The sequence below is a fragment of the Gottfriedia luciferensis genome, assembly GCF_001712755.1.
Lineage (GTDB): Bacteria > Bacillota > Bacilli > Bacillales > Bacillaceae_G > Gottfriedia > Gottfriedia luciferensis_B.
On the sequence record NZ_MDKC01000005.1, the window covers coordinates 1 to 57,671 of the forward strand.

At 32.3% G+C, this 57,671-nt stretch carries 52 protein-coding genes and 1 pseudogene (1 of these 53 running past the window's edge); 33 read left to right on the forward strand and 20 right to left on the reverse strand.

Features of this window, described 5'->3' with window-relative positions; translation table 11 throughout:
- Positions 1–238: 238 nt before the first annotated feature.
- Positions 239–1,438, reverse strand: coding sequence for a M20 family metallopeptidase (locus BED47_RS06320; RefSeq protein ID WP_098948699.1), 1,200 nt, complete (start codon positions 1,436–1,438; stop codon positions 239–241).
- A 197-nt stretch (positions 1,439–1,635) separates the two neighbouring features.
- On the opposite strand from BED47_RS06320, the gene BED47_RS06325 reads away from it, so the two are divergent.
- The 4 genes from BED47_RS06325 (at position 1,636) to hemY (ending at position 7,623) form a co-directional block, all read left to right on the forward strand.
- Complete coding sequence (locus tag BED47_RS06325) at positions 1,636–3,771, forward strand: transglycosylase domain-containing protein (protein WP_069032932.1); 2,136 nt, start codon at positions 1,636–1,638, stop codon at positions 3,769–3,771.
- A gap of 403 nt (positions 3,772–4,174) precedes the next feature.
- Positions 4,175–5,218, forward strand: a complete 1,044-nt coding sequence (gene hemE, locus BED47_RS06330; protein WP_069032933.1) for a uroporphyrinogen decarboxylase — start codon at positions 4,175–4,177, stop codon at positions 5,216–5,218.
- A gap of 23 nt (positions 5,219–5,241) precedes the next feature.
- The gene (gene hemH, locus BED47_RS06335; protein ID WP_069032934.1) at positions 5,242–6,174 is read left to right on the forward strand and encodes a ferrochelatase; all 933 of its coding nucleotides are present in this window, start codon (positions 5,242–5,244) and stop codon (positions 6,172–6,174) included.
- Between the two features lie 27 nt (positions 6,175–6,201).
- A complete protein-coding gene (gene hemY, locus BED47_RS06340) occupies positions 6,202–7,623 on the forward strand; it encodes a protoporphyrinogen oxidase (protein ID WP_069032935.1) in 1,422 nt (473 codons plus the stop codon).
- A 142-nt stretch (positions 7,624–7,765) separates the two neighbouring features.
- On the opposite strand, the gene yhfH is transcribed toward hemY, so the two are convergent.
- Positions 7,766–7,897 (reverse strand): protein YhfH, encoded by a 132-nt coding sequence (yhfH, locus tag BED47_RS23130; protein WP_084006798.1) that lies wholly within the window; start codon positions 7,895–7,897, stop codon positions 7,766–7,768.
- A 180-nt stretch (positions 7,898–8,077) separates the two neighbouring features.
- On the opposite strand from yhfH, the gene BED47_RS06345 reads away from it, so the two are divergent.
- The 8 genes from BED47_RS06345 to BED47_RS06380 all read left to right on the forward strand — a co-directional run bounded on the left by BED47_RS06345 (position 8,078) and on the right by BED47_RS06380 (position 17,968).
- Entirely contained in the window at positions 8,078–8,809 is a 732-nt protein-coding gene (locus BED47_RS06345) for an MBL fold metallo-hydrolase (protein ID WP_069032936.1), read from the forward strand.
- A gap of 13 nt (positions 8,810–8,822) precedes the next feature.
- Positions 8,823–9,812 (forward strand): lipoate--protein ligase, encoded by a 990-nt coding sequence (locus BED47_RS06350; protein ID WP_069032937.1) that lies wholly within the window; start codon positions 8,823–8,825, stop codon positions 9,810–9,812.
- Positions 9,813–9,960: 148 nt separating this feature from the next.
- Positions 9,961–11,493: a fatty acid--CoA ligase family protein gene (locus BED47_RS06355; protein WP_069032938.1), complete on the forward strand. Its 1,533-nt coding sequence runs from the start codon at positions 9,961–9,963 to the stop codon at positions 11,491–11,493.
- 543 nt (positions 11,494–12,036) lie between these two features.
- Complete coding sequence (locus tag BED47_RS06360) at positions 12,037–13,314, forward strand: M48 family metallopeptidase (RefSeq protein WP_069032939.1); 1,278 nt, start codon at positions 12,037–12,039, stop codon at positions 13,312–13,314.
- Positions 13,315–13,728: 414 nt separating this feature from the next.
- On the forward strand, positions 13,729–15,315 hold the full coding sequence (gene aceB / locus BED47_RS06365) for a malate synthase A (protein WP_069032940.1): 1,587 nt from the start codon (positions 13,729–13,731) through the stop codon (positions 15,313–15,315).
- Positions 15,316–15,333: 18 nt separating this feature from the next.
- Positions 15,334–16,623, forward strand: coding sequence for an isocitrate lyase (gene aceA, locus BED47_RS06370; RefSeq protein WP_069032941.1), 1,290 nt, complete (start codon positions 15,334–15,336; stop codon positions 16,621–16,623).
- Positions 16,624–16,915: 292 nt separating this feature from the next.
- Entirely contained in the window at positions 16,916–17,491 is a 576-nt protein-coding gene (locus tag BED47_RS06375) for a competence protein ComK (protein WP_069032942.1), read from the forward strand.
- Positions 17,492–17,731: 240 nt separating this feature from the next.
- Positions 17,732–17,968 carry a hypothetical protein gene (locus tag BED47_RS06380; protein ID WP_069032943.1) on the forward strand — a complete coding sequence of 79 codons (237 nt, stop codon included), beginning with the start codon at positions 17,732–17,734 and terminating at the stop codon, positions 17,966–17,968.
- 167 nt (positions 17,969–18,135) lie between these two features.
- On the opposite strand, the gene BED47_RS06385 is transcribed toward BED47_RS06380, so the two are convergent.
- Positions 18,136–18,633: a DinB family protein gene (locus tag BED47_RS06385; RefSeq protein WP_069032944.1), complete on the reverse strand. Its 498-nt coding sequence runs from the start codon at positions 18,631–18,633 to the stop codon at positions 18,136–18,138.
- A gap of 546 nt (positions 18,634–19,179) precedes the next feature.
- Here BED47_RS06385 and BED47_RS06390 point away from each other — a divergent pair.
- The 9 genes from BED47_RS06390 (at position 19,180) to addA (ending at position 32,836) form a co-directional block, all read left to right on the forward strand.
- Positions 19,180–19,425 carry a (4Fe-4S)-binding protein gene (locus tag BED47_RS06390; protein WP_084006805.1) on the forward strand — a complete coding sequence of 82 codons (246 nt, stop codon included), beginning with the start codon at positions 19,180–19,182 and terminating at the stop codon, positions 19,423–19,425.
- A gap of 1 nt (position 19,426) precedes the next feature.
- Positions 19,427–19,699 carry a GNAT family N-acetyltransferase gene (locus BED47_RS06395; RefSeq protein ID WP_069032946.1) on the forward strand — a complete coding sequence of 91 codons (273 nt, stop codon included), beginning with the start codon at positions 19,427–19,429 and terminating at the stop codon, positions 19,697–19,699.
- Between the two features lie 456 nt (positions 19,700–20,155).
- The gene (locus BED47_RS06400) at positions 20,156–21,619 is read left to right on the forward strand and encodes a flavin monoamine oxidase family protein (protein WP_353615547.1); all 1,464 of its coding nucleotides are present in this window, start codon (positions 20,156–20,158) and stop codon (positions 21,617–21,619) included.
- Between the two features lie 318 nt (positions 21,620–21,937).
- Positions 21,938–22,570 (forward strand): LysE family translocator, encoded by a 633-nt coding sequence (locus BED47_RS06405; RefSeq protein WP_069032947.1) that lies wholly within the window; start codon positions 21,938–21,940, stop codon positions 22,568–22,570.
- Between the two features lie 336 nt (positions 22,571–22,906).
- A complete protein-coding gene (locus BED47_RS06410; RefSeq protein WP_069032948.1) occupies positions 22,907–23,470 on the forward strand; it encodes a GNAT family N-acetyltransferase in 564 nt (187 codons plus the stop codon).
- 810 nt (positions 23,471–24,280) lie between these two features.
- On the forward strand, positions 24,281–24,922 hold the full coding sequence (locus tag BED47_RS06420; protein ID WP_069032950.1) for a TVP38/TMEM64 family protein: 642 nt from the start codon (positions 24,281–24,283) through the stop codon (positions 24,920–24,922).
- A gap of 33 nt (positions 24,923–24,955) precedes the next feature.
- Positions 24,956–25,507 (forward strand): signal peptidase I, encoded by a 552-nt coding sequence (gene lepB / locus BED47_RS06425; RefSeq protein ID WP_069032951.1) that lies wholly within the window; start codon positions 24,956–24,958, stop codon positions 25,505–25,507.
- A 92-nt stretch (positions 25,508–25,599) separates the two neighbouring features.
- Entirely contained in the window at positions 25,600–29,106 is a 3,507-nt protein-coding gene (addB, locus tag BED47_RS06430; RefSeq protein WP_069032952.1) for a helicase-exonuclease AddAB subunit AddB, read from the forward strand.
- A complete protein-coding gene (addA, locus tag BED47_RS06435) occupies positions 29,099–32,836 on the forward strand; it encodes a helicase-exonuclease AddAB subunit AddA (RefSeq protein WP_069032953.1) in 3,738 nt (1,245 codons plus the stop codon). The genes addB and addA overlap by 8 nt, the downstream gene beginning before the upstream one ends.
- A gap of 36 nt (positions 32,837–32,872) precedes the next feature.
- Here addA and BED47_RS06440 read toward each other — a convergent pair whose 3' ends face one another.
- The 7 genes from BED47_RS06440 to BED47_RS23135 form a co-directional block, all read right to left on the reverse strand.
- The gene (locus BED47_RS06440) at positions 32,873–33,088 is read right to left on the reverse strand and encodes a spore germination protein (RefSeq protein WP_069032954.1); all 216 of its coding nucleotides are present in this window, start codon (positions 33,086–33,088) and stop codon (positions 32,873–32,875) included.
- Positions 33,089–33,104: 16 nt separating this feature from the next.
- Positions 33,105–33,746, reverse strand: coding sequence for a spore germination protein GerPE (locus tag BED47_RS06445; protein ID WP_069032955.1), 642 nt, complete (start codon positions 33,744–33,746; stop codon positions 33,105–33,107).
- The gene (locus tag BED47_RS06450) at positions 33,746–33,922 is read right to left on the reverse strand and encodes a spore gernimation protein GerPD (protein WP_069032956.1); all 177 of its coding nucleotides are present in this window, start codon (positions 33,920–33,922) and stop codon (positions 33,746–33,748) included. The genes BED47_RS06445 and BED47_RS06450 overlap by 1 nt, the downstream gene beginning before the upstream one ends.
- The gene (gene gerPC / locus BED47_RS06455) at positions 33,919–34,530 is read right to left on the reverse strand and encodes a spore germination protein GerPC (protein ID WP_069032957.1); all 612 of its coding nucleotides are present in this window, start codon (positions 34,528–34,530) and stop codon (positions 33,919–33,921) included. The genes BED47_RS06450 and gerPC overlap by 4 nt, the downstream gene beginning before the upstream one ends.
- Positions 34,531–34,567: 37 nt before the next feature.
- Positions 34,568–34,765, reverse strand: a complete 198-nt coding sequence (locus BED47_RS06460; RefSeq protein ID WP_069032958.1) for a spore germination protein GerPB — start codon at positions 34,763–34,765, stop codon at positions 34,568–34,570.
- A gap of 13 nt (positions 34,766–34,778) precedes the next feature.
- The gene (locus BED47_RS06465) at positions 34,779–35,000 is read right to left on the reverse strand and encodes a spore germination protein (protein ID WP_069032959.1); all 222 of its coding nucleotides are present in this window, start codon (positions 34,998–35,000) and stop codon (positions 34,779–34,781) included.
- A gap of 208 nt (positions 35,001–35,208) precedes the next feature.
- The gene (locus tag BED47_RS23135; RefSeq protein ID WP_088012099.1) at positions 35,209–35,364 is read right to left on the reverse strand and encodes an aspartyl-phosphate phosphatase Spo0E family protein; all 156 of its coding nucleotides are present in this window, start codon (positions 35,362–35,364) and stop codon (positions 35,209–35,211) included.
- Positions 35,365–35,828: 464 nt separating this feature from the next.
- Here BED47_RS23135 and BED47_RS06470 point away from each other — a divergent pair, with 464 nt between their 5' ends.
- Complete coding sequence (locus tag BED47_RS06470; RefSeq protein WP_069032960.1) at positions 35,829–36,203, forward strand: DUF1516 family protein; 375 nt, start codon at positions 35,829–35,831, stop codon at positions 36,201–36,203.
- A 41-nt stretch (positions 36,204–36,244) separates the two neighbouring features.
- Here the strand turns inward: BED47_RS06470 and BED47_RS06475 are convergent, their stop codons facing one another.
- Positions 36,245–36,808 carry a DUF2777 family protein gene (locus tag BED47_RS06475; RefSeq protein WP_069032961.1) on the reverse strand — a complete coding sequence of 188 codons (564 nt, stop codon included), beginning with the start codon at positions 36,806–36,808 and terminating at the stop codon, positions 36,245–36,247.
- A gap of 436 nt (positions 36,809–37,244) precedes the next feature.
- Between BED47_RS06475 and asnB the strand changes: the two genes are divergently transcribed.
- A complete protein-coding gene (gene asnB, locus BED47_RS06480) occupies positions 37,245–39,092 on the forward strand; it encodes an asparagine synthase (glutamine-hydrolyzing) (RefSeq protein WP_069032962.1) in 1,848 nt (615 codons plus the stop codon).
- A gap of 925 nt (positions 39,093–40,017) precedes the next feature.
- On the opposite strand, the gene BED47_RS06485 is transcribed toward asnB, so the two are convergent.
- From BED47_RS06485 to BED47_RS06495, 3 genes are all read right to left on the reverse strand, one after another.
- The gene (locus BED47_RS06485; RefSeq protein ID WP_069032963.1) at positions 40,018–40,380 is read right to left on the reverse strand and encodes a P-II family nitrogen regulator; all 363 of its coding nucleotides are present in this window, start codon (positions 40,378–40,380) and stop codon (positions 40,018–40,020) included.
- Positions 40,381–40,392: 12 nt separating this feature from the next.
- Positions 40,393–41,619, reverse strand: coding sequence for an ammonium transporter (locus BED47_RS06490; RefSeq protein WP_098948512.1), 1,227 nt, complete (start codon positions 41,617–41,619; stop codon positions 40,393–40,395).
- A gap of 365 nt (positions 41,620–41,984) precedes the next feature.
- Complete coding sequence (locus tag BED47_RS06495) at positions 41,985–43,757, reverse strand: glycoside hydrolase family 13 protein (protein WP_069032965.1); 1,773 nt, start codon at positions 43,755–43,757, stop codon at positions 41,985–41,987.
- Between the two features lie 215 nt (positions 43,758–43,972).
- On the opposite strand from BED47_RS06495, the gene BED47_RS06500 reads away from it, so the two are divergent.
- The gene (locus BED47_RS06500; RefSeq protein ID WP_069032966.1) at positions 43,973–45,475 is read left to right on the forward strand and encodes an alpha-amylase family glycosyl hydrolase; all 1,503 of its coding nucleotides are present in this window, start codon (positions 43,973–43,975) and stop codon (positions 45,473–45,475) included.
- A 227-nt stretch (positions 45,476–45,702) separates the two neighbouring features.
- A complete protein-coding gene (locus BED47_RS06505) occupies positions 45,703–46,746 on the forward strand; it encodes a LacI family DNA-binding transcriptional regulator (RefSeq protein ID WP_069032967.1) in 1,044 nt (347 codons plus the stop codon).
- 62 nt (positions 46,747–46,808) lie between these two features.
- Here BED47_RS06505 and BED47_RS06510 read toward each other — a convergent pair whose 3' ends face one another.
- The gene (locus tag BED47_RS06510; RefSeq protein WP_069032968.1) at positions 46,809–47,300 is read right to left on the reverse strand and encodes a YajQ family cyclic di-GMP-binding protein; all 492 of its coding nucleotides are present in this window, start codon (positions 47,298–47,300) and stop codon (positions 46,809–46,811) included.
- A 123-nt stretch (positions 47,301–47,423) separates the two neighbouring features.
- Between BED47_RS06510 and BED47_RS06515 the strand changes: the two genes are divergently transcribed.
- Positions 47,424–48,299: a CvfB family protein gene (locus BED47_RS06515; RefSeq protein WP_069032969.1), complete on the forward strand. Its 876-nt coding sequence runs from the start codon at positions 47,424–47,426 to the stop codon at positions 48,297–48,299.
- Between the two features lie 722 nt (positions 48,300–49,021).
- On the forward strand, positions 49,022–49,873 hold the full coding sequence (locus BED47_RS06520) for a YitT family protein (RefSeq protein WP_069032970.1): 852 nt from the start codon (positions 49,022–49,024) through the stop codon (positions 49,871–49,873).
- Positions 49,874–50,087: 214 nt separating this feature from the next.
- On the opposite strand, the gene BED47_RS23140 is transcribed toward BED47_RS06520, so the two are convergent.
- A complete protein-coding gene (locus tag BED47_RS23140) occupies positions 50,088–50,216 on the reverse strand; it encodes a DUF3941 domain-containing protein (RefSeq protein WP_084006800.1) in 129 nt (42 codons plus the stop codon).
- 215 nt (positions 50,217–50,431) lie between these two features.
- Between BED47_RS23140 and BED47_RS06525 the strand changes: the two genes are divergently transcribed.
- Positions 50,432–51,241 carry a YitT family protein gene (locus BED47_RS06525; protein WP_069033044.1) on the forward strand — a complete coding sequence of 270 codons (810 nt, stop codon included), beginning with the start codon at positions 50,432–50,434 and terminating at the stop codon, positions 51,239–51,241.
- 49 nt (positions 51,242–51,290) lie between these two features.
- Here the strand turns inward: BED47_RS06525 and BED47_RS06530 are convergent.
- Positions 51,291–51,882: pseudogene (locus BED47_RS06530) on the reverse strand (DUF421 domain-containing protein).
- 574 nt (positions 51,883–52,456) lie between these two features.
- On the opposite strand from BED47_RS06530, the gene BED47_RS06535 reads away from it, so the two are divergent.
- Positions 52,457–52,975, forward strand: coding sequence for a BsuPI-related putative proteinase inhibitor (locus BED47_RS06535; RefSeq protein WP_069032971.1), 519 nt, complete (start codon positions 52,457–52,459; stop codon positions 52,973–52,975).
- 90 nt (positions 52,976–53,065) lie between these two features.
- Here the strand turns inward: BED47_RS06535 and BED47_RS23635 are convergent, their stop codons facing one another.
- A complete protein-coding gene (locus tag BED47_RS23635; RefSeq protein WP_175403460.1) occupies positions 53,066–53,209 on the reverse strand; it encodes a hypothetical protein in 144 nt (47 codons plus the stop codon).
- A gap of 181 nt (positions 53,210–53,390) precedes the next feature.
- Positions 53,391–54,206, reverse strand: a complete 816-nt coding sequence (locus tag BED47_RS06540; protein WP_069032972.1) for a Cof-type HAD-IIB family hydrolase — start codon at positions 54,204–54,206, stop codon at positions 53,391–53,393.
- 152 nt (positions 54,207–54,358) lie between these two features.
- On the opposite strand from BED47_RS06540, the gene BED47_RS06545 reads away from it, so the two are divergent.
- Positions 54,359–54,541: a YjzC family protein gene (locus tag BED47_RS06545; RefSeq protein WP_056473610.1), complete on the forward strand. Its 183-nt coding sequence runs from the start codon at positions 54,359–54,361 to the stop codon at positions 54,539–54,541.
- Between the two features lie 228 nt (positions 54,542–54,769).
- On the opposite strand, the gene BED47_RS06550 is transcribed toward BED47_RS06545, so the two are convergent.
- Positions 54,770–54,958, reverse strand: coding sequence for a YjzD family protein (locus BED47_RS06550; protein ID WP_069032973.1), 189 nt, complete (start codon positions 54,956–54,958; stop codon positions 54,770–54,772).
- Positions 54,959–55,122: 164 nt separating this feature from the next.
- Between BED47_RS06550 and BED47_RS06555 the strand changes: the two genes are divergently transcribed.
- From BED47_RS06555 to BED47_RS06565, 3 genes are all read left to right on the forward strand, one after another.
- The gene (locus BED47_RS06555) at positions 55,123–55,848 is read left to right on the forward strand and encodes a hypothetical protein (RefSeq protein ID WP_069032974.1); all 726 of its coding nucleotides are present in this window, start codon (positions 55,123–55,125) and stop codon (positions 55,846–55,848) included.
- A 47-nt stretch (positions 55,849–55,895) separates the two neighbouring features.
- Entirely contained in the window at positions 55,896–56,702 is an 807-nt protein-coding gene (locus tag BED47_RS06560; RefSeq protein ID WP_069032975.1) for a hypothetical protein, read from the forward strand.
- A gap of 461 nt (positions 56,703–57,163) precedes the next feature.
- On the forward strand, positions 57,164–57,671 hold the 5' portion of the coding sequence (locus BED47_RS06565) for a beta-ketoacyl-ACP synthase III (protein ID WP_069032976.1). It continues 428 nt past the right edge of the window; only the first 508 of its 936 coding nucleotides appear in the window; its start codon is at positions 57,164–57,166; its stop codon lies beyond the right edge, outside the window.

Sequence of the window (57,671 nt, forward strand, 5' to 3'; positions counted from 1 at the left end):
TTTTTTTGATGAAAAAGTTGATTGGAATGGAGGGGTGCTCGACTCCTATGGGATTAGCGGGAAGGCTAAAGACCCCGCAGGCTTGCCGAGGAGGCTAAAGAATCTCGCCCCATGGAAAGCGAGCATCCTGTAATGGAAATCAACATCATTCTACTCCTTTTACGAAAATTTGATAATTTAATTGACAAGGTTGTTTTTCAACAGCGTGAAAAGGAGAACTAAAAAGTTCTCCTTTTTTTTATTTTTGCTCAACTAATTTTTGTGATTGTTTTAATGAAGCTAATGTCACAGACCCTAGTGTTTTTGCTGCAATTAGCATTGCTTTTTCGTCAAAATCAAATTTTGGATGGTGATGAGGGTATGCATCTGTAACATGAGGAGGTTTAGCTCCTGTGAAGAAGAACGTTCCTGGTACTTTTTGTAAGTAGTATGCGAAATCTTCTCCGCCCATTTTAGGGTCCATTTCTTTTAATAGACTAACTTCATCAATTGATTCGGCTACTTTAACTAATAAATCGGTTTCTTTTTCATGATTTACTACTGGCGGATATCCATCATCGTACTTATATTCGTATGTAACATCATTTGCTAGACAAATCCCTTTAATGATTCTAGCTATTTGTTTTTTTACTTTTTCCTGTGTTTCCTTTTTGAACGTACGAACCGTTCCTATTAAAGTTGCTCGATCGGCGATTACATTAAAAGCATTTTTAGCTTCGAAACTTCCAATCGATAACACTACAGTGTCAATTGGATTTGTTTCTCGACTAACTACTTGTTGAAGTGCCATAACAAGTTGACTAGCAATTACAATACTGTCCTTAGTTCGATGGGGTTCTGCACCATGACCGCCTTGACCTTGGATTGTGATTGAAAAGCGATCAGCTGCTGCCATGATTGGTCCTTTACGATAACCAATTGTACCTAATTCTTCAATTGCCCACAAATGGGTTCCATAAACCTCATCAACACCGTCTAAACAGCCATCAGCAATCATAGAAATTGCTCCACCAGGTGCATATTCCTCTGCATGTTGGTGAAGTAACACGACCTTACCGTCCCATGAATCTTTTTGCTCATGAAGTGCCTTTGCTAAATATAAAAGTGTAGAAGTGTGACCATCATGACCACATGCATGCATAACGCCAGGCACTTTTGAGGAATAAGGAACATTTTTCTCATCTTGAATAGGTAGTGCGTCAAAATCAGCTCGAAGTGCGATTGTTTTTCCAGGGTTACGACCATTAATTGTGGCAACAACACCATTTCCACCGACATTTGATTTGAATGGAATATTTAATTGTTGATAAAAGTTTTGAATGAATTTTGCTGTCTCGTATTCTTTAAATGAAAGCTCAGGATTTTCATGTAGGTATCTACGTGTAGATATCATTTCCGGATAATATGAATCTAATAAAGAAAATAAATCTGCCATTATTTCACCCTCCTACTTACTATCTATATAACCTATTCAAGAAATGTAATTGATATCCTTCAAAATTAACTTCAATTAAGAAATGACGAAAAATGTATTTCCAAGGAAATATACATCGAAAAAAAGGAAATAATGACTTATTCATGGGAATAAATGGATATACTATTTGTTATATGGTAAGAGAAATGAAGGTGAAATAATTGAAAAAATGGGGATATTTAGCAATAGGACTGTTAAGTGTCCTGTTAATTAGCTTTGTTGGATTTTTACTAATCGTTTTCTTAGGTAATTATGTGATAGATGAAGATAAGTTAGTCGTCCATTCATCATCGGAAATGGTAGATTTAGAGGGGAATTTTGTATCAAAGCTATATAATGAAAATCATCAAATCGTTTCAATTAATGATATACCTGATTATACTAAACAAGCAGTCGTTTCAATTGAAGATGAACGTTTCTATAAGCACCATGGAATTGATACACAATCGATCTTTCGGGCTATAGTAAATGATATAAAAGCATTTAGTAAAGTACAAGGTGCGAGTACGCTTACTCAACAACTTGCAAAGAATGTTTTTTTGACGAACGACAAAACATTTATGAGAAAAACAAAGGAAGTAATTATAGCAATTAATCTAGAAAGAAAGTATACAAAAGATCAAATACTAGAAATGTATTTAAATCAGGTTTATTTCGGTCACGGGGTATATGGCATAGGCGGAGCGGCAAAATATTATTTCGGGAAAGATGTTAAAAATTTATCTATTGAGGAAAGTGCTTCGTTAGCAGCCTTATTAAAAGCACCATCACATTATGATCCTGTCACACAACCAGTGCGATCCTTAGAGCGTAGGAATCTAGTTCTTTATAAAATGCTAGATACGCATTATATAACTGAATCAGAGTATCAGAAAGCCAAAAGCAAACCAACAGTATTACATATTACAGAACAAAAATTTGAAAACGGATACGCTACATATATTGATATGGTTATAAAAGAAGCAAAAGAGAAATATGGCATATCATATGACCAACTTTTAAATGGTGGATACAAAGTTGTTGTACCAATTCATAAAAAGACACAATTAACCGCCTATAAATATTTTAAAAATGGAAACTATTTTCCGGGAACTGATCAAAATGCTGAAGGAGCATTCGTATTAATAAACTCTGAAACAGGCGGTGTAGAGGCGGCAATTGGAGGCAGAAATTATTATTTTCAAGGTTTAAATCGTATTAACGTGAAAAGACAACCTGGTTCAACAATGAAGCCTTTACTTGTCTATTCGCCAGCGCTTGAAACAGGAAACTACAATCCGTATTCTTTATTACCAAATGAACAGAGTGCGTTAGGAGACTATAAACCGAAAAATTATAATGGCGTTTATACGAAAACGATTTCGATGTTTAATGCATTAATACAGTCAGCAAATGTGCCGGCAGTTTGGTTATTAAATGATATTGGGATTGATAATGCAAAAGAGTATCTAGAAAAAATGGATTTGAATATCCCCGATCAAGGTTTAAGTATGGCGCTAGGAGGACTTAAGATTGGTTTAACACCATTAGAGCTAGTAAAAGCATATAGTGCTTTTGATCATGATGGAGATGCATTAGAACCTTTTGTTATTAATGCAATTTATGATCGGAACAATGAATTAGTTGCCGAAGCGAAAATTAAGGAATATAAAGTGTTTTCATCACAAACCTCTTGGTATATGACAAAAATGCTTAAAGGTGTTGTAAATGAAGGGACTGCTAGTAGAGGAAGTTTTACTGGCGATTTAGCTGGTAAAACAGGATCTACAAATATACCTGGCCAAACAAATGGAAACAAAGATGCATGGTTTGTAGGCTATACACCAGACGTTGTAGGCGCAATTTGGATGGGATATGATAAGACAGATTCAAACCATTTTTTAAGAAATGGTAGTACATATCCAACCATTTTATTTAAAAAGATTTTAAGTGAAGCAGGAAGAGAACCATCTACCAAATTTAAAAAGCCAAAAAATATAGACGATCTAGAATCACCGATAAATTTAGAGCCTATTTCAAATGTTCAATCAAAAGTATCATTTTCTCCATTTGGATTATTCACTGTCGTCATTAATTGGAATGCACCAACTGACCACAGACAACAATATCGAATCTATCGAGTGAAAAATGGCAAAGAGAAATTAATAGATACTGTTACTGGTTTAGATGAGTACAAAGATTCCTTTGTAAATGTATTTAATGTCCCTTCTTATTATGTAGTACCGTACAATCCTCAAACAAAAGAAGAAGGTGATAGGTCTAAACTTGTCAAACCCAACATAAGAAATAAGGAATAGACATTTTAAGGCTCTCCTTCTTATCAAATGATTTGAAGGGGAGTTTTTTATTTCCTATTAAAACTATGAGCGTAAAAACTGTATCTCTTAAAAAAGAATAGTAAAGAGATTAAGAATTTCGAACGATTAGATAACGATTAATCAAACATTAAAAAAAGAATAATAAAACTCCTTTATTTAATAAAAAGTATTAATAAATAAAGATTATTAATTCGATATTTTAGACATATTTTGATATAATTTTTAATGGGAAAAGTCTGGTAGTAAAATAGGCCTATTAATTGAGAAAAATTGTAAAATCAGTGAACATTATGTGTCAAAATTCGAGTTTTCTATACAATTAATGGTTCAATCAGTATATTTAATAGTAGAGTTTGGAAAAGTGAAAGGGAGACTTTGAAGGATGAAAAAAGATTTTAACGATACATTTCTTAAAGCGATTAGAGGAGAAGAAGTAACGCATACACCAGTTTGGTATATGAGACAAGCAGGGCGTTCTCAGCCAGAATACCGAAAAATAAAAGAAAAATATTCTTTATTTGAAATTACTCATCAACCTGAATTATGCGCTTACGTAACAGCGCTTCCAGTAGACCAATATAATGTTGATGCAGCTATTTTATATAAAGATATTATGTCTCCACTTCCTGCAATTGGAGTAGACGTAGAAATTCAATCAGGAGTAGGACCGGTAATAAGCAATCCTATTCGTTCATTAGCAGATGTAAAAAAGTTAACTGATATTCATCCAGAAGAGCAACTTCCATATATCTATGAAACGATTAAATTATTAACAACAGAGGTTCTTTCTGTTCCATTAATTGGATTTGCAGGTGCACCTTTTACAGTTGCTAGTTATATGATCGAAGGTAGACCTTCTAGAAACTATAATAAAACCAAATCATTTATGTACGCAGAGCCAGAAGCATGGTTTGCTTTAATGGATCATTTAGCAGACATGACAATCAAGTACGTAAAAGCACAAGTTAAAGCAGGGGCAAGTGCAATTCAATTATTTGATTCATGGGTTGGTGCTTTGAATGCAAATGATTATCGCATTTATATTAAACCTTGCATGGAAAAGATTTTTGCAGCACTTAAAGCAGACCATATTCCAACAACGATGTTTGGAATTGGAGCAAGCCATTTAATTCATGAATGGAATGAACTTCCTGTAGATGTAATTGGTCTTGATTGGAGAACTTCTATTTCTGAAGCTCGCTCATTAGGGATTACGAAAACACTTCAAGGTAATTTAGATCCTGCATTTTTATTAGCACCATGGGAAGTTATTGAGAAACGTGCGAAAGAAATATTAGATGAGGGTATGGCAAATCCAGGTCATATTTTCAACTTAGGTCATGGGGTATTCCCTGAAGTAAATCCTGATACTCTTAAACGATTAACAAGTTTTGTACATGAGTATTCATCAAGGGTTAAAGCTTAATATAAAAGGACTATGGTGATGACATGAAAGAAAAAATCGGTTTATTAGTTATGGCTTACGGCACGCCATATAAAGAATCAGATATTGAGCGTTATTATACAGATATTCGTAGAGGTAGAAAGCCATCGCAAGAGGCGCTAGAAGAACTGACAGAACGTTATCGTGCAATTGGAGGTATCTCTCCTTTAGCAAAAATAACAATTGAACAAGCAAAAGCATTAGAAGAAGATTTAAATAAGATCCAAGACAAAGTAGAATTCAAAATGTACATTGGATTAAAGCATATTGAACCATTCATTGAAGATGCAGTAGATGAAATGAAAAAAGATGGTATAACAAAAGCGGTTAGTATCGTACTTGCACCACATTATTCTACGTTTAGTGTAAAGTCATATAATGAACGTGCTACAAATCATTCAGAAAAAATTGACGGACCAACAATTATCCATGTAGATGACTGGTATAAAGAAGAACGATTTATTCAATATTGGGTTCGTGAAGTAGAAGCAATTCTTGAACCAATGAATGAAGAGCAACGTGTGAAAACGGCGTTTATTTTTTCAGCGCATAGTTTACCTGAGAAAATTCTTACTTATGGTGATCCATACCCAGAGCAACTTAAGGAAACTGCCGAGTTAGTCGTTCAGCAGTCTGATATTCGTCATTATTTTCTAGGATGGCAAAGTGCTGGTAACACACCAGACCCTTGGCTTGGACCTGATGTACAAGATTTAACACGTGAGTTAGATGAAAATTATGATTTTGAAACTTACGTCTACTTACCATTAGGATTTGTAAGTGAGCATTTAGAAGTACTGTACGATAATGATATAGAATGTAAACAAGTAACGGATGAAATTCAAAAAGCATATGTTCGTCCACCGATGCCTAATACGGACCCATTATTTATTAGTGGACTTAGTACGGTTGTATTAAGAAAATTAAACGAACAATAATATGGTTTTGAAATAGGAGGTAAAGAAGTGAATAAGAAGGTTGTCATTATTGGTGGCGGTATTACTGGATTGACATCTGCCTACTATTTAAAACAAGAAAAATTAAAAAATAATCTTCCAATTGATATTCAATTAATTGAAGGTTCATCAAGGCTTGGAGGAAAAATCCAAACAATTCGAAAAGATGGATTCGTAATAGAACGTGGCCCTGACTCGTTTTTGGCAAGGAAAAAGAGTGCATATCGATTAGCTGAAAACTTAGGTATCCAAGATCAAATCGTTTTTAACTCTGCAGGAAAATCATATGTATTAGCCCATAATAAATTACATGGTATGCCAGAAGGTTCAAACATGGGGATTCCTACACAAATCAAGCCTTTTATTTTTTCAGGTCTATTTTCACCAGCAGGAAAAATCCGTGCAGGTTTAGATTTTGTTTTACCAAAAACGCATGTCCAAGGGGATATGTCACTAGGTAAATTTTTTAGAAGAAGACTAGGTAATGAAGTAGTTGAGAATCTAATTGAGCCCCTTTTATCAGGTATTTATTCAGGCGACATTGACCAAATGAGTTTAATGGCAACGTTCCCTCAATTCTTCCAAATTGAACAAAAACATCAAAGTATTGTTCTTGGTATGAAAAAAGAGATGCCTGTGAAGAAATCAAAAGGTCCGAGAAAAGGAATTTTCCAGACTGTAAGTACAGGTCTTCAAACAATTGTAGAACGAATTGAAGAAGAGTTAGATCAAGAGGAAGTTTTAAAAGGTGTACAAGTAGTTAATATAAATAAAATTGGAAAAAAATATGAGTTACTACTTAGCAATAATGAAAAGATCGAATCAGATTCAATCATCGTTACTGTACCTCATCGTTTCATTCCACAACTATTTAATAATAAACCTGTATTTGAGCCTTTCAAAAAAGTTCCTTCTACATCAGTCGCGAATGTTGCACTTGCATTTCCAGAGCATGCAATTAAGAAGGATATAAATGGTACAGGCTTTGTTGTTTCACGTAATAATGACTATAATATAACAGCATGTACTTGGACACATAAAAAATGGGCACATGCATGTCCAAAAGGTAAAGTTCTATTACGTTGTTACGTTGGACGACCTTACAATAAGGAAATAGTCGATAAGACGGATGAAGAACTTGTTGAAATTGTTTTAGAAGATTTAAGAAAAACGATGGATATCACTGAGAAACCAGAGTTTTATATTGTTTCAAGATGGAAAGATGCTATGCCTCAATATACGATTAATCATAAAGAGCGTACGAAAAATATGGAACAATATTTACAAAAAGAAATGCCTGGTGTATCGGTAATCGGTTGCTCATTTTATGGGTCCGGCTTACCAGACTGTATAGATCAAGGTGAAAAAGCAGTTTCAGATACAATTGAATACTTGTTCTCACATGAAGAACAAGCTGTTCGGAGCTATTAAGGCTTTTAAAACAATTAGTAAAGAATAGAGCAACCAAAAAAGTAGATCGATACTTTTAGGTTGCTCTTTTTATTATGTTTCTGTACTAATACTATGTTTAATAATTTCGTTAAGAAAAATTGCTGATCCTAAAAGACTTCACTTAAAAACTATCTTTTAAGCAATTTGAACAAGTGTTACTATAGCAATCATGTTGTTCTTCAATCGTCGAATTACAGTGTTTACATAATTTCTTTGGTAATAGTTTCAAAAATTCGGACATTTTTACAAGCATGTTACCCTCTCCTTTAGTTAACTTATTAGTATTGTATTACTACAACTTATTTTGTGTCAATCTGTATTAGTACAATTTTTAAAAAATAATCTAAACGCCTATTTTTTTAAAACAGTATGGACAAGCTTATAAATTTAAATTTTCATAGAAATAATAAGTATAAAGGAGTGTGTTTGTTTTATGAAAGTAACCGTTATTGGTTATTGGGGCGGCTATCCAGGTAAAGGTGAAGCAACTTCATGTTATTTATTTAAATCCAAAAATTTTAATCTATTGGTTGATTGTGGTTCAGGAGCATTAGCTACATTACAAAATTTCATAGATCCTAATAGCTTAAATGCTGTAATCCTGTCACATTATCATCATGATCATATTGCAGATATAGGAGTACTACAATACTTCAAACTTGTAAATGCTGGAAAGGATAAGTTTGCTTTACCTATATACGGACATAACTTTGATAATGTAAAATTTAATTCGTTAACATATAAAGAAGCAACAAAAGGATATGAATATCATCCAAATGAAGCTCTCGACCTAGGTCCATTTACGATTCGATTTATTAAGACAGTTCATCCCGTAGATTGTTTTGCCATGCGAATTGAAACAGCAACTCACTCAGTAGTCTATACAGCTGATTCAAGCTTTACAGAAGACTTCATACCGTTTTCTTCCAACGCGGATTTGCTTATAAGTGATTGTAATCTGTTTGAAAATCAAGATGGAGCCAAAGTGGGCCATATGAGTAGCAAAGATGCTGCAACAATTGCAAGTGAGGCGAACGTAAAAGAATTATTATTATCACATCTTCCTCATAGCGGAAATACAAAAGATTTAATAAGTGAGGCCCAAAAGTATTATAATGGACTTGTTCATTTAGCTTATACAGGATTTGAATGGAAATCGAAATGATAGGAGGATACACATGCAATTTTTAGATAATAGGGGAATAACGGATCCAACATTAAATTTAGCGATGGAAGAATATGCACTAAAAAGCCTAGATCCTGAAAATACATACTTTTTATTTTATATTAATGAGCCATCAATCATTATTGGTAAAAATCAAAATACAGCCGAGGAGATTAATGCCTCATATGTAAATGAACATAATATTCATGTAGTACGTAGATTATCTGGTGGTGGAGCGGTATATCATGATTTAGGAAATCTTAACTTTAGTTTTATTACAAAAGATGATGGTGACAGCTTTCATAATTTTAGAAAGTTTACTGAGCCGGTAATCGAGGCATTAAAGGAACTCGGTGTGAATGCTGAACTTAGTGGAAGAAATGATATATTAGCAGAAGGTAGGAAAATCTCAGGTAATGCACAATTTTCTACTAAAGGTAGAATGTTTAGCCACGGTACATTATTGTTTGATAGTGATATAGATGAAGTTGTCAATGCATTAAACGTAAAGCTAGAAAAAATCCAATCTAAAGGAATTAAATCAGTCCGAAGTAGAGTGGCAAACATTAAGGAATTTTTAAAAGACGATTTAACAATCCTAGAATTTAAAGATTTAATTTTGCAATCTATTTTTAAAGAACATGGAAAAATAGAACGATATGAATGGACAGATGAGGATTTAAAAAATATTAAAGAACTTGCTGAAAGTAGATACCGAAATTGGGATTGGAATTTTGGGAAATCTCCTAAATGCAATATTCAACAAAGTAAAAGATTTACAGCTGGTTCAATTGACATTCGTCTAGATGTAAACAAAGGAATCATTGAGAACGTTAAAATTTATGGTGATTTCTTTGGGGTAGGGGATGTGTCTGATATAGAACAGCTTCTGATTGGTAGTAAATTTGATCAACAAGAGATTGAAAATAAACTAAATGAAGTGAATTTTACCCATTACTTTGGTAATGTAACGAAAGAAGAATTTATGAGTTTATTATTTTAAAAAAGGAGTAGGGAACTACTCTTTTTTTGTTTGTTAAAAAATTAGAAGTCTAAAAAGTGCTAGTTTTCTCACTTGTCAGAATTGTATTCTAGCAATATAATATATTTAGAATATTTTAAATTTTTATATTTAAAGGGGGTAGTTTTTATTGAATTTAGTTGAAACACTGTCACAATCAGCTTTAAGGCATCCTGAACATTCTGCTATTATCTTTGAAGGGCAGACATTTTCATACTCAAGACTTGAGACTTATATTACAAAATTTGCGAGTGGCCTCTCAAAATTAGGGATTGAAAAAGGAGATAAAGTAGCTCTAGTTGTTGGTAATTCTCCTCATTTTATTATAGCACTATATGGTGCCCTGAAGGTTGGAGCGGCTGTAATACCGGTCAATCCTCTATATGCACCAGATGAATTAGTATACATATTAACAAACGGCGACGCAAAAGCAGTTATCACCTTAGACTTATTTCTTCCACTAGTAGATAAAGCTTCACCGATTCTTCCTAATATCGATCACTTCATTATTTGTGAAACAAAACAAGAAAATCCTTATGAATTTGAGAACAATAAATTGAAATCGTTTACAAATGTAGTTGGACTTGGAGATATAGACTTCAAAGGACCTGAATTACATGAAGATGATTTAGCAGTCATTTTATATACTTCTGGTACAACAGGAAAACCAAAAGGAGCTATGTTAACGCATAAAAACTTATATTCGAATGCTATGGATGCTGGACACTTCTTAAGTTTTTCAAATACAGAAAAGGTTATTGCAACTTTACCTGCTTTCCATGTATTTTGTTTAACTGTAGCTTTAAACGCGCCTTTAATGTATGGAGCTACTGTTATTTTAGTGCCTAAATTTAGCCCAAAAGAAATATTTGATATTATTCGTACATACAAAGCAACTGTATTTGCAGGTGTGCCGACAATGTATAATTTCTTATATCAATTCCCTGATGGAAAGACAGAAGACTTTGAGTCAATCCGACTATGCGTTTCAGGTGGTTCATCTTTACCGGTTGCATTATTAGAGAATTTTGAGAAGAAATTTAAAGTTATTATTTCTGAAGGTTATGGATTATCAGAAGCCTCACCTGTTACGACGTTTAATCCATTAGACCGTCCTAGAAAAGCAGGATCAATTGGGACAAATATTAGCAATGTAGAAAATAAAGTTGTAAATGCTCTTGGTGAAGAAGTAGCAGTTGGTGAAGTGGGTGAATTAATCGTCCGCGGACCAAATATAATGAAAGGCTATTATAATATGCCAGAAGAAACGGCAATGACCATTCGAGATGGCTGGTTATATACTGGTGACCTAGCAAGAATTGACGAAGATGGTTATTTCTATATCGTCGATCGAAAAAAAGAATTGATTCTTGTTGGTGGCTATAATGTATACCCTCGTGAGGTCGAAGAGGTAATTTACAATCATCCAGATGTTGTTGAATGTGCGGTGATTGGGCTACCAGACGATAATTTTGGAGAAAGTGTAAAAGCCTATGTTGTTTCAAAAAATCCATCATTAAGTGTGGAAACCTTGGCAGAGTACTGCAAGGCGCACTTAGCAAAATATAAAGTACCAAGATCAATAGAGTTCATTCCAGAGCTACCAAAAAATGCAACTGGTAAAATACTTAGAAGAGCATTGAAAGATTCCGTTAGACAATAAATCGTGTTATAGAGGAGAGAGCTCTTTTTGATGCTCTCTCTTTTTGCATTGGAAATTAGTATATAAAATCTAAATTGCAAATAAACAAGTAAATACTGCAAATAAAAGGCAACTGCAAATAAAAATAGGAAATCTGCAAATAAAATTATTAAAACTGCAAATAAAAATAGTAAATCTGCAATAAAAATTGTCAAAACAGCAATTAAAATCAAGAAAACCGCAATTAAGATAAACGATAACCCATACCAGTAAAGCTATTACACATTAAAAATGGGACATAAGTTGATCCTTTCAAATGAAAATCTAGCAAATAGCAATAATTCTTCTAAAATTAAATGAATTGATACAGGACTATTCATCACCTAACTCTGAAAGAATATAACTCAAACTTTCACCCAAGAACTGGACGAATCTTTGTACGTCTGATAAAGGACACATCTTTAATTTAATAGAGCATAAGAGAAAGAAGTATTTAAAAAATATAATAGGTTGAAGTTCTAAAAAATTGGACAAAGTTGATAATATAGAATGGGGGGAGATTTTATGAAAAAAGCAACTAAATCTAAATTAACAAAATTCATCTGTCTAGGTTATCTCATTTATATCATTTTAGTCCTGTTATACTTTTATGTTTTTACGACTTCTGACCTACCTTCAAAATATAAAGGAACATTCGTTGATCCACATACATTCATGAATCATAAGGAAGCTAATTTAAGCTCTAGTTATAGCACTTTAAAAAATGTACTTTACTTTATTAGCTTACCGATTGATTGGATTGTATTATCACTTTTATTATTAAGTGGATCAATTGAAAGATTAGGTGACTCATTATCTAAATTGACTAGATTTAAGTTTATACAAGTTTTTTTATATTTCTTCTTTGTATCGGTCGCTACATATATCGTTTCATTTCCAATTGATTTATATCGTTTTAAATTATCGACGAAATACGGATTATCTGTTCAATCATTTAATGCGTGGATGAAGGATGAAATGATTAGTTTTTGGATAAATTTTGCAATGATGTTTTTTGTAATGTATGTTGTATATTTATTAATCAAAAAACAACCAAAGAAATGGTGGCTAACTGCATGGCTATTAAGTATTCCTTTTACGATTTTCTTAACGTTTATTCAGCCTGTAGTAATTGATCCCTTATATAATGATTTTTATCCACTAAAAGATAAAAATTTAGAAAAGAAAATTATTACCCTTGCTAAAGAAGCAAATATTCCTGCACATCGGGTATATGAAGTAAATATGTCCACTAAGACAACTACATATAATGCATATGTTACTGGTATAGGTAAAAACGCTAGGATTGTATTATGGGATACAACTCTCAAAGGGCTTACTGAAGATGAAATTATGTTCATCATGGCGCATGAAATGTCACATTACGTCCATAAAGACATCTATAAATCAATGTTTGGTATATTAGCAGGTAGTTTAGTCGGTCTATATATCATTCATTTATTGATGAAGTATGTACTATCAAAGAGTAGGAGCAGTCATTCAAACGAAAAAATGGCGGTCATCCTAACCTTATTTTTAATCATTAGTGGAATTGTAAGCTTTATTTCTGATCCGATATCAAATGCATTTTCTAGAAGTGCCGAGAAAAGAGCAGATTTATATGCAGTTAAGCTAACACATGATCCAGAGGCAGGGATTATAGCGTTTCAAAAGTTATCCAAAAACAGTTTGTCTCAAGTAAATCCACCATTTTTAGTGAAATTGTTTAGATATGATCATCCGACAATGTTGGAAAGAATGCAGTATTTAGAAGCTGCTGAAAAAAGAAACAATAATAAATAGATTAAAATTAGCTTGTAGATTGATTGGTATTGTACCAATATCTACAAGCTTTTTTTGTATTATAGAAAAGCCCTTCATTTGTCTTAATTATAAATAGGATCAACTACTATAAATGTGTCATATTCATTTATTATACTTTTACTAAACTTTATTAAAGACAATGGGTGGGACCTCTCGATTTAAATAAAATAATTTGGGTATCAGTGGATTACCGAGATAAGATAGACACTCGTCTAAAAACATCCTTAAGGGGTGTTTTTTTAAATAATTGATATAAACATCCATTATTTAAATAGTTGAGCTGTCGAAAATTCTTTTGGAAATATTTTCAGAATTTAATATCAAATCCGAATATACTGTTATATAATAACATAAGTAAACAATATCTGTTATATAACTGAATGGAGGGATCATATGACAACTGAACTTTCAAAAATCAAAGTTTTAGGTAATCATGTAGAGGGTTCAACTGACATTCTTACGACCGAAGCATTAAGTTTTTTAGAGCAATTACATCTGAAATTTGATCAACGTAGACAACAGCTGTTATTAAACAGAAAAGAAAGAATGAGTTTTTTACAAAATGGGGGTAAGCTCCAATTTTTAAAAGAGACAAAACACATTCGTGAAAGTGAATGGACAATTGCACCTATTCCAACGGATTTACAAGATCGAAGAGTAGAGATAACAGGACCAGTTGATCGAAAAATGATTATTAATGCATTGAATTCTGATGCGTTTGTTTTCATGGCTGATTTTGAAGATGCTACTTCTCCAACTTGGGAAAATATCATTTCAGGTCAGGTTAATTTAAGAGATGCTGTGAACCGAACAATTTCACTTCATTCAAATGGAAAAACATATAAGTTAAAAGAGAAGCCAGCTGTACTATTAGTACGACCAAGAGGCTGGCATTTAGAAGAAAAACATATCACTGTAAATGGTGAAAATATGTCTGGTAGCTTAGTAGATTTTGGACTTTATTTCTTTCATAATGCGAAACAAGCAATAGAAAACGGCTCAGGACCTTATTTTTATTTACCAAAAATGGAAAGTTATTTGGAAGCAAGACTATGGAATGATGTTTTTTTATTTGCTCAAAATGAATTGAATATACCTGTTGGAACGATTAAAGCAACTGTATTAATCGAAACAATTGCTGCTTCATTTGAAATGGATGAAATACTTTATGAATTAAAGGATCATTCAGCAGGATTTAATTGCGGCAGATGGGATTATATTTTTAGCTTTATCAAAATGATGCGATACGACAAATCAATTATTTTACCTGATCGATCTGTTGTGACGATGGAAGTACCTTTTATGCGTTCATATTCTCAAAAAGTTATTCAAACTTGTCATCGTAGAAATGCTCCAGCAATTGGAGGAATGGCAGCTCAAATTCCAATTAAAGATGATAAAGAGCGAAATGATGTTGCGTTTGAGAAGGTAAGAAAAGATAAAGAGCGTGAAGCAAAGGATGGACACGATGGTACTTGGGTAGCTCATCCTGGTTTAGTAGCTGTAGCTCTTGAACAGTTTAATCGATATATGCCTACACCAAACCAGATTCATAGAAAACGTGAGGATGTTAATGTAACGGAGGCCGATCTTTTAGAGATTCCTAGTGGGGTTATTACTGAACAAGGTCTCAGAACAAATATAACAGTTGCGATTCAATATATTGAAGCATGGATAAGTGGTCGAGGTGCGGTGCCGCTATACAATTTAATGGAGGATGCTGCGACTGCTGAAATTTCGCGTGCGCAAATTTGGCAATGGGTGCGTCATGAAAAAGGTGTATTAGAGGATGGTACAAACATTACTTTACAGTTAGTGGATTCATTAAAAAATGAAGAAATGATGAAGCTTCAACTAGAAATTGGGAAAGAACAATTTGAAGCAAAACGATTTAATGAAGCAATTGAATTATTTGATGAGTTAATTAGCAACGATGAATTTGCTGACTTTCTGACTTTAAAAGGATATAACTTTTTATAAAATTAGGAGGAATTGAATATGACGAAAAATCGTGAAAAGCGTATTGCTGAATTACAAGAAAGCTGGGAGCTTGATTCTAGATGGAATGGCATTACAAGAACATACACTGCTGAAGATGTAATTAAATTAAGAGGATCAATCGATATTGAACAAACACTGGCAAAAAAAGGCGCGGAAAAATTATGGAAGCTTTTAAATGAAGAAAGTTATGTTAATGCACTTGGAGCATTAACTGGAAATCAAGCAATCCAACAAGTAAAAGCAGGTTTGAAGGCTATTTATTTAAGTGGTTGGCAAGTAGCTGCTGATGCGAATCTTTCCGGTCAAATGTATCCAGATCAAAGCTTATATCCGGCAAATTCTGTACCAGCAGTTGTAAAACGAATTAATCAGGCTTTCCAACGTGCAGATCAAATTCAATATGTTGAAGGTGGAGAAGAAATCGACTACTTCGCTCCGATTATGGCAGATGCAGAGGCTGGCTTCGGTGGGCAATTAAATGTATTTGAACTAATGAAAAGTATGATCGAAGCGGGAGCGGCAGGTGTACATTTTGAAGATCAATTGTCTTCGGAGAAAAAATGTGGCCATTTAGGTGGGAAAGTATTATTACCAACACAAACGGCGGTTCGTAACTTAATCTCTGCGCGTTTAGCAGCGGATGTAATGGGAGTCCCTACACTTATTGTTGCACGAACTGATGCAGATGCAGCAGATTTAATTACAAGTGATATTGATCCAGTCGACAAACAATTTATTACAGGTGAAAGAACACCTGAAGGTTTTTATCGTACGAAAGCGGGGTTAGATCAAGCAATTGCTCGTGGTCTTGCTTATGCACCGTATGCAGACTTAGTTTGGTGTGAGACGTCAGAGCCAAACCTAGAAGATGCAAAACGTTTTGCAGACGCTATTCATGCTAAATTCCCAGGTAAATTACTAGCTTATAACTGTTCACCTTCATTTAACTGGAAGAAGAAACTAGATGACGAAACAATCGAGACATTCCAACAACAAATTGCAGCAATGGGTTATAAATTCCAATTCGTTACCCTTGCTGGTTTCCACTCATTAAACTTTGGCATGTTTGAATTAGCTAGAAATTACAAAGATCGTGGAATGGGAGCATATTCAGAACTTCAACAAGCTGAATTTGCAAGTGAACAATTTGGATACACTGCAACAAGACATCAACGCGAAGTTGGAACAGGATATTTTGATCAAGTAGCTCAAATTATTACTGGAGGAACTTCTTCAACAACAGCTCTTAAAGGCTCTACTGAAGAACAACAATTTTCATCTAATTAATTAGTAAAAAACCACTTTTTTCACTTGTGAGAAAGGTGGTTTTTCTATTGGCTTTTATCCTAAAATTTAGTAAACAATGACACTTTTGTTAAAGTATTTAAAAAATGATTTTACAAATAAAGATTTATGATATTATTTCTCTAACATCAATGTTGCTACTATACTTCATGTTAAAAATTTCTTTATCTGATGTTGTTAAACTTAATTGTTGGTCTTAAATTAACTTTAAAAAATATTCTTGAAGCCAACAAAATTTAACATTTCAATACTAATAACAGAAGGAGTTGTAAAGATGAATCATGTGAAAGGACAAGTTAAAGTATTAAATGAGTACGAGATTAATAAGTCAACAATGGCAATCATTCCGGAATTTACGGTCGATTTAGTTGTGATTTCAAAGGTATACGAAACAGATGATAATTTTTATGTTTTAATGAAACCGATTGAAATTATTGAAAGAAGCTGTGCTTACTTCGGAAGTAGTTACCGGGGTAGGCGTGAAGGAACGAAACAAATGATTTCCATCACTCATAAACCACCAATAGCAATCAGCTCAATGAATCAAATTTTCTTTTTCCCCACTTCATCTTCTTTAAAAGTAGAATGTTCTTGGATCTCCTACAATCATGTTGCTAATTTCAGAGGCGGTAAATACAATCGTTCAGTCGTTGAATTTTTCAATGGTGTTGAACTTCCATTAGAAATATCTCGTGGTTCATTTGAAAACCAATTATACCGAACTGCACATTTAAGAGCTATTTATGAAGACCGACTAAATCCTGAAAATACCCAACAGAAATCTTATAAATTAATCCCTGATAACGAAATTACCTCCTATATAAAAGGAATTTCAATACACCAAAAATAAAAATGAAAGATTAAAATTTTGACTACTTAACATTTTAGTAAAGTAGTTTTTTTATGGGGATTATTTGTAAAATATGTAGAAGAAAAGATTATTGAGAAGTTCAGAAATTTAGTCCTTTTGATTCTTAATTAGAAGGAGCTTTTAAAGTAGATTGTTGATTTCTTATTCAACTAGCTGGCAGTTTAGTTGAATAAATATGATAAAATAATGTGAAAAAGAGGGAATCATAGAGGAGTCAACATGACTATTTTTATGTATATTTTTGCTGTTTTTTCATTTTTTGGTTTGATATTTTTTTCATTTAAAAATAAAGAGTTTTATCAAAATGAAAGTATCGATGTAGGCACTTCAGATGTTTTAGGAGATATATTATTAAATATCATTGATTTCTTACCTTGGTATTTAAAAAAGCTATTTATTATGCTTCTTTTCTTGGGATTATGCATATTTTGTATTTGTTATTTTATTTTTTCGTAATGGATTGTTTATTCAACTAACGATTCATTAGTTATATAAGAATTTCTACTACTTTTAATTAAATTTCTATAAACACTTATATCACTTCTTATTCAAAAAAGGGCAAACAGGAAAAATAGGAGCCTCATTGACTCCCATGTGTTATGAAATTACTATTGATCCAAAGTTTAGGATGGATATCCTCCGGTTGGTGGTGGCCAAGCGCTAAATAATCTGCGTATTAGTACGATTTCACCTAAATGATAGGAGTTGTGAGATGCAATATTGCGTAGTACACCACCTGGTGATTCGCCTGGCCATTTCTCCAATGATTTGTCTAATTGAACAGTTTGGGCAATCGAACATGCCTGTTCTATCCCTTGAAGAAAATGCTGAATAACTTGTTTCCACTCTTCCTCATTACTTGGCCCCTCTTCAATAGGCCAGCTTTCTTTTACATCGGAAGGTAATTCTGGTTTCTCCCCTTGTGCGAATAATAAGAGAAATTCTTGCCAGTATGTCATGTGTTTGACTAATTGATAAATAGTATAAGGTAACTCTTCTATTCTTTTCCCTGCAAGATCCATGTTTATATCCAACAAAGCATTCTTGATAGGAAGATGACCACGTTCTCCTCTTAATGATTTTATTAATGTGTCACTAAACGCTTTATTTGATTGCTCCATAAAACCGACTCCCAACATTCTAGTTCAAATTCACTGAATTTTTTTTACTTTCTATTATCGAAAAAATCACTGTTCACATTAGTCAACTCTAATTTTTCATCTAAATCATTTGAAGATAAAGCAACCAATCTTTAACTGATTACAGTACATCTTCATTTTTTTTAATTATACTGATTAGAGTAAACTCTAAGTCAATAGATAAATGAATGATTAAAAGCTCTTACTTCTTCTTTAACTACTCTGCCAAATAATCCAATATAAAAAGCCAGTTAAGAGACTTGTACTCTGATTCAACTAACGCATTGCGTTAGGACTATAAAGAATTAACAACTACTAAACCAAAAAATAAATTTAAAATGATTACATTTCTTTTTTTTGTTTAATGCTCTCTGTAGAGTCAATTATTATAACTGTTTTAGCAAGCTAAATTCTTATATAGTATTGGTTCCGGTCAAAAAAAAAACTCAGACAAAGGAAAAAACACCCCAAAAGTCGTATAAATAATTATCGACAATTTGGAGGTGCAAAATGAAAAGAGAGAATGAAATGAATAAAGAAGACCTACTAAATAAAGGATATCGGAAATATTCAGGAGAAGAGATTGAAGTTTATTTCAGCAAAGATATCTGTACACATTCAGGTAATTGTGTAAGGACAATGCCGACAGTGTTTGATACAAAAAGAAAGCCATGGATTCTTGCTGATAATGGAGAAGTAGATTCAGCTATGAAAACGATCGATTTATGTCCAAGTGGCGCACTACAATATATTTATAAAAAGGATGATAAATAATATGAATATTGAAAAGACAGAGAAAAAACACTTCATTGAGAATGAAGAAGGGAAAATCGTCGCTGAAATTACATTTGTACATGCTGGAGTATCAAGAGTGATCATTGATCATACTTTTGTCGATGAATCCTTGCGAGGACAAAAAATTGCCAGTAAACTTGTTGCTTCTGTTGTAGAAGAGATGAGAGAACAAGACAAAAAGATTGTGCCACTTTGTCCATTTGCTAAGGCTGAATTCGAACGCAAAAAGGAATATCAAGATATGCTTGCGTAAATATACACATTATTAAATAGTGGTAACAATCGACCCTTTTTACATTTTTTTCTATCTATCATGTTAACATCATTACATATGAGTATCAAAAAGGGATGTATAGAAAAGTCAGGGGAGTTAAAATGATTAATGATAGAATAAATTAGATGGACATTTAAGCATTATAATTTGGGATTCACAGCTTGGGCGTGGCTTATAGAAAGATATAAGCTATACAATGGAGCTATTAGTTTTTGCAGAATTTATTAAATATCCTTGTTCAATAACAATGCATTAGTTGTACAAAAAGAGTTGCTTCGGCAACTCTTTTTTATTGCACTAAATGTCAGGTTAGTTCAATAAGTTTTTACTTTTAATTTGTATCTTAATTAAATTAATCACAGTCAACATTCTACTTCAACTTGAAATCGAATAACATTTTATTGATAGTTATTTTTTGCAAGGAGGGGGATATCTTTGATTCAAAAATTACTTCTTTCAAAGGATCAAATGATATACATAATTCAAAATGGTTTGCAAAAAACTAATTCACCAAAACATGTAACTATTATAGGGGCAGGAATATCTGGCTTAGTAGCTGCCTCACTCTTAAAAGAAGCTGGACATCAAGTTACTATTATAGAAGCAAATAACAGAATAGGGGGGAGAATTTACACAAAAAGGGAACCTTTTATTAATCATGAATATATAGATCTTGGTGCAATGCGGATACCTTCTTTTCACTATTTAGTTTTTGAATATATAAAAAAATTCAATTTACAAGTAAATGAATTTATTAATAGTACTCCTAATGATCTAATTTTCATTAATAATGTATTAACAGATGAAAAAAATTATAAAACAAATCCAGACCAATTAAAGTTTAATGTCTCCCCAAGTGAAAAAGGAAAAACAGCAACAGAGTTACTATTATTAGCAGTTGGTCCAGTAATTGATTTTATAAATCAAAATCCTGAAAAAAATTGGGAAATAGTTATTAATATGTATGATCATTATTCAATGTATAACTTTTTAAAATATAATCCTGTTGGTGAATCATTATCAATTGAAGCAATCAACTTTATAGAAACAATGGTTGGATTAGAAGGGTTTGTTGAACTTGCATTTACTGCAATATTAAGAGAAGTTTTAGTACTTCTAACAAAGGATTTAAAACTTTATGAAATTACAGGAGGCACAGATTATCTTATTAATGGGTTTTTACCACAACTAAAAGATAATATTATTTCGAATCAAAGAGTGAAAAAAATTATACAAAATGAATCAAACGTAACGATCTATTCAGAAAATTATATACTTAATACTGAGCATCGCCTTACAAGCGATTTTGTAATTTCAACAATTCCTTACACTTTATTGAATTTCGTAGAGTTACTTCCCTATGAGTCTGTTTCATATAATAAGCGGAAAGTCATAAGACAGATACATTATGCAAATTCAACTAAAATAGGTCTTCAGTTTAAAACGAGATTTTGGGAAAAATATGGATTAAATGGTGGGAAAATAACTACTGATCTACCAATCAAGTTTGCGTATTTTCCTAGTCATGGTCAAGAAGCGTCAGACAACACAGGGATCATATTAGCTAGCTACACATGGGAAGACGATTCTAGTATCTGGGATAATATGACACAAGCAGAACGGATTAAAATTGCTTTGAATGATCTCTCACAAATATTTGGAAATGTGGTGTTTTCAGAGTTTTTAATTGGATATTCACATAATTGGTCTCAATTTCCTTTTTCTGGAGGAGCTTTTGTCATGTATAAACCCGACCAATTAAAAGAATTTGGTCAATATATTGGTACACCAGAAGGGAGAATTCATTTCGCGGGATCACATTCTTCTACTACACCAGGTTGGATTCAAGGTGCGATTGAAGCAGGAGTTAGAACAGCTTATGAAGTTAATAATAGGTAAATTTTTTAAACATTAAAGGATGATTTCCCCTAAAAGGTTATCTTTTATTTACTTTTAGTGGAATTATTTTTAAAAAAATTACCGAATATTTAATCATCATTATTCAACTACCATGGGAGTACGAAATAAACTACCATTCACTGTTGTGAATCTGAGGATTCATGGATGGCTAACGCAGTGCGTTAGTTCAATAAACAAATCAGAAGTTTTTCCTTTTTATTTTGAAATTACCACAAAATAGAAAAAAATAGTTTCAAAATCATACATGATACTGTAATATCGATAAGGGCACCTTAAAAAAAGAAAGGGTGCATAAAAGTGTATGGTATTATTCATTTCGAAGTATTTTTAATAACAGGAATTTTGTTAAATTTAATTCCAGGTGCAGATACGATGTATATCGTAGGTCGAAGTATTTCTCAAGGGAGAAAAGCAGGAGTATTTTCCGTTTTAGGAATCATTTCAGGCTCATTAATTCATACGCTTTTGGTTGCGTTTGGATTATCCCTTATACTATTAAAATCTGTTTTCTTATTTAATACGATTAAGATTTTAGGTGTTATCTATTTGGTATACTTAGGGATACGTATGCTACTAGATAAATCAAATGCTGCGTTTCGAACAGCCGAAGTTGATAAATTAAATATATCCAAAGTATATGTGCAAGGTATTTTAACGAGCCTAACAAATCCCAAAGTATCTTTATTTTTTCTTTCGTTCCTTCCACAATTCATCGATACAAAGGCTTCTGGTCCGATTCCTTTTCTGATCTTAGGACTGACCTTTACAGCAACAGGGTTGTTATGGTGTTTATTTGTTGCTTATTTTTCTTCTTATGTAACAAAGAAACTAAGAGGAAACCAGAAAATTGGAAGGGTTTTAAACAAAGTAACTGGAATAATCTTTATTGGCATGGGGATTAAGCTACTTCAAATAAAAGCTCCTAACTAAACTTATTAAATACCTGATGCCCCCTAAAATATATGAGTTTATGTCGAATAAAAATATAAAGAATTCCTTCAGAAACGATATCTGAAGGAATTTTTTCATATTTGTTATGCAACTAGATGGCTGCTTCGGTAGCCTATTTATTTTACCAACTGGTAGTTTAGTTCTCAATATTAAAAGGATTTCTAGGTGATTAATTGAATATATATTTATTATTAACCAATTTTTGGAAGATAAGATTTACTGTATTACTGTATATCAAGTAAAAGATTACTTCGTTGTAAGAATATGTTGTAATACCGGATATACCTGGCATGCATTTTCGAGAGGGGAAATTATATGAATCCTATTTTATTAGATGTTCCGTTACAAATAGAAACAGACAGATTAATTCTTCGAGCACCACTTCAGGCTGGTGAAGGGAATGTAGTAAACCAAGCTATTAAGGATTCAATTAGCGAGTTAAAGCAATGGTTGCAATTATTCCAGTCAATTCCTACTGTTGAAGAAACGGAAATTCTCCTTAGAAATGCCCATATAGATTTTTTGAAAAGAGAAAGCTTTCGCTATCTTATCTATCATAAGGATACTAACGATTTTATTGGAACTGCTAGTCTTCACAGAATTAATTGGAAGGTTTCTAAATGTGAAATTGGATACTGGATTAACACGCAATTTAGTGGCAATGGGTATATGACAGAAGTAGTAAGTGAGTTAATAAACCTTGGTTTTCAACTATTCAAATTTAGAAGGGTTGAAATACGATGTGAATCTAAAAACACTAAAAGTCGTTCGATCCCTGAAAAACTAGGTTTTGAGCTTGAAGGGATATTACGTAATGAAGATCTTTCAGCTGACGGTAAAAATCTAGTTGATACTTGTATCTATGCAAAGGTAAATTAGACTTAATTTTTAAAATCCCCTGCACAACTATTACAGCGATAGTTAGATAAGAGTTCCTAGAGGTTGTCTATTTGATAGCCTTTTTTAATTTCAAAAATCAACATTTTAATTTAACAGAGCCAATAAGAAAAATAATTAATGATGAAATTATCATTTTTCTGGATGATCTTTTCATGGTTTTAAATGTTAATATGTTCGAGCAATTTTATGATTCCAATAACACTAGACATGTTTTTTTCAGAAGTTAAAAAATTATGAGCTTAATCTTAGAAAAACAAATTCATTTGATTAATTTAGTTTAATGTTCGATATTAATTGAACTACAAACTGATTAATAAAAACTGCTAGATTACTCTAAGTAAAGGCTATTTGATTAGGATTTATTGCATACTTTTTTTGATGAAAAAGTTGATTGGAATGGAGGGGTGCTCGACTCCTATTGGATTAGCGGGAAGGCTAAAGAATCTCGCCCTATGGAAAGTGAGCATCCTGTAATGGAAATCAACATCACTCTACTCCTTTTACGAAAATTTGGTAATTTAATTGACAAAGTTGTTTTTCAACAGCGTGAAACTACTTTTCAATTTAGTGAAGTAGTTTTTTTATTTATTCAAAGATAGTTTATTAGAATTTCATTAAGCATCATTAGAAACAAATTAGTAAAAAAAAATTATAAGATAATCAGTCAAATTATTACAAAAAATACTAGTTAGAATCATTTATTATTATTGAATAAATAGTTATATGTGATAATGTTAACAGTAAGGATATCTATTTAGAAATACGGCTTAAGGAGAGATTCATATTTAAATGAACGTTTTTGACTTAAAGGCTTTTTTTACAGAAGAACATTTTTTACATCTCATTCAACAATACAAAGATTATGGTCCATTAGTTGGAATATCAATCCCTTTTATTGAAGCAATTTGTCCAATTTTACCTTTGGTCATTTTTGTATTTGCTAATGCTGCAGCATTTGGTCCTTTATTAGGCTTTTTATATTCATGGATTGGTTCTTGCTTAGGTTCCATTTTACTATTCTATGTTGTTAGAAAATTTGGTCAGAAACGATTTTTTTCATTTGTAAGTAAGCATAAGAAAGTAGAATCATCAATAGGGTGGATTGAAAAAAGAGGATTTGGTCCAATTTTTATTATGTTTGCATTTCCGTTTTCACCATCTTTTTTAATAAATATAGTAGCAGGTTTGTCACGTATTAAAATATCGCAATTCCTAATCGCATTAGTACTTGGAAAGTTTACTATGATCGCGATGATTAGTTATTTAGGGAAAGATTTAACTTCAGTGTTTCAAAAACCGATAAAAGCATTGTACATAGGAATTTTTATATTCGTATTATGGATTGTTGGAAAAGTGATTGAGAAACGTATGGACATCAAAGAAAAAACAACAGAGAAAAAGAGTTCGTCTCAATCATCTGATGAGCAATAGATCATTTGACTCAGGGAGGGTGAGAGCAGCTTTATGCTAAGAAAAGAAGTATTTGACTGGGGAAAAGCGATCATTATTGGGATCGCAATTGCTTTTATTGTAAGAACGTTCTTATTTTCTACATATGTAGTTGATGGAGAATCTATGATGCCAACTTTAAAGGATGGAAACTTACTAGTTATAAATAAATTTGGATATGAAATTGGTGATATTAACAGATTTGACGTAATTGTATTCCATGCAAATAAGCAAGAAGATTATGTTAAACGTGTCATAGGTTTACCTGGAGATTCAATTGAATATAAAGATGATCAGCTTTATATTAACGATAAAAAATGGAATGAACCATATTTAAATGATTACAAGAGTTCTTTAAAAGGAACACCTTTTACAGCTGATTTTAATTTAAACGAAGTTACAGGTAAAACGAAAGTTCCACCAGGCTATGTTTTTGTTGAAGGGGACAATCGACCAAAAAGTTATGACAGTCGTTTGTTTGGATTTGTAAAAATTGATAAAATTGTAGGGAAGGTCGACCTACTTTATTGGCCACTTTCAAGTTTGAATACGAATTTTAACAAATAAGCTCCTTATGGGGGCTTTTCTTATTAGGTACACATTTAACCATTATTTACTAAATAATAACCATTATTCTAATACATTAAGGAGGAGGATATATGTCGTTTCAATTTATATTAGGGCGTGCAGGAAGTGGAAAAACGCATCACATTTTAAATGAAATTACGGATAGATTAAAGAATGAAACAAAAAATATCATCTTTATTGTACCTGACCAAATGACCTTTCAAATGGAATATGAATTAGTTAAAAGGCAGGAAAAAAAAGCAATTATTAATTCCCAAGTTTTTAGTTTTACTCGATTAGCTTGGAAGGTTTTACAAGAAACAGGTGGAATCAGTCGGATTCATATTGGCGAAATTGGAATTTCTATGATTCTTCGAAAGATTATTGAGGAAAAGAAAGAAGAATTGAAAGTTTTTCATCACGTTGCTGATCGACAAGGATTCTATAAGGAACTAACGGGCCTTATTGCAGAGTTTAAAGGTTTTCAAGTTTCTTCAGATGAATTATCATCCGTTATTTTACAAATGGAGCAAGATTCCTCAAAGGATCATATCTTTATTCAACAAAAGATAAATGATATTCAAATAGTGTTTGATGCTTTTAATACATATATGAAAGATAAGTATCTTGATTCAGAAGACTATTTAAATTTGTTGATTCAAGAATTACCTAAAAGTGATTATATAAAAGACAGTATTATATATATTGATGGATATTATGACTTGGCACCTCAAGAGCGAAATGTAGTTGAGGAGCTAATGAGATATTGTAGTGAGGTAAATTTCTCTCTAACAATCGACCGGCCATATGATGATTTTTTACCGCATGAATTAAATTTATTTTATAAACCAGCGCTTTTATATCAACAAATTAAAGAGATTGCTTTAAATACGAAGCAAACAATAGAGAAACCTGTTATTTGTCATCATAATTTTAGAAATCAATCGAATGATTTGAAGTATTTCGAAACGAATTTTGATAGCAGACCAGTTAAGCCTTCGTTTGAATCTGATGGAATTAAGATTATGTCGGCATCTAATCGTCGAGCCGAAGTAAATGGGATTGCGAAAGATATTATTAATAAGGTGCGTGATCAAGGATATCGATATCGAGATATAGCCATTTTCTTAAGAAATGGAGATTCCTATTCACATTTGATTTCAACGCTTTTTCATGCGTACCAAATACCCATTTTCATAGAAGAAAAGCGTTCAATGCTAACGCATCCATTATTTACGTTTTTACAAGCTACTTTTGATATCATTCAAAAGAATTGGAGATATGAATCGGTTTTCAATGCTTATAAAACGGAGCTAGTTTATCCATTTGAAAGCAATCGTGATAAGAATCGTGAACAGCTCGAGTTATTTGAGAATTATTGCATAGCGTATGGTAAGCAAGGAAAAAGGTGGACGATTGAAGAGCCATGGAAGTATCGAAAGTATCGCTCAACTGAAGGTATTGATCGAGGAATCACAAATGAGGAGTTAGAGTTCGAAGCATTAATCAATTCAGTAAGAGATTTATTAGTAAAGCCAATTCTTACATTTCAAAGCAATCTGAAGCAAGCTAAAAATGCGAGAGAAATGTGTGTAGCCTTGTTTGAATTTGTTGAATCGCTAGATATTTCAAGGAAGCTTCAACGTTTAAAGGATGATGCTGAAAATCGATCCAATTTAATTGAAAGCAAAGATCATGAGCAAGTTTGGAAAGGGTTTATTCAGCTTTTAGATGAATGCGTTGAATTAATTGGAGAAGAAAAACTGTCACGTAAAACATTTTTTGAAATTCTTCAAACTGGTTTTCAATCACTTGAATTTGCGAATGTTCCGGCATCATTAGATCAAGTTAACATAGCTGATTTTGATCATTCAAGACTACAAAATGTAAAGTGTGCTTATATCATTGGTGTAAATGAAGGGGTTATTCCAAGGAAGGCTAGTGAAGACGGACTATTAGGCGATACTGCCCGAGAGTTTTTACAATCATTTGGTGTGGAAGTAGCACCAACAAGTAAGCACCAATTATTTGTTGAAAATTTTAATATCTATACTGGAATTAATCGTGCAAGTCATGAGTTAATCATTAGTTATCCATTAACAAGTGATGATGGAAAAAGTCTTGCCCCATCAAGTCTCATTCAAAGGATAAAATCGATTTTTCCAAATATACATCAAAGATTTGAAAGTGGAGACTTAACTTTTAGTTCTGTAGAAGAACAGTTAACATCTATTACAAATTATGGTACAGCTTTAACGAATTTAGTATCTCAGCTTCAAGTTTGGTCGACTAGGGAAACTGAAACGAATATGGATTTATGGTGGACGCTTTATAATGTTTTAAGAGAAAACTCTGATTCAAAAGATAAACTGTATAAAGTAATAAGTAGCGTAATGTATAACAATGTCGCGAAAGATCTTGGAGAAGATTTAAGTACAGAATTATATGGGGAAGAATTGAGTGGATCGGTATCACGAATTGAGCTTTTCCATCAATGCGCATATGCCCATTTTGCACGATATGGTCTTAAGCTTCAAGAACGTGAAATTTATAAGTTTGAATCATTTGATATGGGTCAATTATTCCACAGTGCTTTAACAATTATTGGAGAGAATCTTTTACAGACCGGTAAAAGCTGGAGTAGTTTAACGAATTCAGAATGTGATGAATTAGCAGCAAAAGTAGTTGATGAAATCTCTCCAAAGTTTCAACGTGAGATTTTGCTAAGTACGAATCGATATATGTTTTTAAAGAAAAAAATGAAGGATGTTATTGCGAAAGTATCCTCAATTTTAAGTCAACAAGAGCATGCAGGTAAATTCGTTCCTATTGCTTTAGAAGTACCATTTGGTATGGGGAAACAGTTAAATTCTTATGAACTTCCGATTGATGGGAAGAGAAGAATGGTATTAAATGGCCGAATTGACCGAATTGATAAAGCAACAAGTGAAAAAGGCGATTACTTACGAATTTTGGATTATAAATCAACGAAAAAGGAATTAAAATTATCAGATGTATACTACGGACTTGCTTTACAGTTACTAACATATTTAGATATAGCTGTAGCAAATTCAACAACATTACTTGGAAAACACGCGGACCCGGCTGGTATTCTTTATTTCCATGTTCAAAATCCGATTGTTAAAGTGAAAAATAATATCGAATTTGATGAAATTCAGGATGAAATCTTTAAAAAGTTTAAAATGAATGGATTACTTTTAGAAGATCGTGAAAGTAATACGTTAATGGATGAAGCATTAATTCAAGACGGAAGCACTTCAAAAATTGTGCCGATTAGGCTTAAAAAAACCGGAGAATACATGGCAAAGTATTCAAAAACGGTAAAGCCTGAACAATACCCAATGATGACGAATTATATAAAGCAAAAATTTACTGAAGCTGGTCAGAAAATATACAACGGTTTTGTAGAAGCAAATCCATATCAGCAAAAGGATAAAATACCATGTACATATTGCTCGTACCAATCAGTATGTCAATTTGATGCGAATGTAAAAGGAAATGAATATCGTGTTCTACCTCCTTTAGAAGATAGCGAAGCATTACAAAAAATGATCGAGGTGGTGAATAAAGATGAGTAAAGAAGAAAATAACGCAAGTAAAACAACATGGACAGTCGACCAGCAAAAAGCGATTGATTTCGAAGGGTCAGATATTCTTGTAGCCGCTGCTGCTGGTTCTGGAAAGACGGCTGTTCTTGTTGAACGGATTATTCAAAAAATCATTCGTGATGAAAATCCAATAAATGTCGATGAATTACTTGTTGTTACTTTTACAAAAGCAAGTGCCCAGGAAATGAAAGAAAGGATTGGGATTGCATTAGAGAAACAACTTGTAAATAATCCTGAATCTGATCATTTAAGGAAACAAGCTTCTTTGTTAAATAAGGCTTCAATCTCAACTATTCACTCTTTTTGTACTGAAGTCATTCGATCAAATTACTATATGGTAGAGTTGGATCCAAACTTCCGTACTGCAGAAGAAATTGAGATTCAATTACTGATGGATGAAGTGTTAGAAGAGTTGATGGAGTCAGAATACAGTGATGAATCTAATTTAGTCTTCTTTGATTTAGTTGATCGATATACTAGTGATCGAGATGATAATGATTTACCGAAATTAATATTAAAGCTATATCGTCATGCAATTTCGAACCCAAACCCTAGTGAGTTTTTAAATGCATTCATTCACCAATATAATGTAGTCGGTAAACCAGTTGATGAGATCCCTTTTATTCAAGAACTTAAGAAATTTATTCAAGATGATTTGTTTGCTTGTATTAACACTTATAAACAAGCATTGGATATAATAGATAGCCCTGATGGCCCAATTAAATATGTTGATGTTTTTAAAGAGGAGTATGGTAATTTAGAATGTTTATTCCATGCCTCAGAAAAATCATGGGAAGAAATTAATGTTGGTCTACAAAAAATAGTATTTAATCGATTGCCCACTATTAAAAAGACAGAGGGTGATCAACAGAAAAAGGAACTAGTAGCGAATTTCCGAAAAGATGTTAAAAAGAATATTGATGATATAAGAGACAAGTATTTTAATCGAAGCATTGACGTTCAATTAAAACAAATAAGTGAATTAAAGCCCCTAGTTGAAAAGTTAATTGAACTTGTTAATCGTTTCATCGTATTATTTAAAGAAGCAAAATTAGAAAATGGAATTTTAGATTTCAATGATTTAGAACACTATGCACTTGAAATTTTAAAGGAAAAAGACGAAAAAGAATTAGTACCTTCATCGGTTGCAAGAGTATATCAAGAAAAGTTTAACGAAGTGTTGGTAGATGAATACCAAGATACGAACTATGTACAAGAATCGATTTTAAGATTAATCACAAAAGGTACGGGAGCTTCTGGTAATCTTTTTATGGTCGGTGATGTTAAGCAATCAATCTATCGCTTTCGATTAGCAGAACCACAACTATTTATAAATAAATACAATTTATATGAAAAAGAGAAAAATGAAAGAACTGGTTTAAGAATCGATCTTTCTAAAAACTTTAGAAGTAGAGCGGAAGTATTAGATGCAACCAATTTTATTTTTCAACAAATTATGGGAAGAGAAATTGGTGGAATTGAGTATGATGAAGATGCGATGTTAAAGCTAGGTGCGAGCTATCCTGAATACTCAGATTGCGCTGCTGAATTAATCTTATTAACGAATTCGGATGAAGAAGAAAATGAGCCTGAGTTCAGTGAACAAGAAGATGATGATCTTGTAGAAGAAAAGCTTGAACAAATTGAGGCAAGGTACGTAGCAAGAAGAATTAAGGATTTAGTTGAAAGTGAATATTTAGTAACGGAAAAGACTGGAGAAATGAGACCAGTAAAATATAATGATATTGCTATTTTAGGTCGTTCATTATCGAATGCTGATTTGTATATAGAAGAATGCAAAGCGTTAGGTATACCGCTATATGCTGAGAAATCAAAGGACTTATTTCAAACAATTGAAGTGGCCGTCTTTTTAAATTTATTAAAGCTAATCGATAATACGATTCAAGATATTCCACTTGCATCTGTCCTACGTTCTCCAATTGTAGGACTTTCGGAACCGGAATTAACGATGATTAGACTTAATCATAAAAATGGTTCATTTTACGATGCATGTCAAGATTATCTAAATAATTATGAAAACCGTCATAAACAGCTTTCAATTAAATTAGTAAATTTCTTTGAACAAATAAAGGAATGGAAACGACTCGTTAAAAGGGAGACACTTTCAATCTTTATTTGGAAGGTATTAAAGGAATCTACATACTATGACTTTGTCGGAGGCTTACCAGGTGGTAAACAAAGGCAAGCAAATTTAATTACGTTATTTGATCGTGCTAAAGCATTAGAAGAATCAAATTATAGAAGTCTATTTCAGTTTTTAAGATTTTTAGATCGTATGCAAGAAAGAGAAGAAAAGCTAGATGAGGTTCGTATTTTAAGTGATCAAGAAAATGTCGTTCAAATGATGACAATCCATAAAAGTAAGGGATTAGAGTTTCCTGTCGTGTTTGTCGTGAATACATCTAAGCAATTTAATATGCAGGATTTAAGAGCAAAATTCATTTTACAAAAGGAATTAGGTTTGGGTATGAATTTTGTACATCCTGCTTATCGTACGACTAATACAACCCTTTTGAAGGAAACAATCAAGCGCAAGGAACATGAAGAGTTAATTTCCGAAGAGTTACGAATTCTTTATGTTGCATTAACTCGTGCAAGAGAAAAACTTATTTTAGTAGGTAAAGTAAATGATGCACAAAAAATGATTGAAAGTTGGAAGAAAGTTGAAAACCATAAAGAATGGCTACTGCCATTAAACATGATTAGTGGTGCTAAAAGTTATCTTGATTGGATTGGTCCTTCGATCATTCGGCACGATTCTAGTAATGCAATTAGACTCGACGATGATTTGTGGCACACAGAAAATGAAATTCAGTTTTACCCATGTCGCTGGAATTATTCTATTGTAGATGCTTCTACAATTCAATCATTGGAAGCTGAAGAAGTAGAAAATGATAAAGTAGAAGTATTTCAAGCTTTCCAGTCAAAGGAACCGATTCAAATTAAAAATGGTGAGCTTCATGAAAAACTAGAAAATCAATTAAACTGGCAATATCATCATACACAATCAACTCTATACCGACCAAAACAATCTGTTACAGAATTAAAAAGAAAAATGCAAGAGGAAGATCCATATAGTCAAAGTTTTACAGCGACTAAAACAAAAGATTTTCCACTTGAAAGACCGAAATTTATGTCAGAACAAAAAATGAACTCAGCTGAAAAAGGAACTGCTGCCCATGCTGTTATGCAAAATTTAGATTATCAATTTGTCTCATCTCATGAAGACATCATAGATCAGATAAATAGTATGGTTTTAAAAGAATTAATTACCCAAGAGCAAGGGAAAGCTGTAAATAGCTTGGAGATTTTTGAATTCTGTCAATCACAGCTTGGTCAAATAGTGGCAAACTCAAATCAAAATCTTCGAGAAGTACCATTTAGTTATGGTGTTTCAACAAATGAAATTTATAAAGATTGGGAAGATGAAGAGGAAGTTGTATTAATCCAAGGGATCATTGACTTACTTTTAATTGATGGAGACGAGGTTATATTAATTGATTATAAAACCGATCGAACTGGTGCATTTGCAACAAAAGATGCCTTGAAGCAAGAAGCAATTAGAAGATATGGTGTTCAACTCGATCTTTATTCAAAGGCAATTGAAGCGGGGATGGATAAAATGGTTAAAGCTAAATATCTCTACTTTTTCGATGGTGGTCATATTATAGAGTTATAGGAAAAAGCGATGCATCTGCATCGCTTTTTTTGTGATTTATAGAGTCGCTACTTCATTTTGATCTACTAAATCAGCATCTAACGTATTAGTTGCACTTGCACCGTTTATTGTTGCCGGTAGAAACCCAGTATTACCTGAGCCCGAGCCAAAATATGATTTTGTTTGCGTTTTTGGTGAGATATTATTAAGATCTCCTGTATTTATATTTCCTTCATTGCTTGTGATGACAATTGCTCCAAGAAATGTTGGCATGAAATATTCTCCTTTCTTAATCGTTAATTTTTGGTTCTGATATTTCTTCTTTCTGTCTTGTTACTACAGGTACTGAAGGCACGCTTGGTACTACTGTGTGTACTGGAACTACAGGTGCTACAGGGACTACAGTGTGTGGCGTTACAACTGGCGAAACTGGTTGAACAAGTACATCCTGATGAAGGGGTTGCATAGGCTGCGTCATCATTGGCTGTATTAGTTGAGAAAAAGTCGGTTGGGCATGAAAGCCTGGAGTTTGGTAATGTATTGTAGGTGTTGAAATATAATGTCGTATTTGATGTACTCGGGATAACATTGTGGCATCATGAACTGAGCCGATAACGGAAGCGCTGGCTGAGCTTATACCATTATAATTGATTGAACCAACTTGGATTGTTGGATTAAGATTTACTCGATTTAAATTTACAGTAGGAACATCTTGAAGATGTTTTGGAGTGATTTTAAAAATTGGATATATTTCAAAAATATCTCTGTTAAAATCAGCAAACACATTTCCTTCTTCTTGAAGTGCAAGAGCGTTTGACTCCGCATTCATTGAAAATACATCCCCAAACTGTAAAATGCTCGAAAATAGTACAGTATTTACATCATATCTTTCTACTGCGGCTAAACGAAATCTTGGATCAATTTTAAACATTAACTTACAGATAAAGGTACAAATGGTCCAATAATTAATGATTCTGGTGGTGTGTCAAAAATAGAAGATAGTGAAATATTATGAGCATCTCCAACCAAAAATAATGATGAAGATGAAATGGCTGTAAATTTTATTTCATCAACCTGTAAATTGCAATTTGTTACATTTAAATTCATCCTTTATTCTCCTTTCCAATATTATGTGGTAAGTTTTGTAAAAAGGCACTATAGGCAGTTCGAATATCTCTTAACATGTGTAAAACGACTTCTTCAGAATATCGTAGTGGATTATCAGCGAAGTTTGGTTTATTTTTATATAAATCAATATAGTAAGGAATCCTAATATCCATTTGATTTCGTATATCATCAATCATCATTTGACGATAATAATCATCTACAGCAACTCTAAGCTCTGTTTCTAATTGGAGGATGGTTTCTAATGCTTCTTCCTTTAAATGGAAGTTAATTCTTTCTTCTATATATGATTTCAAAGCTTTCATATTATTGTCTGGTTTAATATCAATTTGCTGGTTTTCTACAGTTAAATCATCAAATGTAGGGGCTTGAAGTGGATTCAGCCCTATTGTTAAGGTGCCATTTAAATTTTCAACTTTTAATTGGTCAAATTTATATTCAATTTTATCAATTTTTGTCTCAGGTCTTTTAGAAAGTTCAAGAACAGTAGCCTCAAGCTGAACTACTTTCGCTTTTAATTGTTCTATTATTTGGGACTGCTCATATAGTAATTGCTCAATTTGAGTCTGTCTTATTTCTAGTTGATTCATAGAATTCCCTCGCTTTCAATTTGCTACAGGAATAAAATTATGTTTGTTGCGAGGTGTGAACGATTTGACCTGGTTCAGTAATTGGTGGTGCTGCCTCTAAATAATCTCCAGTATTATTCGTTATCGTTTTTGCATTTATATTTCCTGTTGTTCCAATTTGAAAAACAGATGAGTTTACGATCCCACCGGTTTTAAGCTGATTAATAATAATAGTTTGATGTATATATATATTCAAACGACACCCTCCTTTACATGTTGCCAACCATTGGTTGATCGACTTGGTCTTGATCATATACGGTCGAAATACTTTTATTGTTATAAACTGTTACATTATCACCAGTATTAAACGAACCAGCACCGGCGTACGTTTGAGCACTACTTTTAGGTATGATATTATATGCATCACCCACGTTAACTACAGCGCTACTACCGATACTGACGATATTTATTACTCCAACATAAGCAGGCATGACTGTACACCCTTTGTTCTTTTTATGATTATGTATTATATGGCCATTTAACCTAAAACGTGATTGTAGACTATGTATTGTTAAGCAGTATTAATTTTAATAATAGGAAGAAAAGGGTGAAAGGGAAAATAAAATAGATGGGATATCTATTTCTATAACCAAAAAAAATACTAGCAGCAATTAGCATAAACTAATCGCAAGCTAGCTATTAGGCTCTCCTTTTAGAAGAGGTAAAGGTCGAGATCATATTCATTAGCCTGTCCAATTCCTGGCTACATAAAACTGTTTTCTTGTTCGTAAAGCCATATCGTCCCGCATAATATACCATTCGGGCCCTTTTTTTCTCTATAACATGAAGCAGCAATTTAGTCACCAACTTTGTTCAAGAATAGGGAATTATGTCTAGGTCTCACGATGTATGTAATGCTATTATACAAAATCATTTTCATATGAGAAGACATTCGCTAAAAGAAGTGTAAAACTTACAAAATACTACAATATTCATCTGCATTCCATCTTGGAATAGTGGAAATTGAAAGGTTTTTGTAGGATAAACTATACGGAGTGTCGAATTGTAAGGAGCTATAGATGATATTGAATTTATTTTCGACAGTAGATTACAATCCTAGATTAATATAATTTATGATTTTTAAAAATGAATATTAAGTCATGCTTTCGAAAACGGTTAATGGGTATAAAATCATAGCTTATATTTTGAACAATTTGTGAATTTTTTAAAATCTTTTCCATTTCCATTTCATCTAGATTTTTCCTTATTCAAGCACTTATGTTATGATTATTTAGAATATATAATTGGGAGGAAATGAAATGATTCACTTACATATTACATCGTGGGTAATCGCTATTATTTTAGCTTTAACTGTTGGGCACGGATACAAAAATGGTTGGAATGTGAAAGTTGCCCATATGATTTTACGTCTTTTATACTTTGTTATTTTAGGAACTGGACTGTATTTATTTATTCACATTTCAAATAAAGAAAATATGCCGTCTAATTTGATGATGCTTTATAACGTAAAAATGACACTTGGTATTCTTATGTTAGGTGTGTTTGAATATTTCACAGTGTCTTCTAAGAAACACCGTAAAATGGTTGTTCCTGCAACTATTTTTACAGTATTTATTTTAGCTTTATTATATTTAGGATTTAGATTACCACAAGGTTTTCACTTCTTTGCTTAATAAAAAACTGTCACAAATTTCTTGTGACAGTTTTTTTGTATTTATGAAAGTTGAGTTAATAGGTAGCGGTTACCTGTTGCTTTCGTAAGTTCAAATCGATGGTTTTGTTCTTCAGATGAAATTCTAAATTGGTGATATACTGAACAAACAAGTTCTCCATTATCAAATACGATGAAATTTACTCCTTCTGAAGGTGAACCTTCAGGCTGAAATGAAAGGAAGTTGTGACAGTACAAGCAATCGTATAAGGAAAAACTATGCGTATTTAGTAGGTACGCTAAAGTATAAAATGATTCATCGGTCAAATTTTTTAATAGTGAATCGAAGCTATATAAAAGCTTTCTTTGAATACGAAGGATATCGCCATTTTGTAATTTTTTCTTTCTGGAATACTGAATAAGAAAATTACCATTTTTTAAAGAAGCAGGAACCCACTCTTCATTTATAGAAACTTCAAAATCTTCATCGATAAGATCCTCAAGTAAAAATGCCTCATCGGTTTCATCATCGAAAAAGACCCATTCATCATTTATTTCTTCAATTGCTCCAATAGTAAAAGCGCGAGGTTGCTTTTGAAATAATTGTGATCGGTGCTTAAATTGCATTAAGTAACCTCCAGTTACAAGCGTTCTGCTGTTCATTGTTAAATTACATAGGTTCAAGTGAAAAGTAGTGATTCGGACATTTTATTGAATCATAAAATTAAGTATTTAATAGAATCTTTTTTCGTTCGAACCTTTTTTTGAATCTCGAATATTGTTTAAATGGATTAAAAATTTTACTCTATTTTCCGACCGGTATTAGGATTTATAAATCATAATAGCTGCGTTTATTTCGATTTTAATAAAGCTGCTACTTTTTTCATTTATTGACATAACTTAACTATTTTATAACTATGCAAAAATTAAAAAAACGTATGGACAAATATTGATAAGTTACAAACTTTTTTTGAGGATTAACGCACCTATTTTTAAAAACAATAATACGATATAGAATTAACTTTAGTTTTATAGGGAAATAGCCCAGAAAGGAGAAAAAAACATGTGCGGTATAACTGGGTGGGCAGATTTTCAAAAGGACTTATCCAATGTAAATTCAATGACAAAAAAAATGGCTGAAACATTGTCTAAACGAGGTCCAGATGATACGAATATTTGGACGTCGAATCATTGTAGTTTTGGCCACAAAAGATTAGTTGTAGTTGATCCAGTAGGTGGAAAACAACCGATGCGTAAAACGAAAGGTAACTTCACGTATACGCTTTGCTACAATGGCGAGTTATATAATACTGAAGATATTAGAAAAGAACTTTTAAAGAGAGGCTACACGTTCCAAGGGCATTCAGATACTGAGGTTCTACTAACAAGCTATATTGAGTGGAAGGAAGCATGTGTAGACAAATTTAATGGAATATTTGCCTTTGCAATCTGGGATGAAGAAAAGGAAAGTCTATTCATTGCAAGAGACCGTTTAGGAGTTAAACCTTTATTTTATAAAGAGGACTATAAAAGATTATTATTCGCTTCAGAAGTAAAGGCAATTTTAGCAAATCCTGGGGTAAAGGCTGAATTAACTGAAGAAGGGCTCTCAGAAGTATTTGGACTTGGTCCATCCCGTACGCCTGGAAATGGTGTTTTTGATGGAATTAAAGAACTCCGTGGTGGTCATGCTATGACATTCTCAAGAAATGGACTTAAAATATGGAAATATTGGGATGTTAAAAGCGATATACACACAGATTCAGTTGATGAAACGATTGAAAAAGTACGTTTTTATGTTGAAGATGCAATCGTAAGGCAATTAGTTTCCGATGTGCCTTTATGTACGTTTTTATCAGGTGGAGTGGATTCTAGTACGATTACAGCAATCGCTGCTAATCATTACGCTAAAGAAGGAAAAGGACAATTAACCACATATTCAATCGATTATGAGGAAAATGATAAATATTTTACTTCAAGTGTATTCCAACCAAATTCAGATGCACCTTGGATTGAGTTAATGTCCTCAACATTTAACACAAATCATCAAAGATGTGTTATTACAAACGAAGAACTGGTTCAATATTTAGATGAGGCTACAGAGTGTCGTGATCTTCCAGGAATGGCGGATGTCGATTCTTCATTATTATGGTTTTGTCAAAAAATTAAACAGAACTTTGTAGTAGGTTTATCAGGAGAATGTGCTGATGAAATTTTTGGTGGATATCCTTGGTTTCACCGAGAAGATGACTTGAATAGACCAGCGTTTCCTTGGATGAGATCAACAGAACTCCGTCAAAAGCTTTTAAAAGACGAATGGAGTAAGAAGTTGAATTTAGCTCAGTACGTTCAAGATCGATACAACGAGACTGTAAAAGAAACGCCAATCCTTGAAGGAGAAAGTCCATTAGAAGCTAAAAGAAGACAACTGTTTTATTTAAATCGTCAATGGTTTATGTCGCAACTGTTAGATCGAAAAGATCGGATGAGTATGGGAGCGAGCCTTGAAGTGCGTGTTCCTTTTGCAGATCACCGACTTGTGGAATATGTATGGAATATCCCTTGGGAGCTTAAAATGTATGGGGATCGCGAAAAAGGTATCCTAAGAAAATCACTTGAAGGTTTGTTACCAGATGATATCTTATACCGCAAAAAAAGCCCTTATCCAAAAACGCATAACCCGGTATATACAAAATTAGTGGTTCAAAAATTAAAAGAAGCTTTAAAAGATAAAAGCTCAGCTCTTTATGAGTTTCTTGATAAAGAGCAATTAAATGCTTTAGTTGAAAGTGAAGGAAAAGCATTTCAAGTTCCATGGTACGGACAATTAATGTCTGGACCTCAGCTATTAGCTCATTTATATCAAATTCATGTTTGGTTTAAAAAATTCAATATTAATGTGAAAGCTTAAATTATAGGGGTGATCTTTTTCACCTCTTTTTTGTATGTTTAAATAAAGTAGCTAGAGGAGAGGGGGAACTGCAAATAAATCGGAGTTAAAACCATGCAATCGCAAATAAAAGATGGGAATCGCAAATAAAATCTTGGAATAGCAAATAAAAGTGGGAATCGCAATTAAAATCGTGGAATGGCAAATAAAAGATGAGAATCGCAATTAAAATCGTGGAATGGCAAATAAAAGATGGGAATCACAATTAAAACCGTGGAATCGCAAATAAAAGTGGGAATCTCAATTAAAATCGCGGAATGGCAAATAAAAGATGGAAGTCGCAATTAAAATCATGGGATGGCAAATAAAAGATGGGAATCGCAAATAAAATCGTGGAATGGCAAATAAAAGATGGGCATCGCAAATAAAATCGTGGAATGGCAAATAAAAGATGAGAATCGCAATTAAAATCGTGGAATGGCAAATAAAAGATGGGAATCACAATTAAAACCGTGGAATCGCAAATAAAAGTGGGAATCGCAATTAAAATCGCGGAATGGCAAATAAAAGATGGAAGTCGCAATTAAAATCGTGGAATGGCAAATAAAAGACGGGAATCGCAATTAAAATCGTGGAATGGCAAATAAAAGACGGGAATCGCAATTAAAATCATGGAATGGCAAATAAAAGATGGAAATCGCAATTAAAATCGTGGAATGGCAAATAAAAGATGGGAATCGCAATTAAAATCGTGGAATCGAAAATGACAAATGAGAATCATAATTAAAATCGTTGAATTCCAAATAAAAATTGTATCGATAAAACGCACGGTATCAGTTAAATTCGTTACATAGGTGCATTAACCTTAAATCATTTGTGTAAGTGTAATAATATATAATTAATCAATTAAAAACCTAGTCATCTATAACGACTAGGTTTTAATAATTTAATAATCATTTTGCAATGCGTCTCTTCCTTCTTCACCAGTGCGGATTTTTATTGCGTTTTCAATCGGGTATACAAATATTTTTCCATCACCAGGTTTTCCTGTTTTTAACACTCTTTTTGCTTCATCGATTACTGCTTGAACAGGTACATCACATACGACTATTTCAACTTTTATTTTTTCATGTAAATTGATTGTTCGTTTTTTTCCTCGATACACTTCTGTATAGCCTGATTGCATTCCACATCCTAAAACGTTCGTTACGGTCATTCCTGTGATTCCTACCTTTGAAAGTGCATCTTTTAAAACATCAAATTTATCTGGCCGAGTAATGATTTCAATTTTTGTTAATTTTGCAGTCATTTTTATCCCTCCTTATATACTTGCGTCGTGATATGCTTTTTCTCCATGAATGCTTAAGTCAAGGCCGAGGTTTTCTTCCTCTTGATCGACGCGGATGCGGATGAAAAAGCCTATAACTTTCACAATTAAAAAGGTAATAACTCCTGCAAAAAGATAGGTCGCTAAGATAGCGAGTAGTTGTTTCCAAAGAAGTGATATGTCACCGTAAAAAAGTCCGTTTGCACCAGCACTATTTACTGATTTTGTGGCGAATAATCCTGTTGCAATAGCTCCCCATGTCCCTCCGATTCCGTGACAACCGAATGCGTCTAAAGCATCGTCATATCCGAATTTATATTTTAAGTATGTTACTGCTAAAAAGCATATGACTCCACCTAAAAATCCAATTACGATTGAAGAGAGAGGTGTGACGAATCCGCAAGCAGGTGTAATTGCAACTAATCCAGCTACGGCACCACTAACTCCACCTAAAATAGTAGGTTTTTTATTTACGTACCATTCCACTAGCACCCAAGCAACTGAAGCTGCAGCAGCCGCAGTATTTGTATTAATGAATGCAGTTAATGCCACATCATTTAATGTTAAGGCACTACCGACATTAAATCCGAACCACCCAAACCATAATAGTCCTGCGCCTAATACAGTTAGTGGTAAATGATGAGGTGATGTAGATCCGAAATCTCGTCTTTTGCCAAGAAGTAGAGCCAGAACTAAGCCTGAAACACCGGAGGAAATATGGACAACTGTTCCACCAGCGAAGTCTAAAGCACCTAGATTACGAAGCCAACCATCCACGCCCCAAACCCAGTGAGCTAATGGATCGTAAACAAATGTTGTCCATAAAAGAGTAAATAATAGAAATGCTGAAAATTTCATGCGCTCAGCGAAGGCGCCTGATATAAGAGCAGGAGTTAAAATTGCAAACATTAGCTGAAACATCATGAAAAGATTATGAGGGACTGTTGCGCTGTAGTTATCATTTGGAGTAAAACCAACATCCTTTAATGCTGCCCAAGAAAAGTTACCAATCAAATGATTAAAATCTGGACCGAATGCTAAAGAGTAACCAATTAGCACCCACTGGATTGATACGATTGCCATAGCAGAATAGCTATGCATTGTAGTACTTAATACGTTTTTACTTTTAACCATACCGCCGTAAAAAAGTGCCAAACCAGGTGTCATAATCATGACTAAAACAGTTGAAATAAAAAGAAATACACTATCCGCAGCTTGAATACCATTCATCTTCATTCCCCATTTCTTTAATGTTAGTTTTTATAACATTAAATGTTATATAAGTTATCATATTCAGAATATATGCAAAATTCAATAATAATTTCACGAAAATCCCAAAAAAATATATAAAATTATAATGAAAACGCTAACATGTATCGTATTTGTTAGAAAATCTAACATAACGTAAATGAGTGAATAAAAATACAGACCCACATAAATGAGTCTGTATTTGAAAGGTTGATGTCAGACTGATAGAAAACTGTTATCTTACGAGGCTTGAAGGCTGAAGAGGAGCGGAGCAACCTATGAAAGTAATGAGCACCGCAAGCAGCCGGAAATCGAGTGTTTCCCAACAGTCAACAGATTCAAGTAAATGAGTCTGTATCTTCTATTTGTAAAATTAAAAAGTCGGTATCTAGTAGATCAACACCAATTGAATCAGACTCAGTTGCAAACTGTTCTCCATTCCATACATTTGTAATTCTTTTCTTACGTAAATTTATTGGTACTTGAACTGATTGTTTTTCGCTTGAGTTATTAATTATGATAAAAAAATGATATTGATTATTCTTTCTTTCATACATAACAATGTCAGGTTGGTCAGTTTGTACCCAATTAAACTCACCGTCATTTTCTAAAACTGGATATTTTTTTCTTATCAAAATCAATTTTTTTATGGAATTAAAAATACTCAAATTATATTGTGATTTGTCCCAAAGCATACAACTTCTGCATTCGGGATCATTTCCACCTTGTAGACCAATTTCATCTCCGTAGTAGATACATGGAGTTCCAAAGAAAGTAAATAAAAAGACATATAATAGTATCACTCTTTTTTCATTATGATTACATTGTGTCAGTATTCTTGGTGTATCATGTGAACCTAATACATTGAAGAGTGCTTTGATTACAGGTAATGGATATTGAGCTATTAAATCGTTAATCGAGTATTGGAATTGAATCTTTGAAATTGATTGATAACCAAAATATGCAAAAAGAGATTTCATTAGAGGATAATTCATAACAGAATCGAATTCGTCGCCTCTTAGCCATGGCATTGCATGGTGCCAGATCTCACCGACAATAAATAAATCTTTTTTTAGTTCCTTCATTTTTTTATGAAATAGTTTCCAAAAATAATGATCAATTTCGTTTGCTACATCTAAACGCCAACCATCTATGTTAAATTCTTTTATCCAATAAGAACCTATTTCTAATAAAAAATTCTGTACTTCTTTATTTTCAGTATTTAGTTTTGGCATTTCCTTAACGAAAGAAAAAGTTTCATAAGCTGAATTGTTTTGTTCATCTTTAAAAAAGTGAAACCATTCAAAAAAGGCGGATTCCTTTCCGTTTTGCAATGCGTCTTGAAATGGAGGAAAGGATGCACTTGTATGGTTAAATACTGCATCAAGCATTACTCGAATATTCTTTTCATGACATTTTTCGATTAATGTTTTTAAGACTTTTTCATCTCCAAAAGTAGGATCGATTCTAAAATAATTGATTGTATTATATTTATGATTAGAATTTGCTTCAAAAATAGGCGTTAAATAAATTCCGGATATTCCTAAATTTTTAAGATAATCTATTTTTTGAATAACACCTTCTAAATCACCACCAAAATAGCTTGAACTCGTTGGTAGAGTAGAGCCCCACGGAGTCGAATTGATAGGATTATTCTTGTTATTTCCACTTGCAAATCGATCGGGGAAAATTTGATACCAAATCGTATCATGAACCCAACTCGGCGGTGATATTAAATTATTTTTATGAAGAAATGGCAATGTAAAACAGTTTGACTGATCATTAGGGGTAAAATTGCTTGAAAATCCGCCCTCACCGTAAAATAGAGATTCTTGCTCATTTTTTAAAAGAAATTGATATTTCATTCGTTTATTTGGAGGGATTACATTTACTTCCCAGTAGTCAAATAGTTCTGTGGAAAATGCAAGATACATGGAGAGTGATGATTCGATTTGCCAACCTGAATCATTAAATTTGAATGGATCTCCGAAATAAAAAATAATTTCTGTACAATCACCTTTTTTTGTTCGAATTCTTAAACGATAGGTTTTATCATCTATTGAAAAAGCATATTGATCATATGGCTGATGATATATTGATTCAATTTGCATGATCCCACCCTTTATTTTTAGTAAAATTTTAATATTAATGTTTGCAAGGAATTAACTTGCTATCTAATTTAGTAACAGTATAATTAAATAGTGTGTGCAATCGCTTCCATTTTTATGAAATTTAATTTAACATTTGAATTTCATTGTAATATTTTGCAAAATAATGTAGAGAGTGAAATTTTTGTACATGCGAGTGTCTTGCAGGGGGAGAAAAAATGAGGCGATTTGGTATTTTAATACTAGTGTCCGTACTATTTTTTAGTACGTTACCAAGTATTAGTTTTGCAGAAAAAAATACAACTGATTTAAGAAAAGAAATGATTTATCGAATTTTAGTTGATCGTTTTTTTGATGGTAATCCTATGAATGATAAAAATACAGACCCGAAAGATTTAAATAAATCTCAGGGTGGGGATTTGGACGGTATTACCCAAAAATTAGATTATCTTAAGGATTTTGGATATAATGCTATTTCTATTTCACCTATTTTTGAGAATGACACAAATTCATATGATGGATTCTCGGTCGTTAATTTTAGAAAAATTGATCCAAGGTTCGGAACAAATAAAGAACTCAAGAAGTTGGTAAAGGAAGCACATAAACGTAATATAAAAGTTTATATTGATTTTGTTACAAATAATGCTTCGCCAAATAGTGAACTTGCTAAAAAAACAGATTGGTTTAATCCTGAAAATAGTACAAGTTCAGAAAAGAAATGGATAAATGGTTTACCTGATTTTAATCAAGAAAACAATGAAGTTGCCAATTACTTAATCGAAACAGCTAAGTATTGGATGGATCAAGCTAATTTTGACGGATATAATTTACAAGAAGTAAATAATGTACCTGTTTCATTTTGGGAATCATTTAATAAAGAAATAAAAAAGAAAGATCCAAATTTCATTTTATTTGCTGATTTAAATGCCACAAGTGATATAGATCTAAATAAATATAAAAATTTAGGTTTTAATGGAATTTATAATGTAGATTCAGTAGCTGATTTGGCAAATACATTTTCTTCACAAAATCAATCATTAACTGACATAATGAAGCAACAAGCGGATTTAAGTAAGCAGTTAGGCTCGACATTATTGATTAACTATGTAGATGATGAAATGACTAAGCGTTTTGTTTCAGTAGCTGTTTCAAAAGGGCAGTATCCACCTTCAAGATTAAAGTTGGCACTTGCATATTTATTTACAACACCAGGGATTCCGTTGACGTATTACGGGACAGAAATTGCACTAAATGGTGGAAACATCCCTGATAATCGAAAAGGAATGGATTTCCGTACTGATGAAGATTTTTCAAAATATATTAAAAAACTGACTGAATTAAGAAGAACTTTACCGTCACTTACTGATGGTGATTTTGAAGTACTGTATGATGATTCTAAAGGTATGACTTTAATTAAGAGACATTACAATGATGAAACTACAATCATAGCAATAAATAATACTTCTCTTGATCAAAAGGTTCATTTAGATTTTGACGTCGTTAAAAAATCTAATGAATTAAGAGGGATGTTAAGTGACGATTTAGTTCGTCCAAATAAAAAAGGATTTGATATCGTCCTTAAAAGAGAATCTTCAAATGTTTATGCAGTTGCACCTAAAACTAGTTTAAACATTGGAGTGATTATTGCAATTCCATCTATTTTTGTAGCGTTTATCATCTTTTTATGGTTTGCAAGAAGACGAAATAATGAAGAGAAATAAATACTAGTTTGCCTAAGCTTAGAATACTTGAAATGATTGCGATCTTTTTTGTATTCTAAGCAAATTAGTAATAGATTAAATCCACTAGATTCCAGTATAATAAACGGGGCATCGACTTGTGAAGGAAGATGTGGATTATTTCAAGTATCGATAATCTTTTAAATAGAGTCTACATCTAAAGAAGAAATGATAACGTTTACATTCATTCGTAAATAAGGGGAATTAAAATGACTATTACAATAAAGGATGTTGCGAAGAAAGCGAATGTAGCGCCTTCAACGGTGTCTCGTGTTATCTCAAACAACCCAAGAATTAGTGAAAAAACAAAAAGAAAAGTTAGAAAAGTTATGGATGAACTAAATTATCATCCCAATTTAAATGCAAGGTCATTGGCTAATCGATCTACGAAATCTATTGGATTAGTTTTGCCACCAGCACTAGATACATCATTTCATAATCCATTTTTTGCAGAAGTAATTAGAGGTGTAACAGCGTATTCGAATCAAAAAGATTACTCTCTTTATTTTATAACAGGAAACAATGAAGATGAAGTTGAGCAAACCGTGATTAAAACAATTAGAGGTAGAAGAGTAGATGGAATTATTCTGCTTTACTCTAAGGAAAATGATAAAATTATTGATTATTTGAACGAAAATAACTTTCCTTTTGTTTTAGTAGGAAAGCCTTATCATTCAATTGATGATATAACATATATTGATAACGATAATTATGCAGCTGCTAGAGATGTAACGAATTATTTAATTGAACATGGACATCGACAAATTGCGTTTGTTGGAGGAGAAAGTAGTCTTCTAGTAACTCAAAACCGTTTACGTGGATTCCAAGATTCAATGCAATTAAACGGACTTTCAGTAAATGAAGAAGAAATTATATTTACATCATTTACGAGAGACGGTGGAAGAAAAGCAGTAAATCAATTGCTAGAACTAAAGGAACTTCCGACTGCAATTGTTGTAACTGATGATGTATTAGCATTAGGAATTATAAGTGTATTAAGCGAACATAACATTTCAGTCCCGAAAAACATTTCAATTATTAGCTTTAATAATGCAATTTTTGCAGAATTAGCAAATCCACCATTAACTTCTGTAGATATTAATATTTATCAATTAGGCAATGAAGCAGCAAAAAATATTATTACAAAAATTGAAGAACCAGACGGTACTGAAAAAAGTATCATCGTTCCATATAAAATAGTAGTCCGTGGTACATGTGTAAAAAATGAAAGATTAACGTTAGTAAGTAGCTAATTAAATTTATAAAAGTTAAAAAGAGGATGACTAGTTTCATCCTCTTTTCATTATGTATATATTTATCGGTAATTCAAAAATTGAACATCAATTGATAAATCTGCACCTTTTACAGCAGCGATAATTGCTTGTAAATCATCTCTACTTTTAGCAGTTACACGGATTTGATCATCTTGAATTTGTGATTTTACTTTTAATCCACTATTTTTAATGATTGTATTGATCTTTTTTGCATTATCTTTATCAATACCTTGAACTAATTTAGCTCTTTGTCTTACAGTACCACCTGAAGCACCCTCAACTTTACTGTAATCAAGATTTTTAATAGGAACATTGCGTTTAATTAATTTATTAATTAATACGTCTTTTAATTGCTCTAACTTATAATCGTCATCAGAAACTAAAACTAGTTCTTCTTTTTCTAATGTAATTGAGCTTTTGCTTCCTTTAAAGTCATAACGAGTTGCGATTTCTTTTGTAGCAAGTTGAATCGCATTCGAGACTTCTGGTAAGTCTACTTTTGAAACAATATCAAATGAACTTTCTTTTGACATAGATAGAATCCCTCCAATTCGTTAATACTTGTATTATAGTGTATGATAGACGAAGTAACAAACTTTCATTATGCATGATATAATAATTTTTAGTTTGAAAGTTTAGAGAGGATGTAACAAAAAATGAGTTTACAAGCAGGAGAGATTGTAACTTTAGTTTGCAGTCGAGAAACGGATATTGGGTATATGCTTGTCCAAGATCAGGAAGAAGTATTTTTACATAAAAATGAGGCATCTGGTGAAGTTGAAATAGATCAAGAAGTAACTGTATTTTTATATCATGATTCTAAAGGTAGACTTTCTGCAACGATGGAAATGCCATTCATTACAACAGAAGGTTATGGATTTGCAAAAGTAGTCGATAAACTTGATGGAGTAGGTGTTTTTGTAAACATCGGCATTTCAAAAGATATTCTTTTAGAAAAAGGTGACCTTCCACCTCTTCAAGAAGTTTGGCCTGAAGAAGGCGATGAAATTTTTTGTACGTTAAAGCAAACAAACAAAGGTAGACTATTAATTAAAATTGCTACTGAACCAGTCATGAGAGAGTTCTCTGTTCCGGCTGAACCTAGTATGCTTAATAAAAATGTTACAGGAATCATTTATCGTACTTTAAGAGTGGGTTCTTATATTTTAACTGATGAACGATTCATAGGTTTTATCCATGAATCACAGAGAAAAACTGAACCTCGCATTGGTGAAAGAGTAAGCGGACGCATTATTGATGTTAAAGATGATGGAAGTATTAACGTATCACTTTTACCAAGGGTGCATGAAGGATTAGATCAAGAAGCAAATGACATTTATGAATATATGATGAGTCGTGGTGGGGCAATGCCTTACTGGGATAAAAGTGACGCAGAGGATATTAAAGTAAGATTTAAAATTAGTAAGGCTTCATTTAAACGAGCGATGGGTAGATTATTAAAGGAAAATAAAATCTATCAAGAAGACGGTTGGACATACGCAAAAGAACTTTTTGAGAAGAAAGAGCAATAATTAGAATGTGAAACCACTTCATTGAATGAAGTGGTTTTTTATAAGGGGCGAACAGTTTATTTACATCAAATCAAAAGACAGTAAAAGTTGTTCAGAAAAAAGGTAAGTTAGAGATAAATTCGGATTAAGCATTAAAAATCTAACAAACATATTTGGATATTGATTGATAATTAGCCTTAAAATTTCACCTCAAGCTTTTAATTGGTATTTTCGAAAACTAGTAAAACCACTTTATATTTGAGCGCTTTTCATATTTTGAACAATAGGGAAAACAGATATTAAGTGAACAATTTGAAATGAAATGCATTTTTGATCAACTATTAATTCAATTAATAATAACAAATTCTAGTATTTTTTCAGAAGTTTAAAGACTATAAACAGAATAGACTGCTTATATACTCAAAGTAAAGGATACTAATTTAGCTTTTTAATGTTAGACTTTTTTGATGAGTAAGTTGATTGGAACGAAAGGGTGCTCGACTCCTATGGGATTAGCGGGAAGGCTGAGACCCCGCAGGCTTGCCGAGGAGGCTCAGGTCTCGCCCCATGGAAAGCGAGCATCCTGTAATGGAAATCAACATCATTCTACTCCTTTTACGAAAATTTGGTAATTAATTGACAATAGAGTTTTTCAACAGCAAGAAACCACTTCTATTGGTTTTTTGCTATTTTTTTACAATTTACAGGCATACTAAACATATGAATATTTAGGAGGCTTGTAGGTGGATGACAAAAAAGAATTGTTAATAAAAGTTCTTGTAGTAATATTTGGTGCATTTATGAATGCTTTTGCGATGAATTGTTTTTTAATTCCTGTCAGTGTTTATTCAAGTGGTTTTTCTGGTTTAGCTCAGTTACTTACTAATTTATTAAATGATTTTACACCTTTTTCGGCTTCTACTGGTATTTTACTTGCAATATTAAATATACCCGTCATCATTTTAGCATGGAAAAAAATTGGTCGATCTTTTACGTATTTTACGATTTTAAGCGTTGGAATCACGACGTTATTTTTAGAAGTAATCCCAGTAACACCTCTTTTCTCAAAAGATATTTTACTAAACGCTGTATTTGGTGGATTAATTGTTGCAGTGGGGATTGGATATACATTAAAGTTTGGTGCTTCAACAGGTGGATTAGATATTGTTGCACTAGTATTATCACGTTCGAAAGGAAAACCAGTTGGTACATACTTCTTCCTGTTTAATGCGTTAATTATTTTAACAGCGGGCTATATTTATGGAATGGAGAAAGCACTTTATACACTAATTAACCTTTACGTAACGTCTAGATTTATTGATGCAATTCATACTAGTCATATTAAAGTAACTGCCTTTATTGTTACAACAAAAGGTGACGAGCTGCGTAAAGAAATTCATTCGAAGCTAGTGCGAGGAATTACTGCAATTAATGCAAAAGGTGCCTTTACGAATCAAGATAAACAAATTTTAATGATGGTACTATCACGGTATGAACTATATCATCTATCAAAGGTCATTAAATCCGTTGATGAAAAGGCGTTTACAAATATCGTTCAAACAATTGATGTATTTGGTGAATTTAGGAAGTTTTAAGAGTGGAATTTTATTAAAAAAATCATAAAAAACTGTTCGACTTTTACCGAAATTATTGGAAAAGTTGAACAGTTTTATTTTTTGAATCTTATTAATAATAAGGCTTTTTCAAGTTTAGAAAGTTCTTATTGTCTTTCAGAAAGATTTAAATATACTTAAACTATTGGATGAAATTCTACATGTTTTTTGAATCGTTTAAAACGTTTTTTAAATATTAAAGATGATCGACACTTTTAGAAAAAGATTTCTTACCAGCTTGTGCATTTTTTCTTTCTTGTGCATTTTTCTTTTCTCTTATAGCGTTATTATCTTTTGCTTTTTTGTCATTATCACTAGTAGGCATATTTAAGCTCCTTTATAAGAAATGATAATGTTAGGTTTGCCTTTATCACCTTAATTATGTATGTGTGTTCGTTTTTCCATTTTGGCTTTTGTTAAACAACTCTGATGTTTTTACAGAGGCAAATTTTTTATTATAGAGAGAAGTTTTATTTTTTTGAGGAGGAAGCAGAGTTGGTGGAAAGAAATAAAGAGCTTTTATTTAAGCTGATTGTCGTAATGATTGGTGGTTTCTTAAATGCGTTTGCAATGAATTGTTTTTTAATTCCTGCTAATGTTTATTCAAGTGGTTTTGCAGGTTTAGCGCAGTTACTTTCAAATATTATTACTGACTACACTCCGTTTACTGCAACGACGGGGATTCTTTTAGCGTTATTAAATATTCCTGTTATCGTCTTAGCATGGAAAAAAGTTGGACGTTCCTTTACGTTTTTTAGTTTCTTCAGTGTAGGGATTATGACATTATTTTTGGAAATCTTACCTATTAAACCGATTTTTTCTGATGATATTTTGCTTAATGCAGTTTTTGGTGGTTTAATTGCTGCGATTGGAATTGGTATGACATTAAAATTTGGTGGATCTACAGGTGGGTTGGATATTATTGCCTTAGTTCTTTCAAAATCAAAAGGGAAACCGGTTGGAACCTATTTCTTTTTGTTTAATGCAATTATTATCATTACAGCTGGTCAGCTATATGGAATGGAAAAAGCTCTTTATACTTTAATCAATTTATATGTTACTACTCGTGTAATCGATAGTGTTCATACAAGTCATGTTAAGCTAACGGCAATGATTGTCACTACAAAAGGTGAAGAGCTTAGAAAAGAAATTCATGCGAAGCTTGTCCGTGGAATTACACAAATGAATGCTACTGGAGCATTTACTAAACAAGATAAAGATATTTTAATGATTGTTTTATCTCGTTATGAATTATATGATTTGGAAAGAATTATAAAAAGGGTAGATCCTAAAGCTTTTACGAATGTGGTACAAACTGTTGATGTTTTAGGTGAATTTAGAAAGATTTAAATAGGAAAAGACTAGCAAAAAGGTTTAATTTTACTAGTCTTTTTTTGATTTATTTCAATTTAGTATTTTCGGGTTTTTCTTTTCCTTTTAATTCATTAAAAATTGAAGCAGAACTTTGAGTATTCTTGCTTAAATTATTATTGTTAACTTGAAATCCGTACGACTCCATTAGTGTTTTAAACTCTTTAATTGTTAATGGTTTCGCATCCTCAGCTAATTCAAATCCTAATAAGCCATTTGGCTCAATTGTAGCAAATTTAATATCCTCAAATTTATTAATTCCTTCATTTCGAATACGCATTTCTAATTGATCAACCGTTAAACGTAATTTTTTTAAATTTTTTAACATTCAACTTCCCGTTTTCTACTACAATTTTTGATTTTCCTGTAAAAAATTTTTCAAGAGTATTAGATTTCATCTGTAAATATTCTAATGCAAGTAAAGTTAATACAAAAACTGTAGCAGCAACAATTGTTTTTGTTAAGCCTTTTTCAATAATTGGAGTAACGATAATTGTACCAATCGAAATCATAACAATCGTTTGGGGCAACGTCATTTGTGAAATTGATTTTCTTCCAGCTATTCTTAATAGTAAAATGCCAGCTAAAATTAGAATAAATGAATGAAAAATAGTATGCATCATGTGAATTCCCCTTTCAATTATAGGTAAGGAGTACATATGTCATTGATCAAGCTTTATTATTATTAATAGACAATTTTAATGATTAGATAAATACTTAATTAATTTTTCTTTTAATTTTAAGATTTATGCATTCGTATTTAAATCATCTCAAACTGTAAGTAGAAATGACACGAAAGTTAAGTCTAAAGTTAAAAATTCCTAGTGTGTTTCAATTTACTAAGTATCAATAAAAAAGAGAACAGCAGAAGCGGTCTGTTGTTCTCAAATTCAATGATCATTTTTAATCTTTATTTATATACCTTCATTGGAAGATAAGTTAATGACTGCCCAGTTGCCGAAGCAGTTAAATTATTTTCTAATTCAAACTCTTTAACCGGTTCGATATCTAGTCAAAATATTTTTTATAGAGTACAAGGTAGTAGGATATGGAATATGATTGGAAATATATTTGATGGCTAGTAGTGGTAATTTTTTTGCGAGAAGGTGTTTTAATCTCGAATATTTTGTTAAAGTAATTTCTCAGCTTTTTGGTATAATTTAGGGTAAGGATATTAAAAAGGTGGAGATTATTTTGAAAAAGCGATCGATTCTCTTACTAGCTTGTTTGCTACTTCTTTCTGGTTGTGGTGCTAAGAGTGACAAGGAAATAAAACCAACACCAAGTACAAAACAAACTGTAGGTCAAATTAATGAGATAGACGTTGAAAAGCTTTTATCAACACTTGAAGTTACAGAAGCTAACGGGCTTGTAAAGATGAAATATTCATTACGTAATGATAATAAAATCCCTGCAAATTTTACATTCCCTTCATCACAAACAGTTGATTTTACAATTAAAGATGAGAGTGGACAAGTAGTTTATCAATCATCTCGAGAAATGGTTTATGCACAAGTCATTACAAATGTTGCAGTTCCTAGCGGAAAAACACAAGTTTGGGAAGAACAAGTTAATTTTGTAAATAAAAACCTTCCATATGGTAATTATGTAATAACTGCAAATTTCGTTGCATCAAAGGTTAATGAGAAGAATCTTAATGGGGAAATTAAACCAGTTACACAAACAGTTACCTACCAGAAACTTCTTCAGTAAATAAAGAACAAAGAAACCGAGAACTAGTATAAATAAAAAAACAACCAAAGGAGTATTCCAATGGTTGTTTTTTGTTTTTAATGCTTTAAATTAAGCATTAAAGCTTTGGCTATTACTAGCTTTTCGCTCTTCTGCTTCAGCTAGTGTAAAGTGGTAAGGGAATTTTTCAGAGTACTTTGTAACAGAATCAGAACTTTGTTGAATAAAGCGCTTAGACTTATTACTTTTGCCCATTATGATTCCCTCCTAAATAGGAAAGCTTTTTGTTTTTGACTTCTCAAGAATTTCCAATAGTAATTGATCAATATCAAAAAGTGGATAATCCCTTTGGTGAAGTCCTTTATAGAATGCTCATTTAGCAAATTGTTATAAGTGGTTATTATTAGTTATCTTTGTAATTAATGACAAAGAAAAATTATATTTTTAAGTTGAAAAAATCTTCGAGGAAAATCGCGATTCCATCATCTTGATTCGATAATGTTGTGTGATTTGCAATATTCTTTAATTGATGAATTGCGTTATCCATAGCAACACCATGACCAGCATATTCAATCATTTCCAAATCATTGTCCTCATCCCCAAAAGCTATAATGTTTTTTCGAGGAATATTATAAAAAGATGCTACTTTTTGTAGACCTATTGCTTTATTCATACCTGCTTTAACAATTTCGATTATATGATGAGGTGCTGCCCAGCGACGGTGATCAATTACTTCAGCGTGGACATTGGATAAGTGCTCACGAATACTTGCAACATGAGACTCTTCACTATCGATTAGAAGACATGTTGGCGCTTGAGTAAGATTTATCACTAAATCTCCGTGGATTATATCTTCTTTTAAGTAGTGGAAAAGTGGGAGGATCTCCTCTTCGTGTTTATCCGCGTATACATCATCCATTACTTCAGCATACATATTTTTTAATTCATACTCTCTACAAGAACTAATTACCTCTTTTGCCACTTCTAAAGGTAATGATTCGTGATATACTCCCCATGAATCATCTAGAGGGTGATGAACATAAGCACCATTAAAGTTTACAATTGGAGTTGTAAGTTTTAATTGGTCATAATACATTTTACTAGCTCTAAAAGGTCTACCAGTTGAAATACATACTTCGTGACCCTGATTCATTAACTGTTGGATCACTTTTAAAGTACGTTCGGATATTATTTTTTCATCCGTTAATAAGGTGCCGTCTAAATCTAGTGCAATTAAGTGTTTTGTTTTCATATTCATCACCTTTTATTTTTTAATGTTAATCTCTTTAAGAAAAAATATTATTGGATAAAAAGCCAATAATTACTAATGATACCATCTTTTTAAAAGAAAAAACTTTCTTTTTAGAGGAACAATAAGAACCTAAAAAGAAGGAGGAATGGATTATGGGACAAGCACATCAATTTCGACCAGGCGACAAAGCACCAAATAATGGGGTATACGTGGAAATCGGTGAAACAGGAAGTAACGTAACTCGCCCAAAACAAATTAAACTTCAGGCAGGAGAAGTTTTTCCAGATACACAAAACCATAACAGAAAATGGACATATAAATCTAAATTTAAATAATTGTGGATCATAGAAGAGTAAACAAAATAAAACACTAAATATGTATAAAAAAAGCGCTTTCGATTAATTGATCGAGGGCGCTCTTTTATGCGTTTACAATATACAAAATATTGAATGTATTTATCAAAATTTTAGTATTTTATAAATTATCTAAATCTATAATTGATGACATATGTATATACCAAGTTGAACGTTTTTGGGTGCTACAACATATGTTATATATAGATTTTAGTGGTGTTTTGCAACAGGTTCGTTAGGGATTATCGCTTCGCTAAGAACTGAAATAGCTAAAGATAATACTACAGCCATAACTGAAGCAGTTGTGAAATTATACTCTCCGCCAGTCATTGAACTTAAAACGTAAGCTCCCATTTGGCATAAAACAAAGCTCCAGAACAATGTCATAATAAAACGCACTCTAATCACTCCTATCTAGTTAGTTCTTATCATATTATATACCTAGAAATTTGATAATTGAAGTTATAATTAAAAAGTTTTAATTAAAAAAAGTAACTTAAGAATTTTTTCATACCTATTTTATAATTCCCCAAAAATACTACATTAATAATAAGGTGATAGGAATGCCTGTAACTGAGAGATTTTTTAAACAAGAGGATCAATATGCAGTTATTCATCTACCTATTAGACCGAATGGTTTCGGAGTACTCTATGTCGGTGGGAATACTCATTACGTAGATAATGCACATAGTTGCTTATTGCAGCATTTTGATAAAAGAAAGTTATTATCAACTTTAACAGATGAAGGGTACACAGTGTTCACTTCAAATTTGTATGGAAAAAATTGGGGTTCTGATGACGCTGTCGATTTAGCAGAAAGCTTATATCATTCAGTTATGAGAAAAGAAATTTTGAATCCATCAATTCATATAATTGGAGAAGGTACTGGTGCATTAGTCGTTTGTAAATTACTCGGCCACTTAAAGGGAAAAGTCAGAAGTATTTCATTGTTAAATCCATCGTTAAATTTAAAAAATGAATTAGATTTAGAAAGAGAAAATAAATTGTTCTATAAAAGAACAGTTCATGAAATTTTAAAAGCATATAAAGCGCCGGATATATATATGGTTATAGATAGAGAATGTTTTTTTTATGAAACAATCTCACCGATTAAAATTTATACCACAACAAGAAATCATTATAAATGGAAAAGCGATATTAGACTTTTAGAGGAAGAGCGACATAAAAATAATTTACCGATTTCGATTTTGATTTCATTAGAAGAGAAAAAATTTGATTGTGGCAGAAACTTAATAAGGTTTTTAAAAAAATATCAGGATGTTTTATAGTCTCTATATTTTTTTTGAATAAATTTCCTAAAAGAAGGAGGTTAATAATGAAAAAGTGTGCTGTTATTGGATCCAGTGGATTTATAGGATATGAGTTGGTTTGCCAACTAATGGAATATAACGATGTTTCAGCCGTTGTGATGGAAAAAGGAAATGAAAGTGATTTAATAAGTGAAGAAAAAATCTTTTCAATCGGAAGAAATGCAAGGGTCATCTTTTTAGATGAAGAGCAATTTTTATCAGAGAATGAGCAATATGATACTATTTTTATTTGTCATTTTTATGACGAACTAAAGTTAAAAGGCTCAATTAATAGTATAGAGTTTACAGAAAAACTATTTAACAAGATCATTGGCAAAAGTAAGGATATTATCTTTTTATTGTCTACAAAAAAAGAATTAGCAGATTTAGAAAGAACTGTAAATGAATTGAGTAAAAATATCGATTGCAATATTACTTATATTGAAATTCCATCTTTATATGGACCTTGGGAGCCATCCGCAGGCTTAGTTCATGAATTGATTGTTCAAGACTTAGGAAAGAGAAATGTATCCATAAAAAATGTATACGGTTCGAATGAAATCCTATTTGTAGAAGATGTAGGGAAAGCAATTCGGATAATTTCTGAGAAGGAATTAAAAGAACATAAATATATCATTACAGCTAAACAAAGTATGTTCTTACCAGAGGACGGGAATTTCACCGGATTACAAAATATGATCGACGGAATAAAGTTCACTCAAATGAGAAATTATATTGATGCAACTCCTTTTGTTATTATTAATACAACTTCATTTGAGGATGGTATACAAAAGCAAAAACAGCAAATTCAACAGCATTTTCATCTTTATTAAAACTTTTTTGATGAATAAATTGATTGAAGCTAAAGGGGTGCCCGACTCTTATGGGGTGTAGGGAAGGCTTAAGACCCCACAAGAACGTACGTGCCGATGAGGCTAAAGTTTCGCTCCATTGAAAGGTGGCAAGCGAGCATTCTGTGCGGAAATCAATCTTACTTGGGCTACTTTACGAAAGCATGGATAATAATGGAAAGATTGTTTTTCAACAGCGTGAAGGAAATGGTTCATTTTGAACTATTTCCTTTTTTGTAGTAGAATACTATTCGTTTGAAAATTCGCTTTGGCTTTGAGGTCCGTCCAATTGAGTGGTATTCTTTTTATGAAATGATTCATCTTTTTTACATAGCCTAGATTTAAAAAGATAAAAATGTAGACAAAGTACATATTATTTCATAAAATTAGTACCAGGTAATAATAAGAAGACATAAAAATAATAAAGTAAGGCGGGGATATTAATGAATGCTGGAATTTTAGGTATTGGCTCATACGTACCCGAAAAAAAGTTAACTAATTATGATTTAGAACAAATGATGGATACTTCAGATGAGTGGATTGTTAGTCGTACTGGTATTAAAGAAAGAAGAATTGCTAGTGACGAACAAGACACATCTGATTTAGCATATGAAGCTGCGGTAGAAGCTTTAAAAGATGCAGATGTAAAAGCAGAAGAACTTGACTTAATTCTTGTTGGAACTGTTACTCCAGATAAGTCGTTTCCATCAGTTGCATGTGTAATTCAAGAAAGACTTGGAGCTAAAAATGCAGCTGCAATGGATATTAGTGCTGCTTGTGCTGGTTTTATATACGGAGTTGTTACTGCAGCTCAGTTCGTAAAAACTGGTACATACAGTAGAATTCTAGTAATCGGAGCTGAAAAGTTAACTAAAATTGTTAACTGGGAAGATCGAAATACGGCAGTTTTATTTGGTGACGGTGCAGGTGCTGCGGTTATCGGTCCAGTAA

Coding starts and splice junctions, on each gene's coding strand:
- hemE (WP_069032933.1), top strand. CDS start 4,175: ATGAAAAAAGATTTTAACGATACATTTCTTAAAGCGATTAGAGGAGAA.
- hemH (WP_069032934.1), top strand. CDS start 5,242: ATGAAAGAAAAAATCGGTTTATTAGTTATGGCTTACGGCACGCCATAT.
- yhfH (WP_084006798.1), bottom strand. CDS start 7,897: ATGCTTGTAAAAATGTCCGAATTTTTGAAACTATTACCAAAGAAATTA.
- BED47_RS06345 (WP_069032936.1), top strand. CDS start 8,078: ATGAAAGTAACCGTTATTGGTTATTGGGGCGGCTATCCAGGTAAAGGT.
- BED47_RS06350 (WP_069032937.1), top strand. CDS start 8,823: ATGCAATTTTTAGATAATAGGGGAATAACGGATCCAACATTAAATTTA.
- BED47_RS06360 (WP_069032939.1), top strand. CDS start 12,037: ATGAAAAAAGCAACTAAATCTAAATTAACAAAATTCATCTGTCTAGGT.
- aceB (WP_069032940.1), top strand. CDS start 13,729: ATGACAACTGAACTTTCAAAAATCAAAGTTTTAGGTAATCATGTAGAG.
- aceA (WP_069032941.1), top strand. CDS start 15,334: ATGACGAAAAATCGTGAAAAGCGTATTGCTGAATTACAAGAAAGCTGG.
- BED47_RS06375 (WP_069032942.1), top strand. CDS start 16,916: ATGAATCATGTGAAAGGACAAGTTAAAGTATTAAATGAGTACGAGATT.
- BED47_RS06380 (WP_069032943.1), top strand. CDS start 17,732: ATGACTATTTTTATGTATATTTTTGCTGTTTTTTCATTTTTTGGTTTG.
- BED47_RS06385 (WP_069032944.1), bottom strand. CDS start 18,633: ATGGAGCAATCAAATAAAGCGTTTAGTGACACATTAATAAAATCATTA.
- BED47_RS06390 (WP_084006805.1), top strand. CDS start 19,180: ATGAATAAAGAAGACCTACTAAATAAAGGATATCGGAAATATTCAGGA.
- BED47_RS06395 (WP_069032946.1), top strand. CDS start 19,427: ATGAATATTGAAAAGACAGAGAAAAAACACTTCATTGAGAATGAAGAA.
- BED47_RS06410 (WP_069032948.1), top strand. CDS start 22,907: ATGAATCCTATTTTATTAGATGTTCCGTTACAAATAGAAACAGACAGA.
- BED47_RS06420 (WP_069032950.1), top strand. CDS start 24,281: ATGAACGTTTTTGACTTAAAGGCTTTTTTTACAGAAGAACATTTTTTA.
- lepB (WP_069032951.1), top strand. CDS start 24,956: ATGCTAAGAAAAGAAGTATTTGACTGGGGAAAAGCGATCATTATTGGG.
- addB (WP_069032952.1), top strand. CDS start 25,600: ATGTCGTTTCAATTTATATTAGGGCGTGCAGGAAGTGGAAAAACGCAT.
- addA (WP_069032953.1), top strand. CDS start 29,099: ATGAGTAAAGAAGAAAATAACGCAAGTAAAACAACATGGACAGTCGAC.
- BED47_RS06440 (WP_069032954.1), bottom strand. CDS start 33,088: ATGCCAACATTTCTTGGAGCAATTGTCATCACAAGCAATGAAGGAAAT.
- BED47_RS06445 (WP_069032955.1), bottom strand. CDS start 33,746: ATGTTTAAAATTGATCCAAGATTTCGTTTAGCCGCAGTAGAAAGATAT.
- BED47_RS06450 (WP_069032956.1), bottom strand. CDS start 33,922: ATGAATTTAAATGTAACAAATTGCAATTTACAGGTTGATGAAATAAAA.
- gerPC (WP_069032957.1), bottom strand. CDS start 34,530: ATGAATCAACTAGAAATAAGACAGACTCAAATTGAGCAATTACTATAT.
- BED47_RS06465 (WP_069032959.1), bottom strand. CDS start 35,000: ATGCCTGCTTATGTTGGAGTAATAAATATCGTCAGTATCGGTAGTAGC.
- BED47_RS06470 (WP_069032960.1), top strand. CDS start 35,829: ATGATTCACTTACATATTACATCGTGGGTAATCGCTATTATTTTAGCT.
- BED47_RS06475 (WP_069032961.1), bottom strand. CDS start 36,808: ATGCAATTTAAGCACCGATCACAATTATTTCAAAAGCAACCTCGCGCT.
- asnB (WP_069032962.1), top strand. CDS start 37,245: ATGTGCGGTATAACTGGGTGGGCAGATTTTCAAAAGGACTTATCCAAT.
- BED47_RS06485 (WP_069032963.1), bottom strand. CDS start 40,380: ATGACTGCAAAATTAACAAAAATTGAAATCATTACTCGGCCAGATAAA.
- BED47_RS06495 (WP_069032965.1), bottom strand. CDS start 43,757: ATGCAAATTGAATCAATATATCATCAGCCATATGATCAATATGCTTTT.
- BED47_RS06500 (WP_069032966.1), top strand. CDS start 43,973: ATGAGGCGATTTGGTATTTTAATACTAGTGTCCGTACTATTTTTTAGT.
- BED47_RS06505 (WP_069032967.1), top strand. CDS start 45,703: ATGACTATTACAATAAAGGATGTTGCGAAGAAAGCGAATGTAGCGCCT.
- BED47_RS06510 (WP_069032968.1), bottom strand. CDS start 47,300: ATGTCAAAAGAAAGTTCATTTGATATTGTTTCAAAAGTAGACTTACCA.
- BED47_RS06515 (WP_069032969.1), top strand. CDS start 47,424: ATGAGTTTACAAGCAGGAGAGATTGTAACTTTAGTTTGCAGTCGAGAA.
- BED47_RS23140 (WP_084006800.1), bottom strand. CDS start 50,216: ATGCCTACTAGTGATAATGACAAAAAAGCAAAAGATAATAACGCTATA.
- BED47_RS06525 (WP_069033044.1), top strand. CDS start 50,432: ATGATTGGTGGTTTCTTAAATGCGTTTGCAATGAATTGTTTTTTAATT.
- BED47_RS23635 (WP_175403460.1), bottom strand. CDS start 53,209: ATGGGCAAAAGTAATAAGTCTAAGCGCTTTATTCAACAAAGTTCTGAT.
- BED47_RS06540 (WP_069032972.1), bottom strand. CDS start 54,206: ATGAAAACAAAACACTTAATTGCACTAGATTTAGACGGCACCTTATTA.
- BED47_RS06545 (WP_056473610.1), top strand. CDS start 54,359: ATGGGACAAGCACATCAATTTCGACCAGGCGACAAAGCACCAAATAAT.
- BED47_RS06555 (WP_069032974.1), top strand. CDS start 55,123: ATGCCTGTAACTGAGAGATTTTTTAAACAAGAGGATCAATATGCAGTT.
- BED47_RS06560 (WP_069032975.1), top strand. CDS start 55,896: ATGAAAAAGTGTGCTGTTATTGGATCCAGTGGATTTATAGGATATGAG.